This is a genomic window from Pseudomonas sp. SbOxS1, assembly GCF_013416725.1.
In the GTDB taxonomy this organism is placed as follows: domain Bacteria; phylum Pseudomonadota; class Gammaproteobacteria; order Pseudomonadales; family Pseudomonadaceae; genus Aquipseudomonas.
On record NZ_JAAVXC010000035.1, the window covers coordinates 1 to 57,671 of the forward strand.

Below are 57,671 nucleotides of genomic sequence, written 5' to 3' on the forward strand. Positions count from 1 at the left end.
AGCCGGGCTCCTACAGTAAGAGCGAAACCCCAGGTGGCCGTTACCGCAGGAATGGATATATACACGGTCAACCAGGCTGGCTGTCAGGCGACTTTTTCCACCTTTTGCTGCTCCCGTTCAGCCACCAATTGCCGGGTCAGGGGAATCAGGCGCTTGCCATAGTCGATGGCATCGTCCAGCGGATCGAAGCCGCGAATCAGGAACGTGGTGATGCCCAGATCGTAGTAATCGAGCAGGGCTTCGGCCACTTGTTCCGGCGTGCCCACCAACGAGGTCGAGTTACCTTGCGCGCCCAGCAGGCCGGCGATACCGGTCCACAATCGTTTGTCCAGACGCGAGCCTTGGGCGGCAGCAGCGAGCAGGCGGCGTGAGCCTTCGTTCGGTGGTTCGCGGCGCACGAAACCGTTCTGTTCGGCCAGTGCCGTGGCCTGTTGCAGGATGCGCTCGGCGCGCTCCCAGGCCTGTTCTTCGGTGTCCGCCAGGATCGGCCGCAACGACAGGCTGAAACGGATGCTGCGACCATGTTTGTCCGCCTCGGCGCGCACTTGCCTGACCACTTCGCGCACTTGCTCGTAGGTTTCGCCCCACAGCGCGTACACGTCCGCATGCTTGCCCGCGACTTCGATGGCTGCCGCCGATGAACCGCCAAAATACAGCGGGATGTGCGGCAGTTGCGGCGACTTCACCGCCGAGTGTGCGCCCTCGACCTGGTAGTACTGGCCCTGGTAGTCGAAGGGTTCCTCACGGGTCCATTCCTGACGCAGCACATCGAGGTATTCATCGGTGCGGGCATAACGCTCGTCCTTGCCGATGTAGCTGCCATCGGCCCGCAGTTCGCGATCGTCGCCACCGGTGATGATGTGCACGGCGGTCCGTCCGCCATTGAACACGTCGAGGGTGGTGAACTGCCGCGCGGCCAGGGTCGGCGCGGCAAAGCCCGGGCGATGGGCGATCAGGAACTTGAGGTTGCTGGTCACGCTGGCGGCGTGCGAGGCGATCAGGGTGCTGTCCGGGCTGTTGGAGTGGAAGGCCACCAGGGCCCGGTCAAACCCGGCCTCGTCATGGGCGCGTGCGACTTTTTCCACGTAGTCGGGTTGCAGGACCGGGCCGCTGCGAGGGTGGATTTCCGAGGAATGGTGACCGCCGATGTAGCCGATGAATTCGATACTCATGGGAGTTCCTTGTCGTGGAAGGGCATGGTTCAAGCCTCCACCTGGCATGGGGTCGGTCTGTGGGAGCAAAAGTAGGCGTTGCGGGGTGCGACTGTGAAATGCCGATTGGTTCTAAGTTAATTATGAATTAGATGAATGATGATGATTTATCTATATGAGACAGGCGCATTTTAAGCGGTGCCTGCCATGCACCCCGCGCCTGACATGGACGAGCATGATAATTATGCAAATAATTTATCTGAAGAAAGCTGCATCTGATTTTTAATCATATTAGGTTATTCCTAAAAAGAATTTCACTGAGGTTTTTTATGCGAATAGCATGAAAACCGTTGCTGATGCATGGCACCTCTGGCCATGTTCTTTAAGAGGAAGGATGCCTGATGACTGAAAAGACCTTCGATAGCCCGAGCGCCGCCAGCTCGTTTTCCGTCAACAAGGCAGCTCGCCATGACGGCGCTCTGCAGGGCCCATCGAGGCTGATCCCGCAATGGTTGCGCAACTGGCGTACCCCTGAAGTCTTCCTGCGCCTGCTCAGTCCCATAGCCCTGTTGCTGCTGTGGGAACTGGCCTCGCAATGGGGGTTGATCCCGCAACGCATCATCGCCGCGCCCTCGCAAATCGGCGGCACGCTGTGGGCCATGATTGTGTCCGGTGAGCTGGGCAAGCACTTGCTGGTGTCCCTGCAGCGAGCGCTGGTGGGCTTGAGCATCGGGGTCAGCATCGGCGTCGCCGCCGCCCTGGTCAGCGGCCTGTCCAAACGGGGCGAGGTGATACTCGATTCGCCGCTGCAGATGCTGCGCACCATTCCTTCCCTGGCGCTGGTGCCATTGTTCATCCTCTGGTTCGGCATCGGCGAATTCACCAAGATCGCCCTGATCGTCACCGGTACCACCTTCCCGGTGTACCTCAACCTGTTTGCCGGTATCCGCAACATCGACCCCAAGTTGATCGAGGCCGCCAACACCCTGGGCCTCAATCGTCGCGAGTTGATCTGGCATGTGATCCTGCCCGGTTCCTTGCCCTCGTTTTTTGTCGGCCTGCGCTACTCCCTGGGGATTTCCTGGCTGGCGCTGGTGTTTGTCGAGCAGATCAATACCACCGCCGGCATCGGCTTCCTGGCCAGTGATGCGCGGGACTTCATGCGCACCGACGTGATCGTCATTTGCCTGCTGATCTACAGCGTCCTCGGTCTGTTGATCGACGGGCTGATCCGTACCCTGGAACGTTTTGCCCTGGCCTGGCGCCCATCTTTCGTGAGGAATTGATATGTCGAGCATCGATCTTTTGAACGCGCCCAAACCTGCCCATTCGAACGCGCCGGTACAACTGCGCAATGTGGTGCGCCAGTTCGGCCAGCAGCGGGTCATCGACGGTCTGGACCTGGACATCGCTCCCGGCGAATTCGTCGCCTTGCTGGGGGCCAGCGGCTCGGGCAAGACCACCTTGCTGCGCAGCCTGGCCGGGCTCGACAGCATCGACAGCGGCCAGTTGCTGGTGCCCAAGGCGCGGGCGGCGGTGTTCCAGGAGCCGCGCTTGATGCCCTGGAAACGCGCCTGGAAAAACGTGATCCTCGGCCTGCACATCCCTGACGCCAAGGCGCGTGCGGTGCAGGCCCTGACCGAGGTGGGGCTGGCGCATCGCCTGGAAGCCTACCCGGCCACGCTCTCCGGCGGCGAAGCGCAACGCGTGGCGCTGGCCCGTGGCCTGGTGCGCGAACCCAAGCTGTTGCTGCTGGATGAACCGTTCGCCGCACTCGATGCGCTGACACGGATCCGCATGCATCGGCTGATCATCGAGTTGTGGCGTAAACACAACCCGGCCGTGCTGCTGGTCACCCACGACGTGGATGAAGCGATCCTGCTGGCCGATCGGGTCATCGTCCTGGCCAACGGCAAGATCGCCGACCAGTTGACCATCGATCTGCCCCGGGCGCGAGACAGTGGCCAGGACGGTTTCCAGGCCATTCGTGCGCGGCTCCTGGGTTTGCTGGGGGTTGAAGTGGAACCCGCGGCCGTCGTCGAGCGCCGGGCTTCGAACACCCCAGTGCGGCGGTTTGCCCATGGCTGACACCAAAGCCCGTTTTTTGCTACAGGGAGGCAACGCCATGTCGAGGCGCGTATGGAAGTCTGCGGGTGTATTGCTCGCTGGGGCCGCGCTGCTACTGAGTGGTTGCGGCGAAACGCTCGAAAGCAAATCGGCGGCCACAGCGCCAAGCGACTTGTCCGGCGTGACGCTGGTGCTGGGCGATCAGGCCAAGGGCCTGCGCACGGTGGTCGAGGCGGCGAATGCACTGGAGGGCATCGACTACAAGGTCGAGTGGGCGAACTTCCAGGGGGCAGCGCCGCTGTTCGAAGCCTTGCGCGCCGGTGCGGTCGACCTGGGGCCGGCCGGTGATACGCCGGTGCTGGCGGCCGCCACGGGCGGCACGCCATTGCGCATCGTCGCGGTTCGGCGCAGTCAATCGAGGAGCATTGCGATCCTGGTACCCGCCGATTCACCCATTCGCAGCGTCGCGGATCTCAAGGGCCGCAACGTCGTGGTGTCTTCGGCCCGGGGCAGCATTTCCCAATACCTGTTGATTCGCGCTCTGGCCAATGCCGGGGTCGACGAGCAGGACGTCAATGTCGGTTTCGTCCTGCCGACCGACGCCCTGGCGGCCTTCAACGCCGGCAAGATCGAAGCCTGGGCCACGTTCGGCATCTACCAGGCCTTTGCCGAGCAGCAGGGCGCACGGGTGCTGATCAGCGGCGAAGGCATCAACAGTGGGCTGACGTTCATTACCGCCTCGGATGAAGTCCTCGGCGATCCGCTCAAGCGCAAGGCCCTCGGTGACGTGTTGCAGCGTTTCGCCAAGGCGTTCGAGTGGGCCCGGCAGAACCCCGACGAGTACGCGCGGGTCTTCGCCAGGGTCAACGATATCCCGCTGGACGTCTCGCAACGCCTGCGCAGCTGGGGCGACGAGTCGCTGTTGCAGGTCGAGCCACGGGATGTTCAGGCCTTGCAGCAAGTCGATGACCTGTTCGTGGAAAAGAAGATCTTTCCCCATCGCGTCGACGTCGAGAAGCTCACGGATACAGCGCTGTTTTCCACACCGTTCCTGACGCAGACCCAACCCACGCGCTAGCGTGGGTCGGCATTACAGGAGGCGCCCGGAAACATCACTTTTTCGGCGCTTTGTTGCCGGGCGGGATGTGCAGGTAGGACATCACGCTTTCGGTCAGTTCGGTCGCCAGCTTGACGGCTTCCTTGTTGCGAGCCATCACGCCCGCCACCAATCCCTCGATCAGGGCGAGCACGGCGATGTTGGAGCTGGTCAACACCGGATGGTCGGCCGGGGCGAACAGCACGTGTTCGGCAATGGCGGTGAGCGGGGAGGCGGGTGAGTCGGTGATCGCCAATACCGAGGCGCCGCGCGCGTTGGCGAAACGGGCGAGTTGCAGGGTATCGAGGGAGTAGCGTGGCAGGGAGATCGCCAGCAACACGTCCTGATCGGTGATGGCGGCCAGCCGGTAAGCCGCGTTTTCGTTGCCGCCCTCCATGCTGATGGCGGTAGCGTCCGCACAGAAGGGCATCAGGGTCGAGGCGGCGAGACCGGCGAAGTAGACGCTGTTGCCAAACCCCAGGATGTAGATTTTTCGCGCTTCGGTCAGGCGCGTGACAAACGCCTCGAAGGTCTCGGCATGGTTGTTGGTCGCGGCCGTGGCAAGGTTGCTGCTGGCGCTGTGGATTTGCTCATGCAGGCCAAACGCGCCCCCCGGTCGATGCGCCAGTTCGTTGCGCAGCTTGTCGACCGGCGACACCATCTGCTGCAACGTCGCCACCAGCTCGGCCTTCATGCCGGTATAGCCACCCAGGTTCAGCGCCTTGGCCAGGCGATTCACCGCGGCGGGAGAGGTGGAGGTTTCATGGGCCATTTCTTCGATGGTCAGGGTCGCGGCCCGGAGCGGGTGACGCAGGACAAAGTCCGCCACCTTGCGCAGTGACGGCGGCAGATCGGAAACGATTTCCGCCAGTTTGCGCATCACTGGCGCGGCATAGACCGTGGTGTCTTTCGAAGGGGTCGGCATATCCGGCTCAACATGTCCTGAAGGGGTAGAAAACCTGTAGGAGCGAGGCTTGCCCGCGAACAAACGATAACGCGCAATGCCTGAAACACCGCGGTGTTTGCTTCGCGGGCAAGCCTCGCTCCTACAGGTATGCGCACGCGAGTGTATCTGATGCCGACCCTCGGTGTGTGCGGATGGCTTATTTCAAACTGCCGGCCAGAAACTGCCGGAGTCGTTGCGACTGCGGGTTGACCAGCACCTCGCGCGGGTCGCCCCGTTCCTCGACCTGGCCCTTGTGCAGGAACACCAGCTGGTTCGACACCTCGCGGGCAAAGCCCATTTCGTGGGTCACGACCACCATGGTCCGGCCTTCCAGCGCCAGGTCCTGCATGACCTTCAGCACTTCGCCGACCAGCTCGGGGTCGAGTGCCGAAGTGGGCTCGTCGAACAGCATCACTTCAGGCTCCATGGCCAGTGCCCGGGCAATCGCCACGCGCTGTTGCTCACCGCCGGACATATGAGCGGGCCAGGCGTCCATGCGGTGCGCCACGCCGACCTTGTCCAGGTAGTGCTCGGCCTTTTCCCGCGCTTCTTTCCTGTTGATGCCCAGCACCTGCACCGGCGCTTCCATGACGTTTTCAAGGGCGCTCATGTGCGACCAGAGATTGAAGTGCTGGAACACCATCGATAACCGCGAACGCATGCGTTGCAGTTGTTTGGGTTCGGCAGCCTTGAGCCCGCCGAGTTTGTTGCTCACCAGCTTGAGCTGTTCGCCATTGAGCACGATGTTGCCGGCGTTGGGCTGTTCCAGCAGGTTGATGCAACGCAGGAAGGTGCTTTTGCCCGAGCCGCTGGAGCCGATGATGCTGATGACGTCACCGGCCTTCGCCTCCAGGGACACGCCCTTGAGCACTTCGTGGCTGCCGTAGCTTTTGTGCAGATTGTTTATTTCCAGCTTGTACATGGTTCCGACTCTCTGTTTGTCAGTCGCTGAGCAAGCGGCCTTGGCGAATGGGGGTGCTGCCGGCAATTTTCGCCAGCCACAGGCCGGGCTGGGCGAAGCGCAGGCGTTCGCGGGCATAAAGAATGCCGTCGGTGCTGGCGAGCACCACGCTGTGCTGGTCGGTGAGCGGGTCAATCACTTCGAACAACGGATCGCCGACCTGGACCCGGGCACCCAGCGCTTGCAGATAACTCACCACCCCCGGGTGTGGCGCGTAGGCGTACTGCGCACCGGCAAAGGGGGTCGCCTCACACTCGCCCGGTGGCGCCGCCGGCCAGTCACCGCTGATCAGGCCTTGCTCGGCGAGATAGCCGAGAATGGCTTGGGCGCTGTCGACACAGGTCTCGCGTTCGGTGTCCGCCATGCCGCGCAACTCGATAGTGGTGGCAGCACACGCCAGGGGAATGTTGGCTTGCGGGAAGCGCGCGGCCAGTTGCAGCCAGGGAAGTGCGCAGGCTTCATCGAAGGCATTGCCGCCTGCAGCCTCGGCCAGCAGGGCAACGCCGGCACCGAGGCGGGCGGCCAACGAGCGCAAGCGTGGCCAGTTTTGTGGCATGGCATACAACAGCATGATCGACTCGAAGTCGCAGTGCAGGTCCAGCACAACATCGGCATCGCAGGCGTGCTGCAGCAACAGGCGACGCAGGCCGTCGAGCTCCGAGGTCGCCGCTGGCAAGTTGGCGAGGGCATGAACCATGGCGCGGCGGATCAGGTCGACGTTGGCGTCGGCATCGTCGCCCAATTGGCCTTCCAGTCGCTGCGCCACGTCCTCGGCCAGTTCCGGGAAGTCGCGATTGAAATTCTTCCCGCTGGAGAACTCGAAGCGACCTTGATGGGTGGCCTGGAACATCTGGGCGATACCGATCGGATTGGCCATCGGCACCAACTCGATCACTCCGCTCAGGCGGCCTTGCTCTTCCAGTTCCAGCAAGCGGCGCTTGAGTTCGACGGCGACGCGCATCCCCGGCAATTCGTCGGCATGCAGGGAGGCCTGGATATAGGCCTTGCGCGGTCCGCTGCCAAAACGCAACAGCGACAGCTTGCGCTCCGTACCCGAGGCACTCCACGGCAAGAGGTATTGAATGTGCTGCATAAGGCTCCTTAGTGCTTGCGCGGTGCCAGGTAGGCCAGCCAGCGGCGCTCGGCCAGCTTGAACAGGCGAACCAGGATGAAGGTCAGGGCCAGGTAGATCAGGCCCGCGGTAATGAACGCCTCGAACGGCAAATAGAACCGCGAACTGACCGTTCGCGCGGCGCCCGTGATATCGACCAGCGTGACGATCGACGCCAGGCTGGTGGTTTGCAGCATCATCAGCACTTCGTTGCTGTACTGCGGCAGCGCCCGGCGCAGGGCCGACGGCAGGAGAATCCGCCGGTACAGGGTCAGGCGCGACATGCCCATGGCCCTGGCGGCTTCGATCTCGCCGTGGGCCGTGGCCTTCAAGCTGCCGGCCAGCAGTTCGGCGCTGTAGGCACTGGTGTTGATCGCAAAGGCCAGGCAGGCGCAAAACGTTGCACTGGACAGGTACGGCCAGAGCGCGCTCTGGCGTACCGCTTCGAACTGCGCCAACCCGTAATAGATCAGGAACAGTTGCACCAGCATCGGCGTACCGCGAATCACGTAGGTGTAGAGCCAGGCCGGGAAGTTCACCAGCGGTGAGCGGGAGACGCGCATCAACGCGACGGGAATCGCCAGCACCAGGCCGATGGCCAGGGAAATCAGCAGGACTTTGAGGGTCACCAGGGCGCCATTGAGGTACAGCGGCAGGTTTTCCCAGATCAGGTGGTAGTCGAGAATCATGGCCGTGCTCCGCGTTACAGTTCAGCGGCTTTGACGCCGACCGAGTAGTGTTTTTCCAGATAGCGCAGCACCAGCAAGGACAGGCTGGTGAGCATCAGGTAGAGCGCGGCAACCGTGAGGAAAAACGTGAACGGCTCATGGGTGGCGTCCGCCGCGTTCTTGGCCTTGAACATCATGTCCTGCAGGCCGATCACCGAGATCAGCGCGGTGGATTTGGTCAGCACCAGCCAATTGTTGGTGAAGCCGGGAATGGCGAAGCGGATCATCTGCGGCACCAGGATCCGCCAGAACACTTGGACGCCACTCATGCCATAGGCAGCGCCGGCCTCGCCCTGGCCCTTGGGGATTGCCATGAAGGCGCCACGAAAGGTTTCCGAGAGATAGGCACCAAAGATGAAACCCATGGTGCAGACGCCCGCGATAAAGGGATTGATGTCGATGTAGCGGGTGTAGCCCAGTGCGAGGGCAAGGCGGTTCACCAGGTCCTGGCCGCCATAGAAGATCAGCAGGATCAATACCAGGTCGGGAATCCCGCGGATCAGGGTGGTATAGCCTTCGCCCAGTACCGCCAGCCATTTGAGCGGCGACAGCCGTAAGGCGGCGCCGATCAGGCCCAGGGCGATGGCCATGGTCATGGAGGTCAGGGCCAGGTTGATGGTCAGCCAGGCGCCATCGAGAATACTCGATCCGTAGCCGTGGAGCATGATGAAGTTCCTCAAGCGAGCGCCGCAAGGCGCGCGAGACAAGCCACAAGTGGCGCCCGCAGGGGCTGGCGCCAGGGTTTCGGATAGAGGCCTATTCGCCGTAGATATCGAAGGCGAAGTACTTGGCCATCACCTGCTGGTACTTGCCATTGCTGCGGATGGCGTCAATCGCCGCACTCAGGCGTGCAACGTTCGCGCTGTCGCCTTTACGCACGGCAATCCCGGCGCCCCTGCCGAAGTATTTCGGGTCGTTGATGTCGGGCCCGACCAGTGCAAAACCCTTGCCCAGGGGCGTCTTGATGAAGCTCTCATCGGTGTTGACGATGTCGGCGAGCGTGGCATCCAGGCGACCCGCCGCCAGGTCGAGAAAGGCTTCATTCTGTGAGGAGTAGCGAACGATCGAGACGCCGGCCTGCTCAAGCTGCTCGGTGGCGAAGCGGTCATAGGTCGAGGAGCGCTGGACCCCGACTTTCCTGCCCTTGAGATCGACCAGCGGGTCGTTGATCACGTTGCCGGCCTTCATCGCGAACTTGCCCGGCGTGTGGTAGTACTTTTTGCTGAAGTCGACCGACTTCATGCGGTCGTCAGTGATCGACATCGACGACAGCACGGCATCGATCTTGCGCACTTTCAGTGACGGGATCATGCCGTCGAATTCCTGGATGACCCACTCGCATTTGACCTTCATTTCTTCGCACAGCGCGTTGCCGATGTCGTAATCGAAACCACTGACGTTGCCCTCTGGCGTCTTGAAGGAGAAGGGTGGGTAGGCGGCTTCGATTCCGATGCGCAGGCTGTCCTCGTCGGCATGTGCCAGCAGGCTTGCGGCGCACAGTGCCAGAGCACCTAGAAGTTCTGTCTTGTTCATATTGTTGACTCCTGGATGAGGTGTTTGGGTGTTACGGGGAGCGGCCGTCCGATCGGGCGAGGGCGCCCGTTCCCGGGATTCTCGAGGCTATAAATGGCACATTAAATTTCATAAATCAAACAAATGAAAAAAAACGTATCAGTCCCGAACAAAAAGTTGTGTAGCGGAACTGTCACTATCGGCAGGTCAAACTCGGGCAAATTGAAGTGCAACCGCTCAGGCTGGCAAGATGGCCAACAGCAGTTTTTAGCGGATCTTGGGAGGGGTGGAACGGGATGGTACGCAGGCGCAAAAGCGCCCCGTGACTCGCGGGGAAACGGCGCCCCGCGTTGTCATTTTCAACGGAAAATCCTGCGACTCAAATCTTGTACTTGATCACGATCCCTTTGAGTTTGCGGCCATTGACGGTCTGTACGTCGCGCGCCCATAGCGGCCCGTTGAGGTAGGCACCTACCGGCTGGATATGGTCATAGACCACCACCACGGCATCGCCACCGAGCTTAGCGGATTCTTCCCGCAGTTTCTGTTCCACCTCGGTTATGGGAGGGGCCGGGTCGACACTGGCGTCGATCAGTATTTCCCCCAGTCGAATGTGCGGGCGCAGGGGCTCGGAGCGCAGCACCACGACTTCACTGGGCAGCGTCGGTGCGGGGTGTTCCACGCCCACGTAGGCGGTGGTCTGGGCATCGACTGTCGCGCAACCGCTGAGTGCCAGCAGGGCGGCGGCGAGCCCTCCCGCCAGCAGCGACAGTTTGAAACGGGTGGACCATGACGCGTCATGGGTTTGCATGGTGGTGTCCTCCGAAGGGCCGCTGCCACAGGGGTGGCTTGTTGACGGTAGCAGACGGCCCGGGAGTTTCCAGAATGCACGACCGTTCCAGGTCGGAGCTGCTTGAACAGCATCGCCGCGTGCGACCCTGTTACTGGTCCTTCTCGCAGTTGATCATCCACGACACGCCAAAGCGGTCGACCAGCATGCCGAAACGCGCGGCCCAGAAAGTGGCCTCGAGCGGCATTTGTACCTGACCGCCTTCGGCCAGGGCCGAAAACACCTGTTCAGCCTCCTTGATGCTGTCGACATTCAGCGAAATCGAGCAGCCGCTCATCTCGTCGGTGGGGCGATCGGGGGTGGTGTCCGAGCCCATGATCGCCTGATCGCCCACGGCCAGCCGGGTGTGGATGATCAAATTGTGCAGGTCCTTGGGGACGTGCTCGGCGGCAGGGGTTTCGCCGAAGGTCAGCATGGCTTCGATCTGGCCCTTGAGGCTTTCGGCATAGAAGGTGAACGCGGCTTTGCAGTCGCCATTGAAGATCAGGTAGGGATTGATTTTCATGATTGCGCTCCCGGTCAGTGGAAGGGACACACCGGATTGGACGCCTGGTTCAAGCGCGAATTCCGATGGCATCGACTGGGCAAGCAAAGCGCTAAATCGCGGCGGGAGCCTGGGTATTTTTAGATATTTTCTCGATAGGGCGCGCCAGGCTTATAGCCTCGCCCGTGCGCCGTGGCGCCAGCAAGCGCTCGATGGCGCCGCCGACCAGGTTCTCCAGCAGTTCATCGTGCTCGCCTTCGTCCAGCGAATGGGCGGTCAGCCAGCAGGGAGCGCTGTTAAGCAGGGCGGCGACGGCATGACCGGCCGCCAGGAGCCCCGATTCACTGAACCGCGAACGGGCGCCGAGGATCACCATCAATTGGCGTTCGTACTGCTCGCGCAACTGTCGAACCCGTGCCTGTTGCTCTTCGTTCAGGCAATCGCTGTCGCGTTCCACCAGGCGAAAATGCCAGGGCATGTCGCGATGCAGGTTCAGGTGCGCGCGAATCAGGCTGTTGAGTCGGTCGCGCTTGGCCGGCGCCTGTTGCTTGATGCGCCCCAGCGTGGCCAGCAGCTCTTCGTAGAACTCTTCGATCAAGTCCAGCAGCAGGTGCTGTTTGCTCGGGTAATGGTGATACAGCGAGCCCGGGGAAAGCCCCAGGCACGTCGCGAGCTCACGCATGCCGACCTGACCGAAACCCTTGCTGGCGAACAGCTCCAGCACCTTGTCCCGGTATTCGGCGAAACGCGAGCAACGCTCAGGCATAGGCATGGAAGCCGCGCCCCGTCTTGCGTCCCAGGTACCCGGCGGCGACCATTTCCTTGAGCAAGGGCGCCGGGCGGTATTTGCTGTCGTTGAAGCCGTCGTAGAAGGCTTGCATGATCGCCAGCAGCGTATCCAGGCCGATCAGGTCCGCCAGGGCCAGCGGGCCGATAGGCTGGTTGCAGCCCAGGCGCATGCCGGCGTCGATGTCCTCGGCACTGGCCAGGCCTTCCTGCAAGACCAGGATCGCTTCGTTGATCATCGGCACCAGGATCCGGTTGACCACGAACCCCGGGCGGTTGCCGGCGGTGATCGCGGTCTTGCCCAGGCGGGTCGCCATGTCCAACGCCAGGGCGTGGGTGGCATCGCTGGTTTGCAGGCCGCGAATGACTTCGATCAGGCCCATCACCGGCACCGGGTTGAAGAAGTGCAGGCCGATGAAGCGTCCGGGCTGGCTGACACTGGCTGCCAGCTGGGTGATCGACAACGACGAGGTGTTGGAGGCGATCACGCACTCGGCGCTAACCTGGGCGGCAATCTGTTGCAGCACCCGCAGTTTCAGGTCGAGGTTCTCGGTGGCGGCTTCGATCACCAGTTGCGCATCGTGCAGGCTGCTGTAGTCGGTGCTGGTGCGGATCTTGTCGAGGGCGGCGTTTTTTTGTTCGGCGCTCAGGGTTTCCTTGGCGACCTGGCGGTCAAGGTTCTTGCCGACGGTGGCGAGGGCTTTTTGCAGGGCAACCTCGCTGATGTCCAGCAGGGTCACATTGAAACCGGCCAGGGCGCAGACTTGCGCGATGCCGTTGCCCATGGTGCCGGCGCCGATCACGCCGATGTTTTGCAGATTCATGTTGCCGTCCTTTCGATAAACCCTGCGATACCTTGGCCGCCGTGATGGCCGAAAGCGTACTATTGCCGCGAGTCTAGAGCCGGTACGGTGGTTGGCCTATGCCGAAACTGTTCAACGGCACTGATGTTTTTTGCCATTTCGGGTGATGGGGAGCGAAGCGTTCGCATGCGGGAAAAGGACTCGGTAGCCGCCTACTTCGTGCAGGCGATGATCCACGGGCTGGGGGACGACCCACAGCGTGTACGGGCTGTGCTGGAACAGGCCGGTATTGATCCGGCGCTGATGCAGGACCCCACGGCGCGGGTATCGGCCAATGCCTTTGCGGCGTTGTGGCTGATTCAGATCCGCGAGCTCAATGACGAATTCTTCGGGCTCGACTCCCATGGCATGCCGCCGGGCGCATTTGCCCTGATTTGCCGCGCCTTGATCCAGGAGCCCGACCTGCACAAGGCCATGCGCCAGTGCCTGGCCAACTTCGCCCTGTTCCTCGAGGATTTTCGCGGCACGCTGACCGTGCGCGGCAAGCGGGCGGTCATCAGCCTGGACAGCCAGGCAGCCAACGAAGACGTCAGCCGTTTCGGCGAAGAGACGTTCCTGGTGTTGATGATCAGCCTGCTCTGCTGGCTGGGCGGAAGGCGCATCCCGATCGACCGCGCGGACTTTCGCCATGCGCGCCTGTCACTCAGCGACGACCGCCTGCTCTGGGGGCCGAACCTGACCTTTGGCGCCGAGCGCACCGAAATCGAGTTCGCCAGTCATTACCTGCGCCTGCCGGTGGTCCAGGACCTGGCGTCGCTCAAAGTGTTCTTGCGCACCGCGCCACAATGGCTGGTAATCCGCTTCCGCAACCAGCACGGCCTGGCGTCACAGGTGCACCAGCGCTTGCGCAACAGCCATTACAGCCAATGGCCGACCCTGCAGGCCTTTGCCCTCGAACAACACCTGAGCCCCAGTACTTTCCGCCGCAAACTGGAGCGCGAAGGTTGTTCCTATCAGGAGATCAAGGACGAAGTACGGCGCGCGGTGGCGTTCGAACAGTTGCGCGAGAGCCAGGCCAGTATCGGCGACATCGCCGAACAACTGGGTTTCCAGGAACCGAGCGCATTCCACCGGGCTTTCAAGAAGTGGACGGGGGAGAGTCCGGGGCGGTATCGGGCGCGGTTTCAGGGGGAACGGCTCGACACCGCGGAGCCTTTGGCGTGAGCCCGGTTTTTGCCCGCTTCACCTCGCTGCTCGACCAGTCACGGCGTGCCTTGCTGCTGGTCTGGGGCACCTCGCGCGGTTTGTTCCTCGGCCTGGTGTTGGCAACGCTGATTGCAGGTGTGCTGCCGGCGCTGGCGGCGTGGCTGGGGCAGCGCATTGTCGACGCCGTGGTCTTCGCCATGCAATTGCACGCGCAGCAGGGTAGTGCGCCGTTGTGGCCGGTGGTGCGTTATGTGCTGCTGGAGGCGGGTGTGTTGGCCTTGCTGTCCGGCGCGCAGCGGGCGCTGTCGGTACAGCAGTCGCTGTTGCGGGTGCAGCTGGGGCAGAAGGTCAACACGATGATTCTGGAAAAGGCCCAGACGTTATCGCTGGTGCAGTTCGAGAATTCGGAGTTCTACGACAAGCTGGTGCGGGTTCGGCGCGAAGCCTCGACCCGGCCGTTGGCGTTGGTGATGAAGTCCCTGGGGCTGATCCAGAACCTGATCGTGCTGATCAGCTTCGGTGTGTTGCTGGTGCATTTTTCGCCCTGGGCACTGGTGTTGCTGGTGGTCGGCGCGTTGCCGGTATTTTTTGCCGAGGCGCACTTTTCCGGTGATGCCTTTCGCTTGTTTACCCGCCGTGCGCCGGAGAGCCGGCAGCAGACCTACATCGAGACGCTGCTGTCCCATGAGGGCTACATCAAGGAGGTCAAGCTGTTCGGTTTCGCGCCGCTGCTGTTGCAGCGTTACCGCGACACCTTTGCCAGGCTCTATGCCGAGGACCGGCGGCTGACCCTGCGTCGCGATGGCTGGGGATTTGTCCTCGGCCTGCTGGGCACCGCGGCGTTCTACCTGGCTTATGCCTGGGTGGTGGTCGATGCCGTGCACGGCAACATCAGCCTCGGCCAGATGACCATGTACCTGGTGTTGTTCAAGCAGGGACAGGCGGCGGTGAGCAGCAGCCTGAGCGCTATCAGCGGTCTGTACGAGGATGGGCTCTACCTGTCGAGCCTCTATGAATACCTGGCCGAACCCGTGGTTGCCGACACCGGCTATCTGACGGTGGGCGCGGTGCCTGGCGATGGCCTGCGGTTCGAGAACGTCGGCTTCCGTTACCCGGGTGCCAGTCGCGCCGCGCTGACGGGCATCGACCTGCACCTGGTGCCGGGGCACAGTGTGGCGCTGGTGGGGGAGAATGGTTCTGGCAAGACCACGCTGATCAAGTTGTTGACCCGGCTGTACCGTCCCGATCAAGGCCGCATCCTGCTGGACGGCAGCGATCTGCAGGCCTGGGAGGAGGATGCGCTGCGCCGGCGGATTGGGGTGATCTTCCAGGACTACATTCGCTACCAGTTTTCCGTCGGCGAGAACATCGGCGTGGGCGACACGCTGGCGTTCAAGGATGAGCAGCGCTGGCAGCAAGCCGCCGCCGAAGGCATGGCCGCGCCGTTCATCGAGCGGCTCGATCGCGGCTACGCCACGCAGCTGGGGCGCTGGTTTGCCGGTGGCCTGGAACTGTCTGGCGGGCAGTGGCAGAAAATCGCCCTGTCGCGCGCCTACATGCGCCGCGATGCCGATATCCTGATCCTCGACGAGCCGACCTCGGCACTCGACCCGGCGGCGGAAGCGGCAGTGTTCGAGCATTTCAGCCAGCACACCCAAGGCCGCATGACCCTGCTGATATCCCACCGTTTTTCCAGCGTGCGTAATGCCGACCACATCATCGTGCTGGATCAGGGTTGCATCCTTGAGCACGGCGATCATGCCACGCTGGTTGCTGCCGGTGGACGTTATGCGCAGTTGTTCGACCTTCAGGCGCGGGGCTATCGATAACCCTCAGGAGTCCTGGGCGCCCCGGGAAATCATCGGCCCGGCGATCTGCGGTTTTGCCCGCATCAGGCCTTCCAGCGCCTGGCGGTACTGGCTGCCGCCCAGGCTCATGCTGTTGTTGTGCGTGCCGCCGGGTATCAGCAACAGGCGCTTGGGTTCGTTGGCCGCATTGAACAATTGCTGGCTGAACCTCGACGGCATGAACTGATCGGCCAGGCCGTGAACCACCAGCAATGGCATGTCGATGTCGACGATCTTGTCGATGGAGTCGAACTTCTGCGACAGCAACCAGCGCACCGGTAGCCAGTTCACCGGCAGGTTGTTGCCCGCGACTTCAGTGACGGCATCGCCCAGGGAGGTGAAGGTGGACTCGATCACCAGGCCGCGCACCGGGACCGGGCTTTTTGCCTTTTTCGCCTGGGCGGCCAGGTCCGCCGCCAGGTCGATGGCCACCGCGCCGCCCAAGGAATGGCCGTAGATCAAGCGTTTGCTGGCGTCCGGTTGCATCGCTGTGAAGCGTTCCCAGGCGGCCCGGGCATCTTCGTAAACGCTGGCCTCCGACGGCAAATCACCCTGGCTCTGCCCGAACCCGCGATAGTCGATCGCCAGCACCGAGTAGCCCATGGCCCGCAGCTGCTCGATGCGAAAGGCCTGGCCGGTCAGGTTCCAGCGTACGCCATGCAGGTAGAGGATCGACGGCGCGTCGCGGCGCGCGGCCGGCCACCACCAGGCATGCAGGTTTTGCCCGGCCTTGAAATCGGCGGGCTTGATGTCGAACTCCTGCACATCCCGAGGCAAACCGCGATACCAGCCGGCCGTGCCCGGTTCGATGCGAAACAGCAGCTCGCGCTCTTTGTACTTGAGTGCGCCGCAGCCCACCGGCAGGCCGACGATCAGCGCGGCCATGCACAGCAGCGGCAGCCAGCGCAGGCGCAGACGGGTGAGGAGGGCAGAGGGCATCGGGTGGTTCACCGGTACGGACATGAAGTCCGCGTTTTAACAGATGCGCGCGCGGGGTGGGGAAAAATGCGACTTGTGGGAGTGAGCGCGGCTCCGGGCGGCGTTCCGACGATAGCGGAGTGTCAGTCGACATCGATGTTGTCTGACACTCCGCCATCGCGAGCAAGGCTCACTCCTACAAGTTTTTTGCGCGACTGTCAGTCCACGCGCAGCACAATCTTGCCGATGTGGTCGCCTGCCTCCATACGCGCATGGGCCTGCGCGGCCTCGGTGAGCGCGTAAACCTGGTCGATCATCGGCAGGCAGCGCCCGGCCGCGAGCACCGGCCATACGTATTCGCGCAACTGTTCGGCGATCGAGGCTTTTTCTTCCCGGGTGCGGGCACGCAACAGCGATCCGGTGATCGTGGCGCGTTTGCCCAGGATCGCCAGCAGGTCGATCTCCTTGGCGAAAGCGCCGCCGAGGAAGCCCAGCATCACCAGTCGACCTTCCATGCCCAATGCCGCGATATTCTGGTTCAGGTACGAACCGCCCATGATGTCGAGGATGACATTGACGCCCTTGCCGGCGGTTTTTTCCTGGATGACCTGGACGAAGTCCTGATCGCGATAGTTGATCGCTTCGGCGCCCAATTGGCGGATGACCGCGCACTTTTGCTCACTGCCCGCCGTGGCGAAGGCCTTGATGCCGAATTCGCGGCACAACATCAATGCGGTGGTGCCGATGCCGCTGGTGCCGCCGTGGATCAACGCGCGCTGGCCCTTGCTGGCGCCGCCCATGTCGAACAGATTGGCCCACACGGTAAAGAAGGTCTCCGGCACCGCCGCCGCCTGCACCCAGTCCATGCCTTCGGGAATCGCCAGGGCCTGGCTGGCCGGGACCACGCAGTACTGCGCATAGCCGCCGCCATTGGTCAGCGCACAGACCTTGTCGCCGACGATAAAGTCGCTGACGTCCGCGCCCACGGCGACCACTTCACCAGCCACTTCCAGCCCCGGGATCGGGTTCATGCCGGGTTTCATCGGGTACTTGCCGGCGCGCTGGATCACGTCGGGGCGATTGACCCCGGCGGCGTGCACGCGGATCAGCACTTCACCTACGCCCGCCGTGGGCATTGCCACCTGGCGCGGTTGCAGGACTTCAGGGCCACCGGGTTGGGTGATTTCAATCAGGGTCATGGTTTGGGGAAGTGTCATGTTTGAAACCTGTCATGAGTACGAATAATTTAGTCCAGTGCGCCGAGCAACTGTAGGAGTGAGCCTGCTCGCGATGACGGTGTGTCAGGCGGCAACGATGCTTAATGTGCCGACGTCTTCGTCGGAACGCCGCCCGGAGCCGGCTCGCTCCTACATTGGATGGGGTGAGCAAGCGCACGCTTAGCTCCAGCAACAACGCCACGACAATTGCCCCGGCCGCAATCACGAACATCAGCCCATGATGGCCGCCGCTGGCATTGAACAGGGCCGAATAAGCGAACCCGGAAATGGCCTGGAAGGTGGCGAAGGACACTGTCGCGCGACTCCAGACCACCTGTTGCTGATGATGCCCGGGGACCAGTTCGTGAACCCGCGCCAGTGCCAGCGGCACGATGCCCGGTGGGAACGAGCCGAGGATCAGGGCCAGCACGGCCAATGCCGCGAAGGCGCTGGAGACCGACAGCAGGGCCACGGCAATCGCCTGCACCACCAGCACCAGGCGGATACTCGGCTTCGCGCCCAGTCGATCCGCAAGAAAACCATAGCTCACCGGCCCGATGATCGCGCCGAGGCCGTACATCACCCAGATCAGCGCGCCGATGTGTTGCCCGGCGCCGAGGCCGCGAGCGACGTAATCCACCAGGAACACCATGGCCGGCACCAGCCCCGCCGCCATGAGTGCGTATTGGGCAAACAGCAGGTAGACACCCGGGTGGGTGCGGGTCGACGCGGCATGGGGTGTGGCGGTCATCGTGGCCTGGGACGCAGCCGACGGCCAGCCAAACCAGCTGATGGCGGTCAGGACCAGTGCCAGCAAGCCGAGGCCCAACCAGGTTTGCTGCAAGCCCAGGCTCAACAGCGGCGGGACGATCGTCCCCGACCCGGCGATACCCAGCCCTATGCCGAGAAAGATCGCGCCACTGGCCAGGCCTTTGCGCGAGGCCGGCACGTGGGGCAACACCGTGGCCGCCACCAGCACCATGATCGCGCCGCCGGCGACACCCGAGAGCAAGCGCCAGCCGAAAAACCAACTCATCGACAAGGGAAAAGCGCAGGCGAAGAACGACAAGGTGACCGCCAGCATCATCAGCCGCAGCGCAGTTTTGTTGGAGGTGCGACGCGCCAACGGATGGCCGATCAGTGCCCCGACCAGGTAGCCCACCAGGTTGGCGGCGCCGAGGTACACCACGTCGCCGGCGGAAAACCAGTGGGCCTGGATCAGCGAGGGGATCAACGGCGTATAGGCAAAACGCGCCAGGCCAATGCTGACCAGGCTGGCGCACAGGCCGGCAAGGATCGGCAGCCAGAATGCGTTGCGTGGGGTGTTTGAGGGGCTGAGCATGGACGCTCTCCTGCAAGTTTTTCGCTGGTGAGCAGCTTAACCAGCTTTGCTGATGCACTAACGCAGCGATTTCGCGTTATCGTGATGCGTAAATGCATCGGAAGGAGAACCCCATGAATTGGGATGACGCACGGGTATTTCTCGCGGTCTGCCGCGAATCGACCCTGCGCGGTGCCGCGCGGGTGCTGGGTGTCGATCAGGCCACGGTTGGCCGGCGCATCACTGCGCTGGAAAAATCGTTGAGCGCCACGCTGTTCCTGCGCACCTCCGAAGGCTATGCGTTGACCGCGGTGGGCGAGGCGGCGATGCGCGCGGTCGAGAAAATGGAGCATTCGGCGCTGGAACTGCAGCGCCGCATCCAGGGCCTCGATGACCGGCTGACGGGCATCGTGCGGGTGACCACCACCGACTCCCTGGCCATCGATTTCCTGATCCCGGCTGTCGCTCGCCTGCATCAACGTCACCCCGACGTGCGGGTGCAACTGGACGCCTCGTCACAAATCCTCAGCCTGGCCAAGCGCGAAGCCGACATCGCCGTGCGCAACACCCGGCCGGACAACCCGGACCTCATCGCCCGGCGAATCGCCCGTTGGCCGGTGGGCCTGTTCGCCTCGCAAGCCTATGTGGATGCCCACGGGATACCCGAGCCGGGATCGTCATTTGAAGGGCACGATCTGGTGGTGTATCAGCCGTATTTGCAGGCTGGCAAGGACATGACGCTGGTCAACGAACCTGTGGTGCGCGGGCGGATCGCCGCGAGCCTGAATTCCAGTCTGCTGGTGCGCCGCTCCATTGCCGCAGGGATCGGCATCGGGGAAATTTCGGTGTACATGGGAGAGAAGGATGGGCTGATCCGACTGTGGCCGGAGCGCACGCGGACGTTGCCGTATGACGTGTGGCTGGTGACCCACGCGGACCTTCGGCATACCGCGAGGGTCCGGGCGGTGATCGAGGAGATTGTCGAAGGGTTTTCGGGGGCCCTGTAGGAGCGAGCATGCTCCGGGCGGCGTTCCGACGATGGAAGCACGGGCAACGCGTTCATTCAGACAAGGCGCGTTATCGTTAACGTCCATCGCGAGCATGCTCGCTCCTACAGGGATCGGTGAATGCCTCTTACGGCATTTCTGGCAGCTCTTGCGGCCGCAGGTCGAACACCAGTACTTCAGCATCCACCCCATTGTTCAAGGTCAGCAGCTGCTCCTCGCGAATCCGCACACCGTCGCCTTCCTGCATCGGCACGCCGTTGAGTTCGACGCGACCGCGAGCCACATGCACGTAGGCATAGCGATTGGCCGCCAGTTCCAGCGTGGCACTTTCCTTGCCATCGAACAGGCCGGCATACACCCGCGCATCCTGGCGCACTTTCAGCGAGCCCTTGGCGCCGTCAGGGGAGATGATCAATTGCAGGCGGCCGCGTTTTTTCTGCGTGCTGAAATGTTCCTGCTGATAGCGGGGCTTGGCACCGCTGACGTCCGGGACGATCCAGATTTGCAGAAAGTGCACCGGCCGCGAGTCCGAGTGGTTGTACTCGCTGTGCGCCACGCCGCTGCCGGCGCTCATCAACTGCACATCGCCAGGACGGATCACCGAGCCGGTTCCCAGGGTGTCCTTGTGTTCCAGCGCGCCCTCGAGCACATAGGAGAAAATCTCCATGTCGCGGTGCGGGTGCTGGCCGAAGCCTTTACCGGCTGCCACGCGGTCATCGTTGATCACCAGCAGATCGGAAAAACCCTGTTCTTTCGGGTTGCGATAGCTGGCGAAGGAAAAGGTATGGAACGACTTCAACCAACCGTGATTGGCCAGGCCACGATCCGATGCTTTGCGAAGGGTCAGCATGATGAAATCTCCTGTGGGGACGTTGATTCGTCCGAGTGAGGAGAAGGTTAATGTTTATCGACTGATGCAATAAGTAGGTGGAAATTGAAATACTGTCCTGTTCAGGTTGACAGTAAAGGACGGACGACGCTCGCTCTGGACTTCGTCATACTGCACAGCGTTGTCCCTGTGGGAGCGAGCCTGCTCGCGAAGCGATGTCACATTCCACAATGAATGTGACTGTTAGACCGCTATCGCGAGCAGGCTCACTCCTACAGGGGGCGGTGTAAGCATTCCTTTTTTGATTCAGTGATCTTGAACCCATGAAAACCATAGCAATGGTGTTGTTCCCCGACTTTCTCCTGCTCGACATGGCCGGGCCCATGGAGGTGTTTTCCATTGCCAATCGTTATCTCAAACCCGCCGACCACTATGTGCTGACAACCATTGGCACCGCGCCCGGCGCACTGCGGGCGTCCAATGGCGTGAAGGTGCAGGCGGACCTGCCTGTCGAGCAGGCCTGTGACGGCTTTGATTTGTTGCTGGTGCCCGGTGGCCCCGGTGCCTACAACGAAAAACATCCGCCCTTGCTCGAGTGGCTCAAGCACAATGTCAGTCGATCGAAGGCCTATGGCTCGATCTGCACCGGGGCCTTTGTGCTGGGGCACGCCGGTTTGCTCGACGGCTATCGCGTGACAACCCACTGGCATTACACCGAACGCTTGATCAAGGCCTTCCCCGGGGCGACGGTCGAGACCGACCGGATTTACGTCCAGGACCGCAACCTCATCACTTCCGGTGGCGTCACCGCTGGCATTGACCTGGCACTGTCGGTAGTGGCCCAGGACCATGGCAAGAAGGTCGCCCAGGACGTGGCCAAGGTGTTGTTGGTGGTCATGAAACGCCAGGGTGGCCAGGCGCAGTTCAGCCCGCTGATGGCGGCGGTAGCCCCCCATGAGACGGCGATCACCCGGGTGCAGAACCATGTGCTCGAGCACCTGGACGAAACCTACAGCATCGAACGCATGGCTGGCCTTGCCAACATGAGCCCGCGGCATTTCGCCAGGGTCTTCGCCCGGGAAGTGAACATGACACCCATGGAGTTCCTGCAAAGCGCACGCATCGATTGCGCCAGGAACCTGCTGGAAACCGGTGACTTGCCGCTCAAGACCGTAGCGTTCAAAAGCGGCTTTGGCAGCGTTCGGCACATGCGTTTCCTGTTCGGTGAAAAGCTCGGCCTGACCCCGACCCAGTACCGCGAGCAATTCAGCTAGGGCCCTTGTCCGTAGTGCGCACCCTAATGGCCGTGACGCTCCCCCCGTGGCGGTTGTACCGTCACCTGGGCCTGCCAAGATATCGCTGAACTCATTGCAAGGAAGGTACGGAGCCTGGATGGCCTCATGTGCCGGGCAGGTTTCCAGCGGGTGAACGTGGATGAACAGCCTTACTAACGTAACCAGCGACGCGGTGCTGCACTTCGGCCCCTACGCGTTCCACCTCCATCAACGACTGGTGTTGGAAGGTGATCAACCGTTGCGCCTGGGCGGGCGCGCACTGGATATCTTGCAGGTGCTGCTCGAGCATGCTGGCTCGGTGGTCAGCAAGGGCGAGCTGATTGCCCGGGTCTGGCCGAGGTCGGTGGTCGAGGAAATCAACCTGCGGGTGCACATTGCTGCCCTGCGTCGGGTCTTTCGTGACGGACAGGACGGGCATTGCTACATCGCCACTGTCCCTGAGCGTGGGTACAGCTTTGTCGCGCCGGTGCGGCAGGCGATGGAGCTTACGCCTTTGGCGAGCGACACAGTTGCGACTCCCCCACACAATCTGCCGGCGCGACTCACGCCCGTCACCGGTCGTGATGCCATCGTCGGCAGCCTGGTGCGGCAGTTGCCGGTGCGCCGTTGCATGACCCTGGTCGGGCCCTGTGGCATCGGCAAGACCACCGTTGCGCTGCGAGTCGCCGAATTGCTGTTGCAGCACTATCGCGATGGCGTGTGGCGGGTGGATCTGGCGATGATCGATGACCCGGCGCAGCTGGTCGATCATCTGACGTGCACCTTGCAGCTCGGCATCGGCACGCCCCTGAACATGTTGGAACGATGGCATGCCTTGCTGGTTTTCGACAATTGCGAACACTTGCTTGAAGACTGCCGGACACTGATCGAGGCGCTGCTGGCGTCGGCACCGCGCGTGTCTATTCTGGTCACCAGCCGTGAACCGTTGCGGGCCACCGACGAAACACTCCTGCCTTTACCGCCGCTGCTGGTACCACCCGCATCGGCATTGTGCAGCCTCGATGAGTTCATGGGCTATTCGGCGGTGCAGTTGTTCGTCAGCCGTGCCCGCGCCCGCCAGCAAGGATTTGCCCTGCGTGAGCAGGACCTCAAGGCCGTGCGCGAAATCTGTCGGCGACTCGATGGTTTGCCCCTGGCCATTGAGCTGGCCGCGGCGCAGATCGATGCGCTGGCGCTGGTGGGGCTGCAAGCGCAACTGGATAACTGCTTTGAGATGCTGACCCAGGGGCGACGCACGGCAGTCCCGCGGCACCAGACCCTGAAGGCGGCCCTGGACTGGAGCTATGAGCGCCTGACACCGATGGAGCAAACGGTGTTGCAGCGTCTGGCGGTGTTCAAGTCGGCGTTCACAATGGACGCGGCGATGGCCGTGATCAGTTGCGCGATGCTGCCGCCGTCCAGTCTGGCCGGCGTCATGGAAGGCCTGGCGCATAAATCGCTGCTGTCGCTGGAGCCAGTGCGCGGTGTGACCCGCTATCGCTTCCTCAATACGACCCGTTGCTATGCCCTGGAAAAACTTGAACAGAGCGGGGCGTTGCGCACCTTCGAAATGCGTTATGCCGGCTACGTCAGCCACACCCGCCGACCTTCAGCCAGGCAGGTGAGCCTGCAGCTCGTCGAGTAACCGCTGCACTGCGACCAGGTCCGGCGTGGCATGGCCTTCGGTAAACCGCTGGTAGATCGGCGACAGCAGCTCCCGGGCTTGCCGGTAGCGGCCCTGGCGCTGCCAAAGCCGCGCCAGCGAGGTGGCGCTGCGCAGCTCCCAGGCCAGGGCACCCTGGGCTTTTGCCACGTTGAGCGCCTTGATCAACAGGGTCTCGGCGGCACAGTTTTTTACCGGGCACTCGGCAGCCAGCAAAGCATTGGCCCTGGCCCGCAGAATCTCCGCGGTGCTCCAGCCTGCCGCGCCGGTCTCGGCGCGTTGCAGCAAGTCGTCATCGACGAAGCCGCTGTCGAGGGTGACCATGATTTCCTTGATCAAACCCACACCCGGACGAGTCAGCGCAGGGGGCTCGGCACTTTCGATGACCTGCGCATAGTGTCGCGCCCAGGTGTAGAACAGCAGCACCGAGTGTTTCTGCGCTTGTTCCAGCAACAGGCGCAAGAGTTCGCGAGCGGTTTGGCGGTCGCCGTTGTAATGGGCGATCAGGCAGCCCGACAGCGCCAGGGTGTAGCAGATCGATGTGCCATGGTTGATCTGCAGCGCAACGTCCAGCGCCTGCCGGGCCGTACGCCAGGCTTGCTCGGGTTGGCCCTGGATCCAGAGGATGCGGGCCAGGATGGTCAGGGCCGCCACGCTCTGGTCGTACTGCACGCCAAACCCATGGGTGAAGCGGTTGAGATGGCCGCTGTGGGCCATGCGCTGGATCACCTCTTCGGCGTTCATCCGCGCCCGTTGCTGATCGCCGGCAAAGTGCAGGGTCAGCACGCGCAGGCGATGGGTGCTCAAGGACAGCGCCGGGTCGCGGTGCAGCCCCAGTCGGTCAAATTGCTCGCTTTGTTCCAGGGCCATTTGATAGTGGCCGCAACTGAGGTTGACCGCCAGGTGCCCGGAAACGGCGCGCAACTGTCCGGCCACGTCGTTGCATTGATTGGCCAGGGCCCGGGCGCTGACGAAGGCTTCGATGGTTTCTGCCGTGCCGCCCTGGGCGTGGTAACAGGTGCTGCCCAAGGCCAGTTTCAGCAGCATTTTCAGCTGAGGACAGGGCTCGGGCGCAGCATCGAGCAGCGTCAGGGCCTTGCGCACATAACCACCGTACTCGTTGAGCAGCGACAGTTCCTGCCACAGCGGCGTGGACGTCGCGGTCAGGTGGATGGCCAGCGCATGCGGCCCTGGCGCGGACAGCCCCCAATCGAGCGCCGCACGGATGTCTTGCAGGCTGCGGGCATAACGCTCGATCCACTGCCCGGTGGGGATCTGTTCCCAGTCGTTCTGCGCCTGCTGCATCAGGGCCAGGCATCGCCTGGCGTGGCGGTTGCGGGTGGCGGGCAGTTCGGCGCTCTGTTCGAGTTTTTCCAGGGCATAACTGCGGGTGGTGTCGAGCAGGCGGTAGAACACCGCTTCGTCACCGACGTCGACGTTCAGCAGCGACTTGGCCACCAGTTGCGTGATCGAGCCAAACACCTCGCGCGGTTCAATGTGTTCGCCCACGATAACCGCCGCTGCCGATTCCAGGGTGAAGCCACCGCGGAAGATGCCCAGTCGGCGCAGGCAGGTTTGTTCGCAGGCATTGAGCAGGTTGAAGCTCCAGTCCAGCGTCGTGCGCAGGGTCTGATGCCGGCCCAGGGTCGTCTGGCTGCTGTGGGTGAGCAGACGAAAACTTTCCTGCAACTGCGTCAGCAAACCCTGCAGGCCAAGGTTTGCGACTTGCGCGGCCGCCAGTTCCAGGGCCAGCGGAATGCCATCGAGGCGCCGGCAGATATCGGTCACCAGCGGCAATTGGGCGTCGGTCAGTTCAAAGCTGTCGTGGTTAGCCATGGCCCGCTCGACAAACAACTGAAGTGCGGAAAAGCCCAGGGCCTGGGCGCGGTCCAGCACGGCGATGGGCGGGGGGCAGTCCAGTGATTCCAGGCGCTGCACGAATTCACCCTCGGCTCGCAGGCTCTCGCGGCTGGTGGCCAGGATATGCACCTGCGGCGCGCCACGCAGCAGGCTTTCACACAACAGCGCCACGCTGTCGATCAGGTGTTCGCAGTTGTCGATCACCAGCAGCATATGCCGATCGCGCAGGAACGTGGCGAGGCTGTTCATCGGCTCGCTGTCGTGCAGTGACAGTTCCAGCACGGCCGCCAGATGACCGCTGATCATCGACGGATCGTTGATCGGCGTCAGGTCCAGCAGGCGGATGCCGTCGCGGTAGCGGCCGATCAGTTGCTCGGCAACGCGCAGGGCGACGGTGGTCTTGCCGATGCCGCCAGGGCCGACGAGGGTGATGAAGCGCTGGCGCGGCAGTTGCGCCACCAGGCTGTCGACCAGCGCCTGGCGGCCGATCAGGCGGGTGCGGCGCAAGGGCAGGTTGTGGCCACTCGATCCAACGGTGTCGCTTTGTGGGGCTTGCCCGCTGTGCTCCAGTGAGCATGGCGCAACAAAGCTGTAGCCGCGCTGGGCCACGGTGACGATGTAGCGCTGGCCGGCCTGACCGTCGCCGAGGGCTTTGCGCAGGGCGGCCATGTGCACCCGCAGGTTGATCTCTTCCACCACGCTGTCGGGCCAGATTTGCGCCATCAGGTCTTGCTTGCTGACCACCTTCCCGGCGTGTTCCAGCAGGATCAACAGGATGTCCATGGCGCGTCGGCCCAGGCGCAGGGGGCGCTCGGATTCCATCACCAGACGTTGTCCGGGGTAGATCCTGTAGGGGCCGAAATGCACAGCCTGTTCGGGGGCGAGGGTCAACGGGTCACTCCTGCATGCATGCGTCTGGAACGCGCTTTTCGAGCATATTCCTCAGGTTTTTGCCGCCGTGCAATGCGCTGTGCGGTTGACTGTTGCTCACGGGCATTGAATGTCGTGTATCAGGTAAAGCCGTGCGGTCCCGTGAACATTGGCCGAAGGCGCGGTAAACCGTGTCGTCGGGACTTTTGGCGCGCCAGGGAAAATTAACAACGTTTAACTCGTCGTGCGTCCGGTCTACGCCCAAAACTCTGCCTCTTCAACTTCCACCGGTCGTGTGGAAGCAAGCTCACGCCCACAAAGGACGCCGGAAATGAGCAACGTGGTGGTGGTCTATCACAGCGGTTACGGGCACACCCGGGTCATGGCCGAAGCCGTGGCCCAGGGTGTGCAACGGCACGTGGGCAGCACCTGCCGGCTCATTGCCGTCGAAGATGTGGATGAACACTGGGCGTATTTGCACCACGCCGACGCGATCATTTTCGGTGCCCCGACCTACATGGGCAGCGCCTCGGCGGCCTTCAAGGCCTTCATGGAGGCCACGGCGGCGTTTTACCTGGCGCAACCGTGGCGCGACAAACTGGCGGCCGGCTTCACCAATTCCGGCTGCCTGTGCGGCGACAAACTCAACACCTTGCTGCAGATGGCGGTGTTCGCCGCCCAGCATTCGATGATCTGGGTTGGCCTCGACCTGCTGCCCGCACGCTCCGCCACGGGCGTGTTCGACGGGCAAATGAACCGGCTGGGCAGTTCGCTGGGCGCCATGGCCCAGTCGAATGTCGAACAGTCCCCCGACCTGGCACCGCCGGCCGAGGACCGCTGCACCGCGGCTCACCTGGGCGAGCGCGTGGCGCGGCTGGCCGAACGAATGGGCCGCGCATCCGATTGATTGACTCAAACCCCACGTAAGGAGCACGCCCCATGAGTACGTTCACCACCCGCGACGGCACCGAGATTTATTTCAAGGACTGGGGGACCGGTCAGCCGATCGTCTTCAGCCACGGTTGGCCGCTCAATGCCGACAGTTGGGAATCGCAGATGTTGTTCCTGGCCGGCCAGGGTTATCGCGTCATCGCCCACGACCGCCGTGGCCATGGCCGTTCCAGCCAGCCGTGGTTCGGCAACGACATGGACACCTATGCCGATGACCTGGCGCAGATGATCGACCACCTGGACTTGCACAACGTCGTGCTGTTCGGCTTCTCCACCGGGGGTGGCGAAGTGGCGCGCTACATCGGTCGTCACGGCACCGGACGGGTGGCCAAGGCCGGGCTGATTTCCTCTGTGCCGCCGCTGATGCTCAGGACCGACGCCAATCCCGGCGGCCTGCCGATCGAAGTGTTCGACGGCATTCGCCAGGCGTCGCTGGTGGATCGCTCGCAGCTGTACAAGGACCTCGCCAGCGGCCCGTTCTTCGGCTTCAACCAACCCGGCGCCAAGCCGTCCCAGGGCATGATCGACTGGTTCTGGATGCAGGGCATGACCGCGGGCCACAAGAACGCCTACGACTGCATCAAGGCGTTCTCGGAAACCGACTTCACCGAAGACCTGAAGAAGTTCGACGTGCCGACGCTGGTGGTGCACGGCGACGCCGACCAGGTGGTGCCGATCGAGGCCGCGGGTATCGCTGCGGCAGCGCTGGTGAAAGGGTCGCTGCTGTTGGTCTACCCTGGCGCGCCCCATGGCTTGACCGACACCCACAAGGATCAGCTCAACGCCGATCTGCTGGCCTTCCTCAAGGGGTGATGTACGTCGCGATGGCGCCCGTGAGGACGCCATCGCCGGCTACTGCGCAATTGTTTGTGAGGGTGAGGTGGGGAGGGCACGTACTGTGCGGCAACGCCAGGCAAACGGATTGATGCCTTCGCTGCGGGTGAACATGTGGCAGAAGTGCGCCTGGTCGCAGAAGCCGCATTCGAGGCTGATCTGCGTCAGGCTCAGGTCAGTGTGCTGGATCAGCAGCTTGGCCCGGGCGATGCGTTGTTGGCGGATCCATTCCTGGGGCGAACAACCGGTGCTGCACTTGAACGCACGGGAGAAATGACTGCGCGACAACGAACAGGCCTCGGCCAGTTCGGTCACTTGCAGGGTTTCGCCGAGGCGCTCGAGGATCAGTCGCTTGACCAACCGTTCACGCTGCGGGCTGAGGCCGCTGGTGCTTTTGCCTTGTGTTTGCGCGACTGCCGCGCGGGCGGCGCTTTGCTGCAACTGAGCCATGGCGAATGTCCGTGTCGGTAGGCTTCATTCTTGAACTCCAGGGCTCTGGCGTGCGAGTTAAACGTTGTTAATTTCTCGTGCGTGGCGGGCGGTCTTGGGTAAAGTCAGACACAATCTGCCTAGCGCCTGGCTCAACACAAAAAGGAATCCGTGCCTATGAACCGTAACGATCTGCGCCGCGTCGACATGAACCTGTTGGTGATTTTCGAAGCCTTGATGTTCGAGAAGAACCTGACCCGCGTTGCGGAAAAACTGTTCATGGGCCAGCCGGCCGTGAGTGCGGCCCTGGGGCGGTTGCGCGATCTGTTCGACGACCCCTTGCTGTTGCGCAACGGCAGAAGCATGGAGCCGACGGCGCGGGCAGTGGCGATTCTCAAGGAGCTGCAACCGGCGATGGACACCATTTCCGGTGCGGTCAGTCGTGCCAAGGAATTCGACCCGGCGACCAGTTGCGATGTGTTTCGCATTGGCCTGTCGGACGATGCCGAGTTCGGCTTGTTTCCGCCACTGCTGAGCAAGCTGCAGGAAGAAGCGCCGGGCATTGTCGTGGTGGTACGCCGGGCCAATTACCTGCTGATGCCGGCCTTGCTGGCGTCGGGGGAGATCTCCGTGGGCGTCAGCTACACCACCGACCTGCCGGCCAATGCCAAGCGCAAGAAGCTGCGGGATATTCCCTGCAAAGTGCTGCGCGGTGACAAGCGACCGGGGACGCTGACCCTGGATGAGTACTGTGCGCGTCCCCATGCGATGGTCTCGTTTTCCGGGGACCTGAGCGGCAATATCGACCTGGATCTGGCGAAGGTTGGCCGCACCCGCCGCGTGGTGTTGGGGGTGCCGCAGTTCAGTGGTTTGCGCGCGTTGCTCGCCGGCACCGAGATGATTGCCACGGTGCCCGATTATGCTGCTTGCGCGTTGGTGGAGGGGTGTGGCTTGCGCGCTGAAGATCCGCCGTTCGAGATTGCGGCGGCGCAGTTGTCGATGGCCTGGAGTGGGGTGCATGACAATGATCCGGCGGAGCGCTGGTTGCGGTCGCGGATCAGTCAGTTCATGTCTGAGCCTTTGGCGGTTCCGGCTTGACCTTGGCGGCCTGGTAGCCGACCAGGTTCTTTGGTGGTTTGAGTACATATCCGTTGCCGCGGTAACGGCCACTTATGGTTTCGCCCTTACGGCGAGTCCCTTTTGTCAAACGCCACAAAAGGAACCAAAAAGTCTTGCCCCAGCGTCCGGCCCCTCGCTAAGGCTCGGGGTTCCTTCGCTCCGGTGTCCATCCGGGGACACTGCCCTCCGGTTGGCTTCGCTGGCACCTACATGCAGCGTGTTCGACTGCGTCGAACGGCGCTGCGCGCCACTCCCCGGATGAACACCTCCACTCAGCCTCCCGAAGGGGCCGGCAGATCAAGATCAAGATCAAGATCAAAAGCTGAAGGCGAGCTAACGCTCGGCCTGATGAGTGGTGAGGAGCGGGTGGGGGGGGTACGCCGCTTTTCTTTTGCTTTTCTGTAGGAGCTGGCTTGCCAGCGAAGGCGGCCTTACAGCCGACCAATCTCTTACGGCTGTACCTGATCTACTGTGGGAGCGAGCCTGCTCGCGAAGGCGGCCTGCTAGCCGAAAAAATTTGGCATATACCAATCCCCTGTAGGAGCTGGCTTGCCAGCGAAGGCGGCCTTACAGCCGACCAATCTCTTACGGCTGTACCTGATCTACTGTAGGAGTGAGCCTGCTCGCGATGGCGGTGTGTCATTCAACAGTGATATCGGCTGACACTCCGCCATGGCGAGCAAGGACCTGTCCCATTCTGTGCATTCGGGTCCCCCCGCAAAAAAAGCACGTACATCCAATTTTTTCCTTCCCCGCCCCGGCACTATCCAACTCAATACCGGCGATCAACCCCCCACGGTTGTTTGTTCGCCCCCCAACATTGTCTCGCCGGAGCCCTGCGTCATGCCTGATTCCAACGTGCCCGACTCGCCTTTCGAGGAAGTCGTGACCCTGGTCATCAAACACCGGGTCAAGGCCGGTTTTGAAGTGCCCTACGAAGCCTGGCTGCGCAACATTGTCAGTGTCGCCGGACAGCAGGAGGGACACCTGGGTGTGGATGTGATGCGCGGCAAGAATGCCGGCCTCGATATGTACACCTGCGTCTTGCGTTTTTGCTCCACCGACGCGATGCAGCGCTGGCTCGATTCGTCGCAACGCCAGGCGCTGGTCAAGGAAGCCACGCCGATGCTGGCCGACGGCGACCAGACCGAGGTCAATCCGGTCAATGAATTCTGGTTTACCCCGCAGGCAGAGTCGGGCTCGCCGGCGCCGCGCTGGAAGCAGGCCGTGGTCACGCTGCTGGTGATTCTGCCGCACACCTTGCTGGTGCCGCTGCTCTGGGGGCCGTTGTTGCAACTCAACGCCTTTCTCTCCCATTACGTGGTCGCGACCTTCCTGATCACCCTGACCATCGTGCTGTCGGTGGTGTACCTGTTCATGCCGATGGCGACGCGCTTGTTCGCGCCCTGGCTGTCCTCATCCACTTCGCCCAAGGAAACGCGATGAACGCCGATCTGATTCTGTTCAATGGCCAATTTCATACCGTCGACCGTGAGAACCCACGCGCCACTGCGGTAGCCATCCGTGATGGCCGCTTTGTCGCGGTGGGCAGCGATGCCGAAGCCATGGCGTTGCGCGGCTCGGGCACGCAGGTGATCGACCTCAAGGGCCGTTGCGTGATTCCCGGCCTCAACGACTCACACTTGCACCTGATTCGTGGCGGCTTGAACTACAACCTCGAGTTGCGCTGGGAAGGCGTGCCGTCGCTGGCCGATGCGCTGCGCATGCTCAAGGAGCAGGCCGACCGTACGCCGACGCCACAGTGGGTGCGGGTGGTGGGGGGCTGGAACGAATTCCAGTTTGCCGAAAAGCGCATGCCGACCCTCGAAGAACTCAACCAGGCCGCGCCGGACACACCGGTGTTTGTCCTGCACTTGTACGACCGTGCCTTGCTCAACCGCGCGGCGCTGCGCGTGGCCGGCTACACCCGCGATACACCGAATCCGCCCGGTGGCGAGATCGTGCGCGACACCAACGGCAACCCCACCGGCATGCTGGTGGCGCGCCCCAACGCGATGATCCTTTACTCGACCCTGGCCAAGGGGCCGAAGCTGCCGCTGGAGTATCAGGTCAACTCGACGCGCCAGTTCATGCGCGAACTCAATCGCCTGGGCTTGACCAGCGCCATCGATGCCGGCGGTGGTTTCCAGAATTATCCGGACGACTACCAGGTGATCGAGCAGTTGGCCAAGGACCAGCAGCTGACCATTCGGATCGCCTACAACCTGTTCACCCAGAAGCCCAAGGAAGAGCTGGCGGATTTCCAGAACTGGACCGGCAGCGTCAAGTTGCATCAGGGCGACGACTACCTGCGCCACAACGGCGCCGGGGAGATGCTGGTGTTCTCGGCGGCGGATTTCGAAGACTTCCTCGAACCGCGTCCGGACCTGCCACAAAGCATGGAAGACGAACTGGAGCCGGTGGTGCGCCACCTGGTCGAGCAGCGCTGGCCGTTCCGTTTGCACGCCACTTATGACGAATCCATCAGCCGCATGCTCGACGTGTTCGAGAAGGTCAACCGAGACATTCCGTTCAACGGTTTGCCGTGGTTCTTTGACCATGCCGAAACCATCACTCCGCGGAACATCGAGCGGGTGAGGGCGCTGGGTGGCGGCATCGCGATTCAGGATCGCATGGCGTTCCAGGGTGAATACTTCGTCGAGCGCTACGGCGCCAAGGCCGCCGAAGCCACGCCACCGATCCAGCGCATGTTGGCCGAAGGTGTGCCGGTCGGTGCTGGTACCGATGCCACGCGGGTATCGAGCTACAACCCCTGGACCTCGCTGTACTGGATGGTCAGCGGTCGCACCGTCGGCGGCCTGGCGTTGCACGCCGAGGGCCTGTCGCGGCAGACCGCGCTGGAACTGTTCACCCACGGCAGCGCCTGGTTCTCCTCCGAGCAGGGCAAGAAAGGCCAGATCAAGGTCGGGCAACTGGCGGACGTGGCGGCATTGAGCGCGGACTTTTTCAGCGTCGACGAAGAAGCGATCAAGTGGATCGAATCGGTGCTGACCGTGGTCGGCGGCAAGGTGGTGTACGCCGCCGGTGATTTCGAGAAGCTCGGACCTGCCAGCGTGCCGGTGCTGCCGGACTGGTCGCCGGTGGTGAAAGTCCCGGGCCATTGGCGGCCGAACTCGCCGTTGCAGGCCCAGGTTCACCAGTGCAGTGGGCCCTGCGCGGTGCACTCCCACAGCCATGAGCGGGCGCGCCTGTCGAATGCGCCGGTCAGTGATTTCGCCGGTTTCTGGGGCGCCTTCGGCTGCTCGTGTTTTGCCTTCTGACGAATACCAATAAGCGCCGGCCTCCTGGCCAGGCGCCACAAGCGACAACCATCCACCAAGGAGTTTTTTCATGAGCAACGTTCCGTACTCTCGCTTGAACAAAGATGACGCTGTTGTGCTGCTGGTCGATCACCAGACCGGCCTGATCTCGCTGGTGCAGGATTTCTCGCCGAACGAATTCAAGAACAACGTGTTGGCCCTGGGCGACATCGCCAAGTTCTTCAAACTGCCGACCATCCTCACCACCAGCTTCGACAAGGGGCCAAATGGTCCGATCGTGCCGGAGCTCAAGGCACAATTTCCCGAGGCGCCGTTCATTGCCCGTCCAGGCCAGATCAATGCCTGGGACAACGAAGACTTCGTCAAGGCCGTGAAGGCCACCGGCCGCAAGCAACTGATCATCGCGGGCGTGGTAACAGACGTGTGCGTGGCATTCCCGACCCTGTCGGCCATTGCCGAAGGTTTTGAAGTGTTCGTGGTGACGGACGCTTCCGGCACCTTCAACACCACCGTACAGCAGGCCGCCTGGGCCCGCATGTCGGCCGCCGGTGCTCATCTGCTGAACTGGTTCTCCGTGGCCTGCGAGCTGCAAGGCGACTGGCGCAACGACATGGAAGGCCTGGCCAACCTGCTGTCCGAACGCCTGCCGAACTACCGCAACCTGATCAACAGCTACACCACGTTCACCGCCAAGTAAGAACGCACCGTACCTGTAGGAGCCCGGCTTGCCGGCGAAGGCGTCCATGAAATCGCCATCGCCGGCAAGCCGTGCTCCTACAGTTTTTGCGTGGGACCCTGAATAGGGTGCCGAAACGAGAATAAACCGCTATAAAAGCGGGTGACTGTCAATCAAGGCATGACAATGAACCCGTTCGAAGATATGCGTATTTTTTGCCAGGTGATGGACTCCGGCAGCTTTACCGCCGCCGCCGATCAACTGGGGCTGTCCAAGCAGTTTGTCAGCCGACGCTTGATGCAACTTGAAGAGCGACTGGGCGTGCGTCTGCTCAATCGTTCGACCCGACGGCTGGATGTCACGCCATTGGGGCAGAGTTACTACGAATCGGCCTTGCGCTTGCTGGGTGAAGTCGAACAGGTGGAGCAGGGGATCGCCGGGCAGACCACCGAGCCACGCGGCACCCTGCGCGTGAGCGCGCCGCTGTCGTTTGCGCTGGCGCATCTGGGGTGCCTGCTGCCGCAGTTTTTGCAGCGCTATCGGGATGTCACGGTGGAAGTGGACTTGAGCGATCGCCCGGTGGATCTGCTCGGCGAAGGCTATGACCTGGCACTGCGCATCGGAATGTTGGAGGACTCGACGTTGATCGCGCGGCGCATCGCCTCTATCCAGCGGGTGTACTGCGCCAGTCCGGCTTACCTGGCAGAGCGCGGCACGCCGCTCAAACCCGAAGATCTGCACCAGCATGACTGCCTCCCATACGGCCACGGGCGTCAGGTGCAATGGCGCTTCGAAGGGCAGGGCAAGCCGTTGATGGTCAACGTCACGGGACGGATGCGGGTCAACAATGGCGAGTTGCTCAAGGACGCGGCGATTGCCGGGATGGGGATTACCTATTTGCCGACGTTCATCGTCGGTTCGGCATTGAAGGACGGGAGGTTGGTGGCGGTGCTGGATGAGTTTCGACCGCAACCGCTGACGTTATCGGCGGTGTATCCGCAGCATCGTCAGTCCTCGCGACCGGTGCAGGCGTTGATCGAGTTTTTGCGTGAGCGCCTGGATGGATCGCACAATCCCTTGTAGGAGCGAGCTTGCTCGCGAAGGCGTCATGACATTCGATATTGATATCGCCTGACACTCCGCCTTCGCGAGCAAGCTCGCTCCTACAATGGGTTTCGTAGGTCAGTTGACGCGTTTGTCGTCACCCGGTTCGCCACCGACGTGGACGCCACGATCGTCGCCCGGCTCGCCAGCGGCATGCAGGCCGCGATCGTCACCCACTTCGCCGGCACGGTGAACGCCGCGATCGTCACCCACTTCGCCGGCACGGTGCACGCCGTGGTCGTCGCCTACCTCACCGGAGCGGTGAACCCCATTGTCGTCATGCCCGGCCTGATGAACGCCGTGGTCGTCACCCGGTTCGGCATGGGTGCCGCTGCGGCCGGAGTTCGAGGCTGTGCTGCCGGAATGCCCGGAAGCATGGTCGCTGCCGCCATGACCGCTGCCGGCGCTATTGCCGCCGTGGCCACCGCCATTACCACCGCCGCTGCCGCCGCTGCCGCCGTGGCCACCACCGTTGCCTCCGCCACCACCGCCGCTGCCACCACCGTGACCGCCGCCGCCTCCGCCACCACCACTGCCGCCGCCACCACCGTGACCGCCGCCGCCACCACCGCCGCCACCACCGCCGCCACCACCACTACCGCCGCCGCCACCGTGGCCGCCACCGCCACCGCCACCGCCACCGCCACTTCCGCCTTCTTTCGCCTGAGCGCTCGATACCCCGGAGAGGCTATCCGGAATCAGGACGGTAGACGCCGATAAGATCGCGCCAATCGCTACTGCCAGTAATAGCTTGTTGATGTGCATGTCGTTCTCCGTCTTCTAATTCAAGTTGGAACGTTGATGAACATTGCAACGTGCTGCCATATTCAGTGGGTTAACACGCCAAGGTGCCGCTTTATTCGTTATCACCTTGAAAAAAAACTGCGACTTCCCGCGCAGGCCCGTCCCAGAGGCATCAGTGGATGCTCGAAGCCAGCTCGAAAATCGGGATGTACATCAAAATCACGATGACCCCGATCAGCAGGCCGATGAAGGTCATGAGCAAGGGTTCGAACAGGCGTACGAACCATTCGATCCAGCGGCTGATCTCTTCGTCGTAGAAGTCGGCACTGCGCTCCATCATCTGCCCGAGGTTGCCGGACTGCTCGCCGGCGCGCAGCAAGCGCAGGGACACCGGGGTCACCAGGTGATTGAGTTCCAGCGCCGTCGACAACGATTGCCCCTCGCGCACCCGTTCACAGGCCTGGTCCAGGCGCAATCGGGAGGCCGGGGTGAGCAGGTTGCGGACCATGCCCATGGCGGTGACAAGCGGGATGCCGCCTTGCAGCAAAATTCCCAGGGAACGGTAGAAACGCGCCAGTTCGTACATGAAGATGCGCTGGTGCACCGCCGGGAGTTTTTCGATCAGGCGGTCCAGGCCCCGACGAAAGGCCGGTTGGCGCTGGAGGAAAGCGAGGGCGATGACGATCGTCGCCAGTGCGCCAAAGAATTCGCCCTGGTGGGCATGCAGGAACATGCCGCTGCTCATCAGGATCTGCGACAGCCACGGCAGGTTCGAGCCCAGCCCTTCGAACACCAGGCTGAAGCGCGGCACCACATACCCCATCAGGAACAACACCACGCCACCGCCCACCACCAGCAACAGCATGGGGTAGATCGACGCGCTGACGATCTTCTGGCGAACCTCGTCCATGCGCTGGCGATAGCTGACATAGCGTCCCAGCGCATCGCCCACGGCACCGGTTTTCTCACTGGACTGGACCAATGCCACGTACAGCGGCGGGAACACAGCTGACAGTTGGGCCAAGGCCTGGGAAAACGATTTGCCTTCATACAGCAGGCGCACAAGTTCACTCAGGGTCTTGCGGGCCTGTGGCGCATTCTCTTTTTCCGCCAGGCTCTCCAGCGCATCGATCAACGGCAGGCCGGCATTGAGCAGGGTGGTCAGTTCCTGGCTGAACAGCACCAGGTTGAAGGTTTCGCGCTGCTTGAGGCGCAGTGCCCGCCAATGCCTCTCGGCGTGCAGGCTGACCACCCGCAGCCCCTGGTCTTCGGCGATGCGCCGGGCTTCGCTGTCGCCCGGCGCCTCGACGGTCATTGAAACCACACCGGCCTTGCCTACCGCCTTGAGATGAAAACGCATGGTCGCCATTCCCGTTATTGCCAGCTGGTGACTTCGGCGTTTTCGCCTTCGCCGCCGGGTTGGCCATCCTTGCCCATGGACAGCAGGTCGTACTCGCCGTTTTCCCCTGGGTAGCGGTAGGTGTAGTTACGGCCCCAGGGGTCCTGCGGCAGTTTTTTCTGCAAGTAAGGGCCGGTCCAGTGGGTTTCGTCGCTGGGGGCGGTGACCAGTGCCTGTAAACCCTGTTCGGTCGACGGGTAATGGCCGACCTCCAGGCGGTACAGGTCCAGGGCCTTGCCCAGGCCTTCTATTTGCGCCTTGGCCACCTTCACTTCGGAGCGGCCCAGTTGCGCGAAGTACTTCGGCGCGACGATGCCGGCCAACAGCCCCAGCACCACCAGCACCACCAACAGTTCAAGCAATGTGAACCCGCGCTCGGCTCGAAGGGAAAAAGCACGCGGGGCGAAACGCAGACGCTGTTTCATGATGACCTCACACAATCGGCAGAAGGGTCGCGACAAAGGCTTATGCAATTGCCATGCACAGGCCCGGCCCAGCGCCGGTCATCCCCGTGCAGCCCCCGTATTACGGCCACTTGCGCTTTCGGCACAGTGCTTGCGTATGGCTGATACACGACCGGCCATTGGGGCATAACCCCCATTTTTCGGGGGCCGGTCACGGGAGGTAGAACAATGAAAACTCTCACCACAGGACTGCTCGGCATGATGCTGCTGGCAGGCACAGCGCAGGCCGATGTGTTCGTTTCCAGGGACGCCAAGGGCGACTTCGTCTTGTCCAATGTCCATCGCCCCGGACGCCACTACGAACGGGTGGTCCGTGATGTCGAAGCGAAGGTGGCCAGCCTCGATCAGCAGCCGCAAATGATCGCCGCCAGGCCCTATGCCGAGCTGGTATCAAAGGCGGCCACCGACAACCAGTTGCCCGCAGCGTTGCTGCACGCCGTGATCCAGGCCGAATCCAGCTACGACGCCAGCGCCGTATCACCCCAGGGCGCGGGCGGGCTGATGCAGCTGATGCCCGATACCGCCCGGGAGTTGGGCGTGAAAAACGTCTACGACCCCAAGGCCAACATCCAGGGCGGGGCCAAATATCTCAAGCGCCTGATGACCATGTTCGACAACGACATCGCCCTTGCCGTAGCCGCCTACAACGCCGGCCCCCAAGCGGTGCTCAGCCGTGGCGGCGTGATCCCGCCGTTCGCCGAAACCCAGCGTTATGTACCCAGCGTGTTGCGCCAGTACCGGCGTTTGCAGGGGCTGGCAGCGGATGCCCCGTTGTGACCGCACAGCCTGGGGCGGATTTCCCCAACATTGGGGCATGGTGGCCCCGGCAAAAAAGTGGGGAATAAATGGGGAATATCCCCCGATGAATTAAATGGCGACTGTAACTGATTGAAAAACCGATAAATTTTTTATGGCATACAGATTGCTCTAGGGGTTTTGTCGAGAATTATTCCCTGTGAGCGCCCACAGCGAGGCCCGTGATCATGACCGGCATATTCCACGCTCCACCCCTGCTCAGTTTCCTGTTGTTCGCCGCTTCCATGCTTGGCGTCGAACTGGTCGAGGCCGCCGCGCGTTGTGAACGCAACCTGGTGGCCAACGTCGTGACGCTGGACCAGCCGCTGATGTTCAACCGCCTCGGTGCGCAGAACGTCAACGGCATGATGTTCGCCCTGCGCCGCGATGTGGTCGATGACCATGACATCTCTCTGGCCCAGGGCGGAGCGGCGGTGCCGGGCAAGGTTTCCCTGCGTCCGGACAAGCGTCCGCGTCCGCTGGTGCTGCGGGTGGCCGCCGGTGACTGCCTGACCATCAACCTGCAGAATCTGCTGGCCTACCAGGCCAACCCCGGTTCCCACGACGGTGGTGAGGAAGAGGAGGGCGAGGAAGAAGAAGGCATCGAAATCGGCAACAACGAAAACTTCAAGGTCGACGAGCAAGTCGCCGACCGCCATGTCGGTTTCCAGGTCAACGGCATGCAGGCGGTCAACAGCATCGATGACATCGCCTCGTTCACCGGGCGCAATGCCAATAGCCTGATCGCACCGGGTGCCAGCCGTTCCTACACCCTGTACGCCGAGCGTGAAGGGGTGTTCGCCGTCAGCAGCCGTGGCGCAACCTTCGGTGGCGAAGGTGCGGCCGGCAACGTGGCCAACGGTCTGTTCGGCCAGGTCGTGGTGGTGCCCAAGGGCGGTCGCACTTACCGCAACACCGTGACCGAAGAAGAAATGCGCCTGGCCACCACCGGCCGCACCCCGGCCGGTCAGCCGATTGTCGATTACCAGGCGCGTTACCCGCAACGCGAGCCGTGGGTCCGTGAAGGCAAGGCCGGCACGCCGATCATCAACATGGTCGACGGCAATGAAATCATTTCCAGCGAAAGCGACGCGATCGTCATGGGCAGCAACGCCGATGGCAGCTTCCCGCCCTCGACCTATCCGCTGGAAGCCGTGGGCAAACGCAACCCGGCGATTCCGAATCGGCTGGAGCCGTTCCGCGATTTCGCCTCACAGTTCCAGGATGAAACCGCCGCGACCCAAGCCTTCCCGGCTTACTGGGCGGACCCGGTGATGGCCCACGTGCTGGAGCCGACCCGCGATTCGTTCATGATCAACTATGGCTCTGGCGGCATGGGTGCGGAAGTGGTGGCCAACCGTCTCGGCGTAGGCCCGATGCACGATTGCCTGTCCTGCGCCTACGAAGAATTCTTCCTCAGCTCCCACACCGTCGGCGACGTGGCGATGCTGGTGGACGTACCGGCCAACGCCGGCCTGGAAGGCATCACCCCGGGGCAGACACCGAATGCCGATCAGGTGGGCGTCAAGGCGACCATGGCGCTGTATCCATCCGAGCCGTCCAACGTCAACCACAGCTACATCGGTGACTTCGTCAAATTCCGCAACACCCACAACGGCCATGAGCAGCACATCTTCCACCTGCACGGGCATCAGTGGCTGTTCAACCCCAACGATGACAACTCCGACTATGTGGACGCCCAGGGCATTGGCCCGGGCGCCGGCTACACCTATGAAATCGCCAACGGCGGTTCGGGCAACCGCAACCGGGTAGCGGGCGATGCGATCTATCACTGCCACTTCTACCCGCACTTCGCCCAGGGCATGTGGGCCATGTGGCGGGTGCACGACGTGTTTGAAGAGGGCACCAAACTGGAGGTGTCGCAACAAGGTTCCGACGGTTTCCACAGCGAGCCTTATGCCCTGCGCAGCGGTAAACCCGCCGCGGGTGCGCGGGCCTTGCCCGATGGCGAAATCGTTGCCGGTACGCCGATCCCGGCGGTAGTACCGCTGCCTGGCAAAGCCATGGCACCGATGCCAGGCAAAGTCGCGGTCGTACCGAAAATCGGCGAAACCCTAGTAGCCGCCAACGACGATGACGACGATGAAGAAGACGATGATGACGGCGAGCATCATGGCGGCAGCGGTGGTGCCCAGGCCATCGGCTCCCTGGCGCTGGTGGATCGCAGCGAAGCCAACCGCAACGCCGATGGCACGCTGAAAAACCCAGGCTACCCCTTCTGGATCGGCGGCATGGAAAGCTCGGTCGGCCAACGCCCACCGACTCCGCCGCTGGACATGCTCGACGCCGCCACGGCGCAGTCCTTGAAAGCGACCGGCAAAGCCTTGTGGGCCAACCTTGACCCGGCGCAGTCCGGTGGCTGGGACGGCGGCCTGGGGCGTCATGCGCTGGACGGCGTCTCTGCCGGTGGCGAGGCTGAAACCATTACCACATCGCTGGATTTCTCCAAGACGGTAACGCGCGCCAAGCCGATCTACCTGCCGGAAGAGGGCACCGAAGTCGAGCAAGCGGCCATGGCGTTCCACGCCAAAAAGGACCACCCAAGCTTCGCGCTGTTGCCGGGCAATCAAATCGTCGCACGGGCCTTCCGCACCAACGGCGCCTTGCCGATGGCCGGTGCGCCGTTCTACGAGCCGTGCATGGACGACCGGCAGAAACGCCTGAGCAGCAGCGCCGGCACCGGTGAGTTCAACAGTGGCGAGCGGCTCGACGGCATGTCGTTCATCGGCTCCTCGAGCTTCACCGCCGACCGTCCGCGCATCTACAAGGCGGCCAACATCCAGTTCGACGCGGTGTACAACAAGGTCGGCTACCACTTCCCGCAAGCGCGCATCCTGGCGCTCTGGGAAGACGCCTGGCCGGTGATCACCAAGCAGCGTCCGCCAGAGCCCCTGGTGATGCGCATGAACACCTTCGACTGCGTGCAGTACCAGCAAACCAACCTGGTGCCGGCCACCTATGAGATGGACGACTATCAGGTGCGCACGCCGACCGACGTGATCGGCCAGCACATTCACCTGCCGAAGTGGGACCTGGTGTCTGCCGATGGCTCGTCCAACGGCTGGAACTACGAGGACGGCGTACTCTCCCCAGGTGCGGTGCAAGAACGCATCCACGCCATCCGCGAGTTCAACCAGTGCCAGGGTGGCGATCCACGCGATGGTACGCCGGCCTGTCCGAAAGCCAAGAACCACCCGTACTTCGGCCAATACGGCCGGGCCGACTGGGTCGGTGCGCGGACGGCGATGCAGCGCTGGTTCGTCGACCCTGTGGTCAACGCCAAAGGCGTCGACCGTGGCCTGGGCACCATCTTTACCCACGACCACCTCGGCCCATCGACTCACCAACAGATCGGCCTGTACGCCACCGTGCTGGCAGAACCTGCCGGCTCTACCTGGTTCCACGCTGAAACCGGCGAGCCGTTGTACAGCGGCGCGCGCCAGGACGGCGGGCCGACTTCGTGGCAAGCGGTGATTTCCACCGGTGACCTGGACGGCGACGGCAAGAACGACAGCTTCCGTGAGTTCTTCCTTGAATACAGCGACTTCCAGCACGCCTATGAAGCCGGTGTGTACGTGGGCGCCGGGCCTGACGGTAAACCGAATGCGCAAAGCTTCCCGGCCACCGCCGACAGCTTCCGCTACGCGATCAACCCGCCCGTGCGTAACAACGCCAGCACCCTGCTCGACGGCATTCTCGAAGTGCAGGGCGGCATGGTTCCTGGCTGCCCAAGTCGGCCATGCCCACAAGCCATCTCGGTCGATGACCCGGGCATGTTCGTGGTCAACTACCGCAACGAACCGCTGGCCCTGCGGGTGTATGACCCGAACAAGGTCGGCCCGGACGGCAAGCGCGGCATGCAGGCCGACGGCCTGGGCGGCGACCTGGCGTACGCCATGCAAAGCCGTACCGACCGTGCGATCCCGGCGATGAACCTGGCGCCGAACCTGATCACCGCGGCCACCGGCCCAACCGGCGGCACCACGCTGTTCCCGCCGCACATCAACAAGGGCGGCGCCGAACCTGGCGACCCGTTCACCCCGATGCTGCGTACCTACACCGGCGACAACGTGCGGCTGCGGGTGCATGCAGGCGGTCATGAGGAGGAGCACAACGTCACCCTGCACGGCGTGAAGTGGCTGCAAAGCGGTTCCGGTTTCGGCAACAGCTCCAACTCCGGCTGGCGCGCGTCGCAGATGATCGGCATCTCCGAGCAGATGGGCTTCATCGCACCGGTCTCGATGCTGTCCAGTTCGGCCGCCACCACCGGTGACTACCTGTACTCGATGGACGCTTCGATCGAGGGTTACTGGAGCGGGATCTGGGGCGTGATGCGCAACTACACGGCGCAACGCAGCGATCTGTTCGCGCTGCCCAACAACGCCAAGCCGACCGGTATGCGCAACACCGTGGCCTTCGACGGCGTTTGCCCGCGGATCGGCGCCAACCCCAACGGCATCGGCACCCGGCCGACCCCGCAACGCAACTATGAAGTGGTCGCGGCGCTGGCCAACGACATCCTCGGCAATCCGCTGGGCTTGACCATCGGTGACCCGGCGGGCCTCGGCATGCATGTGGGCGGGCCGTTGAATCCGGCCGGCGGTACCCTGGTGCTCAACTCGCGCACCGTGAGCATTCCCCAGGTCACCGTGACCGACCCTGAAGACGGTGAAACCATCACCATCGGCGGGCAAAGCGGGCCGCTGCATGACCCGACCGCGATCCTGTATGTGCGCAAGGCCGACCTCGACCCGGCCACCGGCAAGCTTAAAGCCGGTGTGCCTGTCGAACCCCTGGTGCTGCGCGCAGCGGCCGGTGATTGCATCAACATCACCCTGGAAAACCGTCTGCCGAGTGTCATGCCGGACCTGACCCAGACGGCGGTGATGCAAGGCATGGTCAAGCGTGATCGCAACAGCGGCAGCGGTTCGACCACCTTCAGCAACAACCTGATGCGGCCGTCGAGCCACGTGGGCCTGCACGCGCAATTGCTGGCGTACGACATCACCAAATCCGACGGCACCAACATCGGCGCCAACCCGACCCAGACCGTGCCACCGCGTGTCGGCAGCAGCGGGGCCTACCCGACTCGTACCTATCAGTACTACGCCGGGCACCTGGAGCGTGAAGGCAAGCCGATCACGCAACTGGGGCGCAATGTCGACAACATCAATGCCACGGCGATCGAGTTCGGCGGCTTGAACATCACCCCGGCGGACGTGATCAAGCAGTCGCAAAAAGGCCTGGCCGGGGCGATGAGCATCCTGCCGGTGGGCGCCACCTGGGTTGACGATACGCGCAAGGTCAATGCAACCGTCACCGCACCGGGGCAAACCACCTACCGCGACTTTGCGATGGTCTGGCAAAAGGCCTTGAACACTCGCTGGGCCAATGGGCGGCCGGTGGAAGGGATTGCCGCGGAAGGGTTCGGCGTGCCGACCGATCCGCAGGACAACTCGAGCATGGCCATCAACTACAAGACCGAACCGATGTGGTACCGCTTCGGCCTGGCCCCGGATGCACCCTTCGGTCATGCCGACGGCGCGGGTTACGGCGACATGGCGAATGCGCACATGGCCTACAGCAACGCGCTGGTGGGTGGCGATCCGCAAACACCGGTGCTGTACGCCAAGCCGGGGCAGCCATTCCGTACGCACATCCTGATGCCTACCGGCGGCAGTCGCGGTACGACCTTCCAGCTTGACGGTCACGTCTGGTCGACCAACCCGTTCCTGTCGGAGAAGAGCGATACCGGTGGCTATCCAATGAGCACCCCAGGCGTGGGTTCGGTGAAGTTCGGCTACAACCCGATGTCGATGTACATCGGCGCCCACGAGAGCGTCCTGCCAGCAGCGCACTTCAGCTTCATGCTGCCGAGCGCCGGTGGGGTCAACGCGATACCGGGTGACTACCTGTTCCGCGACTACGGCGCCTACGGCAACACCTCCGGGTTGTGGGGACTGTTGCGGGTGACCAATGACCCGGAACCGGCGCCAGCGCCGTAGGGCAGGCAAACGCAACACCTGTAGGAGCTGGCTTGCCAGCGAAGACGGAGTGTCAGACACATCAATGTTGGATGTGCTGACGCCTTCGCTGGCAAGCCAGCTCCCACAGGGGGGTGGTGAAGCAGGCATAGATCTGAAGGGGAGATGTGACATGAACAGGACCATCAAAATCGCCAGCGTTGGCCTCGTCGTCGGGGTAGCGCTGATCTGGCTCGGGGTGTGGCGCACGTCGCCTCCAACCCAGCTCAACGACATCGCGCTACCCGACACCTGGACCGGCCAGACGCTTGAGCGTGACGGCGTGTCGGTGGCGCTTGAGGTGCGGCCGCTGGCCCAAGGCGGTGTGTTGCGCGAGGGCGAATTTGCCGACGTGCGCTTCAAAGTCACCGACAAGGCCTCGGGCCAACCCCTGGCGGGCGTCGCCCCCGGCGCCTGGATCGACCCCGAAACCGTTGCCGCCGATCAGGCCCAGGGCCGCGAACAGAGCTGCAAGGCCCGGGTCGGGGTGTTCCTCAAATCGAGTATCGGCGCACGGCCGCTGCTCGATCTCAACAGCTATTTCCTGATGGTGATGAACCGCGATGCCAGCGTCTCGGTGGTCGACCCGTCGGTCTCGGTGGGCGGTATCACCAGCACCATGACCCGCATCGATATCAAGCAACCGCCGATGGACTGGGTCACCCCCCGGGACAACAAGCGGGTATTCGTGTCGATGCCGACGGCGGGCGAAGTCGCGGTGATCGACAGTGAGCAATTCAAGCTGCTCGACTCAGTGGCCGCGGGCAGCAACCCGGTGCGCGTGGCCTTGCAACCGGACGAGCGCCTGCTGTGGGTCGGCAACAATGCCCCGTCGGCCGAACTCTCCGGAGTCACGGTGATCGACACCACCAGCCTCAAAACCCTCAAACACCTGGCGACCGGCAGCGGCCACCACGAAATCGCCTTCAGCAAGGACAGCCGCTTCGCCTTTGTCACCAACCGCGACGACGGCACCGTCAGCCTCATCGATGTCGCCACCTTGACCATCGTCAAGCAGCTCAAGACCGGTTCGCACCCGCTGTCGGTGGTGTACTCGCCGCTGTCCGGCGCGGCCTACGTGGCCGACGGCAAGGACGGCACGATCACCGTGGTCGATGCGGCGAACCAGTCGGTGCGGCGGGTGATCAAGATCAAGCAGGGCCTGGGCCCGATGGGCTTCAGCGCCGACGGGCGTTTCGGCATCGTGCTCAATACCCTGGAGAACCAGGCCGCGGTGATCGACGCGGCCACCGATTCGCTGATCCATGAACTGGACGTGTCCGCCGAACCCTATCAAGTGGTGTTCACCAAGGCCTATGCCTATGTGCGCGGCCTGGCCTCGGCCAAGGTGACGATGATCAACCTGGCCTCCCTCGGTGAAGGCCGCAAGCCGATCACTCAGGGCTTTGAAGCCGGAACACAACCGCCGCGGCTGGCTGGTGACCTGCCGCTGGCGTCGAGCCTGGCAGTGTCGCGGGACGACAACGCGGTGTTTGCGGTCAACCCGGTGGACAACACCACCTACTTCTACGCCGAAGGCATGAACGCGCCGATGTCCGGCTACCCCAACCGCGGGCAAGTGGCACGGGCGGCACTGGTCATCGACCGCAGCCTGCGCGAAGTCGAGCCGGGGCTGTACAGCGCGCGGATCAAGCTGCCGCCGGCGGGGCGCTTCGACGTGGCGTTCCTGCTCAACCAGCCCAACATCATCCATTGCTTCAGCGCCGTGGTTGAACCGAACGGCAAGCTCGGCCCCGTCGCCGGCGTGCCGAAAGTCGAGTTCATGCTCGACAAGACCACGGCCGCCCTGGGCAGCCCTTATGTCGTGCGCTTCCGCATCGTCCAGGGCAAGCAGAAGGTCCAGCGCAGCGGGGTCAAGGACGTGCAGGTGCGCTACTTCCTGGCGCCCAGCTCACGGCCACAGTACGTCGCGGCACTGGACGTCGGCAATGGCATCTATGAAGCCCCGGTCACCCTTGACCAGAAAGGCGCCTGGTACCTGCACGTGCGTGCGGCGTCCCTGGGCGCAAGTTTCGACGACCGGACTTTTGCCAGCGTTCGGGTGACACCCGGCCAAGCTCATTGAAGAGGACATCGACATGAACCGATTCGCACATCACGGACTGCTGACACTCTGCCTGTTGGCCGCCAGCATCGGCCAGGCCCTGGCCCATTCGGCCGATGAACATGCCGGCCACACCATGGCGGCCAAGAGCGCCAGTTCCGAGACCGCCCAGGTCAAGTTCGCCGACGTCGCGCTGGTGGACCAGAACGGCAAAAGCGTGCGCCTGGAAAAAGACCTGGTGGCCGACAAGATCGTGGTCATGAGCTTTATCTACACCAGTTGCACCACGGTCTGCCCGGTGGTGTCCTCGATCATGGGCAAGGTGCAGAAACAGCTGGGGGCACGGGTCGGCACCGAGGTGCAGCTGGTGTCGATCAGCATCGACCCGCAGCGCGATGACGCCAAGCGCTTGAACGACTACGCCCGCACGTTCCAGAACGGCCCGGGCTGGAGCTGGTTGACCGGCTCCACGCAGTCGGTCAACGAAACCCTCAAGGGCCTGGGCAGCTTCAGTGGCGACTTCAAGAATCATGCGCCGCTGATCCTGGTGGGGGACGGCAACAGCCGCCACTGGACCCGCTACTACGGCTTCACCGACCCGGGCGTATTGACCCGGCAAGTGGAGAAGCTCAGCGGTGAACGCAACGCCCACGCCAAACACACCGCCATCGCCATGGAGCATCAGCCATGAGACTTCTCGACTGGATCGCCTTGAGCCTCTGCTCCTGCCTCGCAAGCTCCCTGGCCTTGGCCCATGAAGGGCATGAGCAAGCGGCGCCTGCCTCCGCCACGGTGGCGGCCGCCGCGCAGCCGGCCGGTGGCACCCGCGATGCCAAGACCTGGTTCACCGACACGCCGTTGCAGGACCAGAACGGCAATACCCTGCGTTTCTACAGCGACGCGCTGGAAAACCGCGTGGTGCTGCTCAACGTGATTTTCACCAGTTGCACCGATGCCTGCCCCCTGATCACCCAGAAACTCAAGCAAGTGCGCGAAGTGCTGGGCGACAAGGCGGACGGCATCACCTTCATCTCCCTTACCAGTGATCCGCTGCGGGACACCCCGGCGGTACTCAAGGCTTACACCTTGAAGCAGGGCGTCGATGAGCCCCACTGGCTTTTTCTTACCGGCGACAAAGCGCAAATGGACCTGGTCCTGGGACGTATCGGCCAGGTCATACCGTCCCCCGAGCAACACTCCACCCAGTTGATCGTCGGTGACGTGGCGAACAAGCGCTGGAGCAAGATCCGTCCCGATGCCCCGGCCGCGGCCATTGCCCAGCGCTTGCAGTTGCTGGCAATGCCCGTGGCCGGCCGTTGAGTCCGGGCCATGAAAAACGCCCTGATCCTCGGCCTGCTCATCCTGGGTGGCATCAGCCTGAGCGCCCAGGCGTTATCGCTGACGCCCAGCGAAAGCGCCGGCAAACGCTTGTACCGCGAGGGTGTGTCGGCCAGCGGTGAGCCGATCATGGCCAGGATCGGGGCGGCAGGCATGTTGCTGCCGGCCACCAGCCTGCCGTGCGCCAACTGCCACGGCAGCGATGGCCTGGGACGCCCGGAAGGCGGGGTGCGGCCGCCGGACTTGAGCTGGTCGCGGCTGACCAGCACCTACGGTCAACGGCAGGTCAACGGGCGTGCCTACCCGGCCTACACCGAGGGCACGTTGGCCCGTGCGATCCAGGAGGGACGCGACCCGGGCAACAACCGGCTCGATGCGGCGATGCCGCGGTTCGTACTGTCGATGAGCGATCAACGCAACCTGACGGCCTACCTCAAGCGCCTGGCCGATGAGCGCGATCCGGGCCTGAGCCCCGACAGCCTGCACCTGGGCACCTTGCTGCCGAGCACCGGCGTGCTGGGCGAGGAGGGCCTTACCGTGGCGGCGGTGCTCCGGGGCAGCGTGGCGCGGATCAACGAAGCCGGGGGGATTCACGGCCGGCAGGTGCGCCTGACCATCCTTGACCCCGGTCCCGACCGTGCCAGCGCCGAGCACGCGCTCGACCAGTTGATCGAACAGGAACAGGTGTTCGCGCTGGTCGCACCGCTGGTGCCGGCGCTGGATGCCGAACTGGCGCCGCGCCTGGAACAGGCCGGCGTGCCCCTGATCGGACCGCTGTCACTGCAGGGCACGGCCCAGGCCAGCCGACAGATTTTCGAACCGCTGCCGGGGCTGCGTGAACAGATGATCGCGCTGGCCAACTACGCCGCCACCAGCCTGCGCGTGTTGCAAGGCCCCACGCTGATCGCCTACCCGAACGATCCGGGCCAACGACTGGCAGCCGAGAAACTTGCCCAGTACCTGCAGGACAACGACTGGCAGAAAGTGCGCCTGCAACCCTACGAGTCGGCGCAGGACGAGTTGCCACTGGGCTCGCGTTCAGTGTTCTACATGGGCAGCAGTGGCGGTTTCAGTCGCCTGGCCGAGCGCTTGCAGACCGCGGGCCAGGTGCCCTACCTGTTCGCCGCCTCGAATCAGGTGGCGGGCGATCTGTTGCAGGTGCCCAGCGGTTTTTCCCGGCGGGTGTTCCTGGCCTATCCGTTCGTGCCCAGCGACTGGACGATGACCGGGCGCACCGCCCTGACGCAACTGCGCGAGCGCCAGAAGCTCGGTGGCGAACACGCGGTGCTGCAGGTCGGTGCCTACAGTTCGATGATGCTGCTCAGCGAGGGCATGAAGCAGGCGGGGCGTGATGCCAGCCGGGAAAAACTGATCAGCGCCCTGGAAGCCCTGCATGACTTCGATACCGGCCTGACCCCGCTGATCAGCTTCGGGCCGGGTCGACGCCTGGGCCTGAACGGCGCCCATGTGGTCACCGTGGACCTGCCAGACCAGCGCTTTTATCTGGTCGCCCCCTACAAACCCATTGCCGCCATGCCCTGATCCGGAGGCCGAAGATGAAACTTGCGACTGTGTTGGTGCTGTTGACCCTGTGGGTGCCCGCCGCGTTTTGCAGCAATGGCCCGGCAGTGGCGAGGGTCAATGGCGAGGAAATTTCCCAGCTGCGCCTGGAGCGTTATTTCGCCGAATACCTGGAGGATCAGGGCCGGGCGGTCGCCAGCATTCGCAGTCCCAGCGCCTACAAACAGCTGCGCAAGGCGGCGCTGGACGCCCTGATCGACAAGGAGTTGCTCTGGCAGGAAGCGGTCAAGCGCGGGGTGGTGGTCAGCGATGCCACGGTGCACGACCAGGTGGCCCAGACCCGCCAGGCCATGGGGGGCGACCAGGTGTTCGCCCGGCGCCTGGAAGATGCAGGTTTCGATGAGGCCGGCTACATCGAGTACACCCGCCGTGATCTGGCGGCGCAACAGATGTTTGCCGAACTCACGAAGGTCGGTGAGCCGGACGAGCAGCAGGTGCAGGCGTTTTATCAGGAACACCGCGCCGAAATGAGCCGACCCGAGGAGATCCAGGTCAGGCATATCCTGATCAAGGTGCCTCAGGGTGCGGATGCTTCCACAGTCGAAGCCGCGAGACTACGCTTGGAGGCAATGCGCACCACGATTGGTGAAGGTGGCGATTTTGCCAGCGTCGCCCGCAGCGGTTCCGAAGACGCTTCGGCCAGCGCAGGCGGCGATCTGGGGTACTTTACCCGGGGGCGCATGATGCCGGAGTTCGAAGCCGCGGCTTTTGCCCTGAAACCCGGGGCCGTCAGCGAGCCGGTGCGCACGGCGGTTGGCTGGCATTTGATCTTGTTACAGAACCGATTGGAGGCTGCGGATGTCACACAAGAGCAGGGACTTGACATGGTTCGGGCTTACCTCGCCCGACAGAAACAGGTCCAGGCTCGCCTGCAGGCCCTGGCGCAGCTGCGCGCAAGCAATCGGATCGAACGGATTGACGACGAATGAGCTTTCCCCAACTGTGGGGGAAAGCGTCGATGCGCATCCGTTCGCTTTCCCCCGCTTTTGGGGGGTGGGGCATGTGGACGCAAAGGCATTGCTTTTAAATTCAAGGACATGAATACATAAAATTACCGGCACTCAGCCTGGCATGAAGTGTGCGTTAGACCTATCAAGGCGCGCACTCCGCCAGGTTCGGAACTCGGACCTGCGGTTTCAAGGAGTCCACCTTGTTGAACAAAGTACTGGTTGTTGACGACGAACAGCTGCTTGCTGAAAACCTCCAGGGTTACCTGCAGGCGCAAGCGCTGGAAGTCCGGATTGCTCACGACGGTGCGCAAGGAATCGCTGAAGCAGGCGATTTCGCACCCGATGTGATGGTGTTCGATTACCGCTTGCCCGATATGGAAGGCTTTGAGGTGCTCGATGCCGTCCGCCAGAACAGGAAGTGTCATTTTGTGCTGATCACGGGGCACCCCACCGCAGAGGTTTGCGAGAAGGCCCGGCAACTGGGAGTCAGCCACATCCTGTTCAAACCGTTTCCGTTGGCGGAACTGGCCCGAGCAGTACTTGACCTTCTGGGGCGCCAGCGCGAACCCAAAGCGGGTGTGAGCAGTAGCGAAGGATTTGTCGAACGACGCCAGAGCAGGACCGAAAGTTTCCCGCTGCAGTTGTACGACGGTAGTTGGGTGCTTGCAGATCGCCGACGAAGTAACTCGGCCTCCACAGCGCCAGACGACGAACAATTGCTCACCGGGGAGTAATGGCGCGACAAGAGGTTCCGGCATCCGCCGCAATTGCTCGCCGCGCCGACAGGGCTCTAAGCCCCGGGTGTTGGAGAGCAAGCCATGGATCGTCTTACCCTTGTCGTCGATGTGCCACCGCTGGATTGTGTACCGACCCGGTTTTCCAGTGAGCAATTGGCCCAGGCCCGTTCCCGGGCGGGCAGTACCGGCGAGCGCATGCTCGAAGCCCTCGGGGTGCTGTGCGACCTGGCCCCCATGCCTTTCATCCAGTGCCTGGGCGCAACCCTGCACTACCCGGTGCTCGACACCGACAGCCTGTTTCAAGCCACCCCGGTGTTCGACCGGGTCACCCTGGCCCAATGCCTCAAGCGCGAATTCATCCTGCTGCGTCACGCCGACGCGGTCATCGGCGTGTTTGCCGACCCCTTCGACAGCGCCCGCCTGGCCTGGATCGACGACTGCCTGCACGGCGCGCCGCTGTACCTGGTGCATGCCGACGACCTGAAAGCCTACCTGGCGCGCCACGAAGAGAGCTTCCACGCGGTGGAATCGCTCAACGCCCAGGCCGACGGCAACACCGAGATCGACACCCTGCAAAGCCTGTCCCTGACCAGCATCAGCGAAGACTCGAGCGTGGTGGTCAAGCTGGTCAACTCGACCCTCTACGACGCACTGAAGATGCACGCCAGCGATATCCACCTGGGCACCACCGGCAGCGGCCTGGTGATCAAGTACCGCATCGATGGCGTGCTCAACAACATCAGCAAGATCCAGGGCAGCGAGTTCGCCGAGCAGGTGATTTCCCGGGTCAAGGTCATGGCCGAACTGGACATCGGCGAAAAACGCGTGCCCCAGGACGGTCGCTTCAAGATCGGCATCAGCGGCCGGCAGATCGACTTCCGGGTGTCGATCATGCCGAGCATTTTCGGCGAGGACGCGGTGCTGCGGGTACTCGACAAACAAGACCTGGCCGACAAGGTCTGCGGCGTGCAGTTGCAGGCCCTGGGCTTTGAAGAGGAAACCCTGCGCCAACTGCGCCGCCTGGCTGCCGAACCCTACGGCATGGTGCTGGTCACCGGCCCCACCGGCAGCGGCAAGACCACCACGCTGTACGCGATGATCACCGAGATCAACCACGGCGTGGACAAGATCATCACCATCGAAGACCCGGTGGAGTACCAACTGCCAGGCGTGCTGCAGATCCCGGTCAACGAAAAGAAAGGCCTGACCTTCGCCCGCGGCCTGCGCTCGATCCTGCGCCACGACCCGGACAAGATCATGGTCGGTGAGATCCGCGACCCTGACACTGCCCAGATCGCCGTGCAATCGGCGCTCACCGGGCACCTGGTGTTCACCACCATCCACGCCAACAACGTGTTCGACGTGATCGGCCGCTTCACCCAGATGGAAATCGACCCCTACAGCCTGGTGTCCGCGCTCAATGCGGTGTTGGCCCAGCGCCTGATTCGCCTGGTCTGCGCCAGTTGCAGCAGCGCATACACCCCGAGCGAAGAAGAGCTGGAAACCTCGGGGCTCGATCCGCAACAGGTCGCGCACTACCACTTCGTCCATGGCAAGGGCTGCGGTCATTGCCGTGGCACCGGCTACCGCGGCCGTAGCGCGATTGCCGAGCTGCTGCACCTGGACGACGAGCTGCGGCAAATGATCGTCGAACGCCAACCCATTTCGAAAATCAAGGCCCACGCCTGCAAACGTGGTTTGCGCCTGCTGCGCGAATCGGCGCTTGAACTGGTGCAACAAGGCCGGACCACTCTCGAGGAGATCAATCGTGTCACTTTTATCTCGTGAGCGTTATGTCGCCGTGCTCGGCGCCAGTGGTGTCGGCCTCGGTCAGCGTCAGGGTGGCGACACCCTGTGGCTGGGCAGTGTCGGCTTCATCGATGAAGGTTTCATGGCCTGGACGGTCGCCCTGGAAACCCTCGACCGCCTGCTGGGCGAACATGCCCGCGCCGGTGCCGAATTGACCGTGGTGGTCTCCGGCCACTTCAGCCGGTTTTGCCTGGTGCCCTGGAGCGAGCAGATCAGCAGCCCCGACGAACTGCGCGGGTTTGCCCAGCTGTGCTTCGAAGACCTCTACGGCGCGGCGAACCAACCCTGGAGCCTGGTGCTCTCGGCCGAACCCGCCGGTTGCGACCGGATCGCCAGCGCACTGCCCCAGGACCTGCTCGAACGCCTGCGCACCCTGGTCAGTGGCCGTGGCTTGCGCCTGCGTTCGGTGCAACCGTACCTGATGGCGGCGTTCAATCACTTCGACAAAAGCTTCGACGCTGGCGACTTCCTGTTCGTGGTCGCTGAACCGGTGCGCAGCGTGCTGCTGTTGGCCCGCGAAGGTCGCTGGGCGGCGGTACGCTCGGTGGGCAGCAGCGACAGCGATGCGGCACTGAGCGCACTGGTCGGTCGCGAATGCCAGTTGCAGGCGTCCACCAGTGAACGGCCGCTGAACGTCTACCTGCATGCGCCAGCGCGCATCGACTCGCACCCTGAAGTGCCAGGCGTACAGCTGCGCACCCTTGAAGAAGGCCGGACCAGCGTACGCGACAGCCTGTACGCCATGTCCCGGACGGTGGCCTGACATGCGCCCCCTGATGCTCGACTTTCAGCCGCGCCGCCGCTCAAGCCCCCTGGGCTGGAGCCTGCTGGCCGGTGGCGTGGTGCTGGCGCTGACCTGCATCGTCATTCAACAACACGTGAGCGGGGAGGCTGAACAACAGCAAGGTCATCTGCAAACCACCCAACGGGTGCTCACCGGCGACACCGGCGGCAAGGTCAGCCTGACCCCGGCCGAAACCCGCGAGCAGGCGCAGAACCTGGCCGAGATGCGCAAGGTATCGCAGCAACTGCGCCGGCCCTGGGAGCGCCTGTTCGCCACCCTGGAAGCCATGCCCCGGGACAACATTGCCTTGCTGACCCTGACCCCGGATGCCCGCAAGGGCCAGGTGCGGATCAGCGCCGAGGCGCGCGACCTGGACGCCATGCTCGACTTCCACCGCCGCCTCGAAGCCTGCGACGAGCTCTCCGACGTGTCGTTGCTCAGCCACGAAATCGTCGCCAACGTGCCGGAGCACCCGGTGCAATTCAACTTGTCGGCTACCTGGGAGATTGGCGATGCAAATCCCTAGATTGATCGTCCACGAATACCTGCAAAGCCTGGGCGTGCCCGGCCTGGTGGGGCTGGCCATGCTGGTGCTGGCGCTGGCCTACGGCCTGTTCGGCCTGTTGCCGGACTGGCAGGCGCTGCAGCACCTGAGCCAGCAGACCCATGAAGCCCGCGAATACCTGGCCAAGGTCGAGGACGGCTCGATCGCAGCGCCTGTCGTGCCACAACGCCAGCTCGATGATTTCCGCAGCAAACTGCCGACCCAACCCCAGGCCACCGTCGCCATCGACAAGATCTACGCGCTGGCCGCCCAGGAACGCATCACCCTGTCCCGGGGCGAGTACTCGCTGGGCATCGATCCCAAGACCCACCTGGCGCGCTATCAGATCCTGTTGCCGGTGCGCGGCAGCTACCCGCAACTGCGGCGTTTCATGCACGCCTTGCTCGGCCAGTTGCCAGCGGTGGTGGTGGAAGACCTGGAGTTGCAACGCAAGAAGATCGCCGACACCGACCTTAACGGACGGATCCGCATGACCCTTTACCTGTCGAGGTCATGATGAACAGCAAACGTGCAGTGGGTTGGGTGGCGTTCCTCGGCGTGGCCGCGGCGCTGACCTGGTTGCCCGACTACTTCAAGCAGGGCGACGACAGCGATGTGGCAGTGGCCGCCGTGGCCACGCCGGCCAAAGGCAAGAACCGTAGTGCTTCGCCAGCCGCGCAAGCCGCCGCGCCTGTGGCGATCAAGGACCTGAGCCCGGCGGGCGACCTGTTTGCCGCGCGCAGCTGGAAGGCCGCACCGACCCTGGCCAGCGTCACCGAACAACCGATCAATGTTGCACCGGTGGTGCAGGCCCCCACTGCACCGCCCATGCCGTTCCAGTTCATCGGCCGGATGCATGACCGCACCGACCTGCAAGTGTTTTTGCAAAACGGCGAAAAGATCTACGTCGTGCGTAAAGGGGATGTGATTGACGAAACATGGAAGATCGAGGGCATTTCCGATCTGGAACTGAGCCTGGTCTATTTGCCTCTGCATTTGTCCCAGACCTTGTCTGTGGGGAGCGCGCAATGAACAAATCCCGTTTGCTGATGAGCCTGTGTATCTGCGCAGGGCTGGCTGCCTGCAGCTCGGCACAGGTTGCCAAGGAAGAAGCCTCTGAGCTGATCGAGCAGGGCCAGTACGAAGCCGGCCTGGCCCGGATCGAGGAGGGCCTGCGGGAAAACCCTCGCGACACCGAACTGCACATTGCCCTCAACAGCACCCGTGCCCGCGCGATCACGGCGCTGCTGACCCAGGCCGACATGGATCGCACCCAACGTGATTTCGCGTCCGCTCGCATGGGGTACGGCCGGGTGTTGACCATCGAACCGAACAACCGCCGCGCCCAGGACGCCTTGCGCCAGCTCGAACACATGCGCAGCCTTGATGAAAAACTCGAATTGGCCCGTGGCGACCTGCGCCGCGGCGATATCTACGGCGCCGAGCGTCAGGTCAGGCAGATTCTCGAACTGGACCCCACCAACGAAGGGGCCCTGGAACTGCAGGGCAACATCCGCCTGGTGCAGAGCCGCAACGTGGTGGCCTATCCGCAACTGCGCACCAAGCTGGACAAACCGGTGACCCTGGAATTTCGCGACGCCAACCTCAAGACCATCTTCGAAGTGCTGTCCCAGGTCGCCGGCCTGAACTTCATCTTCGACAAGGACCTGCGCCCGGACATGAAAGCCACCATCTTCGTGCGTGACGTGCGCATCGAAGACGCGGTGGAGCTGCTGCTGCAACAGAACCAGCTGCACCAGAAAGTGGTGAACGAAAACACCCTGCTGATCTACCCGGACTCGCCACAGAAGCTCAAGGATTACCAGGAGCTGGTGATGCGCACCTTCTACCTGACCAGCATCGATGCCAACACCGCGTTGAACATGGTCAAGACCATGCTCAAGACCCGCGACGTGTTCGTCGACGAACGCCTCAACACCCTGACCATGCGCGACACCGGCGACGCCGTGCGCATGGCGGAAAAACTCCTGCAATCGCAGGATCAGTCCAACCCCGAAGTGGTGCTGGAAGTCGAGGTGATGGAAGTCGCCACCCAGCGGATCCTCGACCTGGGCCTGCAATGGCCGAACACCTTCGGCGTGATCAACAGCGACGGTACCGCGGTCAGCGTTCTCGACCAGCTCAAAGGCATCAACTCCAGCCGCATCACCATCCAGCCCTCGCCACAGGCCAAGATCAACGCGGCGGACAAGGACATCAATACCCTGGCCAGCCCAGTGATCCGCGTCAGCAACCGCGAACAGGCACGCATCCACATCGGCCAGCGCGTACCGATCATCAGCGCCACGTCGGTGCCCTCGACCCAGGGACCGGTGATCACCGAAAGCGTGACTTACCTGGACGTCGGTCTGAAACTGGAAGTGCAGCCTACCGTGCACTTGAACAACGAAGTGGCGATCAAAGTGGCCCTGGAAGTCAGCAACGCCACGCCACTGGAACCGACCCGCCAGGGCACGATTCCGGTCCAGGTCGATACGCGCAACGCGCAGACCACCCTGCGCCTGCATGACGGCGAAACGCAGATCCTCGCCGGCCTGATGCGCAACGACCATGGCAGCACCGGCAACAAGATTCCCGGTCTTGGCGATATTCCTGGCCTGGGCCGCCTGTTCGGCAGCAACAAGGACGACGTGAGCAAATCCGAGCTGGTGTTGTCGATCACGCCGCGGATCGTGCGCAACCTGCCGTACCAGAGCCCGTCGGACATGGAATTCCCCACCGGCACCGAAACCAGCATGCACATCCAGGCGCCGGACCGCTCGAAGGTCGAAGTCGAAGAGGTGAAAGTGAATGGCATCAGCGCACCTATCGCTACCACCGTCACCGTCGGGAAGCCTTGATCATGAACGCCTCGCAACGCGGTTTTACCTTGATCGAAGTCGTGGTGACGCTGTCCCTGATCGGCCTGCTGGCCGGCATGGCCGCGCCGCTGACCGAGACCGTGGTGCGCCGGGGCAAAGAGCAGGAACTGCGGACCTCGCTGTACCAGATCCGCGATGCCATCGACGCCTACAAGCGCGCTTTCGACGCCGGTTACATCGAGAAGTCGCTCAACAGCAGCGGCTACCCGCCGAACCTGCAGGTGCTGGTGGAAGGGGTGCGTGATGTGCGCAGTGCCAAGGGTGCCAAGTTCTATTTCCTGCGCCGCGTACCCCATGACCCGCTGGCACCGGTCAAGCGCGACGACGAAGGTGGCTGGGGCCTGCGCTCCTACGACAGTACGGCTCAAAACCCGCGCGAAGGCCAGGACGTCTTTGACGTCTACTCCAAGGCCCGGGGCAAGGGTCTCAACGGCATCGCCTACCGGGAGTGGTGAACATATGCGTCGGGAAAAGGGTTTTACCCTATTGGAATTGATGGTGGTCATGGCAATCATCGCCACCCTGATGACGATCGCCTTGCCCCGCTATTTCAACAGCCTGGAGGCCTCCAAGGAGACCACCCTGCGCCAGAGCCTGTCGGCGATGCGCGAAGCACTGGATCACTACTACGGTG

General features: G+C 63.0%; 51 protein-coding genes (1 of these 51 running past the window's edge). 31 read left to right on the forward strand and 20 right to left on the reverse strand.

Going from position 1 to position 57,671, the window contains the following annotated elements; translation table 11 throughout:
• Positions 1–83: 83 nt before the first annotated feature.
• Complete coding sequence (locus tag HFK74_RS26695) at positions 84–1,172, reverse strand: LLM class flavin-dependent oxidoreductase (RefSeq protein WP_180206096.1); 1,089 nt, start codon at positions 1,170–1,172, stop codon at positions 84–86.
• 380 nt (positions 1,173–1,552) lie between these two features.
• Here HFK74_RS26695 and HFK74_RS26700 point away from each other — a divergent pair, with 380 nt between their 5' ends.
• The 3 genes from HFK74_RS26700 to HFK74_RS26710 are packed head-to-tail and all read left to right on the forward strand — an operon-like array spanning position 1,553 to position 4,296.
• Entirely contained in the window at positions 1,553–2,437 is an 885-nt protein-coding gene (locus HFK74_RS26700; protein ID WP_180206097.1) for an ABC transporter permease, read from the forward strand.
• Between the two features lies 1 nt (position 2,438).
• Positions 2,439–3,239: an ABC transporter ATP-binding protein gene (locus tag HFK74_RS26705; protein WP_180206098.1), complete on the forward strand. Its 801-nt coding sequence runs from the start codon at positions 2,439–2,441 to the stop codon at positions 3,237–3,239.
• Between the two features lie 37 nt (positions 3,240–3,276).
• Positions 3,277–4,296 carry an ABC transporter substrate-binding protein gene (locus tag HFK74_RS26710; RefSeq protein WP_180206099.1) on the forward strand — a complete coding sequence of 340 codons (1,020 nt, stop codon included), beginning with the start codon at positions 3,277–3,279 and terminating at the stop codon, positions 4,294–4,296.
• 34 nt (positions 4,297–4,330) lie between these two features.
• On the opposite strand, the gene HFK74_RS26715 is transcribed toward HFK74_RS26710, so the two are convergent.
• From HFK74_RS26715 to HFK74_RS26760, 10 genes are all read right to left on the reverse strand, one after another.
• The gene (locus HFK74_RS26715; protein ID WP_180206100.1) at positions 4,331–5,239 is read right to left on the reverse strand and encodes a MurR/RpiR family transcriptional regulator; all 909 of its coding nucleotides are present in this window, start codon (positions 5,237–5,239) and stop codon (positions 4,331–4,333) included.
• A gap of 178 nt (positions 5,240–5,417) precedes the next feature.
• Positions 5,418–6,182, reverse strand: a complete 765-nt coding sequence (locus HFK74_RS26720) for an ABC transporter ATP-binding protein (protein ID WP_180206101.1) — start codon at positions 6,180–6,182, stop codon at positions 5,418–5,420.
• Positions 6,183–6,201: 19 nt separating this feature from the next.
• A complete protein-coding gene (locus HFK74_RS26725; protein ID WP_180206102.1) occupies positions 6,202–7,314 on the reverse strand; it encodes a succinylglutamate desuccinylase/aspartoacylase family protein in 1,113 nt (370 codons plus the stop codon).
• Positions 7,315–7,322: 8 nt separating this feature from the next.
• Positions 7,323–8,021, reverse strand: a complete 699-nt coding sequence (locus HFK74_RS26730; protein WP_180206103.1) for an ABC transporter permease — start codon at positions 8,019–8,021, stop codon at positions 7,323–7,325.
• Between the two features lie 14 nt (positions 8,022–8,035).
• On the reverse strand, positions 8,036–8,725 hold the full coding sequence (locus tag HFK74_RS26735; RefSeq protein WP_180206104.1) for an ABC transporter permease: 690 nt from the start codon (positions 8,723–8,725) through the stop codon (positions 8,036–8,038).
• Positions 8,726–8,816: 91 nt separating this feature from the next.
• The gene (locus tag HFK74_RS26740; RefSeq protein WP_180206105.1) at positions 8,817–9,593 is read right to left on the reverse strand and encodes an ABC transporter substrate-binding protein; all 777 of its coding nucleotides are present in this window, start codon (positions 9,591–9,593) and stop codon (positions 8,817–8,819) included.
• A gap of 358 nt (positions 9,594–9,951) precedes the next feature.
• Entirely contained in the window at positions 9,952–10,383 is a 432-nt protein-coding gene (locus HFK74_RS26745) for a hypothetical protein (RefSeq protein ID WP_180206106.1), read from the reverse strand.
• Positions 10,384–10,513: 130 nt separating this feature from the next.
• Positions 10,514–10,927 (reverse strand): VOC family protein, encoded by a 414-nt coding sequence (locus HFK74_RS26750; protein WP_008066131.1) that lies wholly within the window; start codon positions 10,925–10,927, stop codon positions 10,514–10,516.
• Between the two features lie 91 nt (positions 10,928–11,018).
• Complete coding sequence (locus HFK74_RS26755) at positions 11,019–11,678, reverse strand: TetR/AcrR family transcriptional regulator (protein WP_180206107.1); 660 nt, start codon at positions 11,676–11,678, stop codon at positions 11,019–11,021.
• Positions 11,665–12,516: a 3-hydroxybutyryl-CoA dehydrogenase gene (locus HFK74_RS26760; protein WP_180206108.1), complete on the reverse strand. Its 852-nt coding sequence runs from the start codon at positions 12,514–12,516 to the stop codon at positions 11,665–11,667. The genes HFK74_RS26755 and HFK74_RS26760 overlap by 14 nt, the downstream gene beginning before the upstream one ends.
• 165 nt (positions 12,517–12,681) lie before the next feature.
• Here HFK74_RS26760 and HFK74_RS26765 point away from each other — a divergent pair, with 165 nt between their 5' ends.
• Positions 12,682–13,719: an AraC family transcriptional regulator gene (locus HFK74_RS26765; protein ID WP_180206109.1), complete on the forward strand. Its 1,038-nt coding sequence runs from the start codon at positions 12,682–12,684 to the stop codon at positions 13,717–13,719.
• Positions 13,716–15,530 (forward strand): ABC transporter ATP-binding protein, encoded by a 1,815-nt coding sequence (locus HFK74_RS26770; RefSeq protein WP_180206110.1) that lies wholly within the window; start codon positions 13,716–13,718, stop codon positions 15,528–15,530. Before HFK74_RS26765 ends, HFK74_RS26770 begins: the two co-directional genes overlap by 4 nt.
• A gap of 3 nt (positions 15,531–15,533) precedes the next feature.
• Here the strand turns inward: HFK74_RS26770 and HFK74_RS26775 are convergent, their stop codons facing one another.
• The 3 genes from HFK74_RS26775 to HFK74_RS26785 form a co-directional block, all read right to left on the reverse strand.
• Positions 15,534–16,487, reverse strand: a complete 954-nt coding sequence (locus HFK74_RS26775; RefSeq protein ID WP_180206111.1) for an alpha/beta hydrolase — start codon at positions 16,485–16,487, stop codon at positions 15,534–15,536.
• 197 nt (positions 16,488–16,684) lie between these two features.
• On the reverse strand, positions 16,685–17,683 hold the full coding sequence (locus HFK74_RS26780) for an NAD(P)H-quinone oxidoreductase (protein WP_180206112.1): 999 nt from the start codon (positions 17,681–17,683) through the stop codon (positions 16,685–16,687).
• Positions 17,652–19,025, reverse strand: coding sequence for an MFS transporter (locus HFK74_RS26785; protein WP_257230432.1), 1,374 nt, complete (start codon positions 19,023–19,025; stop codon positions 17,652–17,654). The genes HFK74_RS26780 and HFK74_RS26785 overlap by 32 nt, the downstream gene beginning before the upstream one ends.
• A 113-nt stretch (positions 19,026–19,138) precedes the next feature.
• Between HFK74_RS26785 and HFK74_RS26790 the strand changes: the two genes are divergently transcribed.
• On the forward strand, positions 19,139–20,011 hold the full coding sequence (locus HFK74_RS26790) for a LysR family transcriptional regulator (protein ID WP_180206113.1): 873 nt from the start codon (positions 19,139–19,141) through the stop codon (positions 20,009–20,011).
• Positions 20,012–20,138: 127 nt separating this feature from the next.
• Here HFK74_RS26790 and HFK74_RS26795 read toward each other — a convergent pair whose 3' ends face one another.
• Positions 20,139–20,861, reverse strand: a complete 723-nt coding sequence (locus HFK74_RS26795; RefSeq protein WP_180206114.1) for a pirin family protein — start codon at positions 20,859–20,861, stop codon at positions 20,139–20,141.
• A gap of 302 nt (positions 20,862–21,163) precedes the next feature.
• Here HFK74_RS26795 and HFK74_RS26800 point away from each other — a divergent pair, with 302 nt between their 5' ends.
• Positions 21,164–22,114, forward strand: coding sequence for a GlxA family transcriptional regulator (locus HFK74_RS26800; RefSeq protein ID WP_180206115.1), 951 nt, complete (start codon positions 21,164–21,166; stop codon positions 22,112–22,114).
• Between the two features lie 160 nt (positions 22,115–22,274).
• Entirely contained in the window at positions 22,275–23,759 is a 1,485-nt protein-coding gene (locus HFK74_RS26805; protein WP_180206116.1) for a winged helix-turn-helix domain-containing protein, read from the forward strand.
• Here HFK74_RS26805 and HFK74_RS26810 read toward each other — a convergent pair.
• Complete coding sequence (locus HFK74_RS26810) at positions 23,724–26,528, reverse strand: winged helix-turn-helix domain-containing protein (protein ID WP_180206117.1); 2,805 nt, start codon at positions 26,526–26,528, stop codon at positions 23,724–23,726. The genes HFK74_RS26805 and HFK74_RS26810 overlap by 36 nt on opposite strands.
• Before the next feature lie 310 nt (positions 26,529–26,838).
• Between HFK74_RS26810 and HFK74_RS26815 the strand changes: the two genes are divergently transcribed.
• The gene (locus HFK74_RS26815; RefSeq protein WP_180206118.1) at positions 26,839–27,414 is read left to right on the forward strand and encodes a flavodoxin family protein; all 576 of its coding nucleotides are present in this window, start codon (positions 26,839–26,841) and stop codon (positions 27,412–27,414) included.
• A 32-nt stretch (positions 27,415–27,446) separates the two neighbouring features.
• Entirely contained in the window at positions 27,447–28,271 is an 825-nt protein-coding gene (locus HFK74_RS26820) for an alpha/beta fold hydrolase (protein ID WP_180206119.1), read from the forward strand.
• Between the two features lie 39 nt (positions 28,272–28,310).
• On the opposite strand, the gene HFK74_RS26825 is transcribed toward HFK74_RS26820, so the two are convergent.
• Positions 28,311–28,742, reverse strand: coding sequence for a helix-turn-helix domain-containing protein (locus HFK74_RS26825; RefSeq protein WP_180206120.1), 432 nt, complete (start codon positions 28,740–28,742; stop codon positions 28,311–28,313).
• Between the two features lie 156 nt (positions 28,743–28,898).
• Here HFK74_RS26825 and HFK74_RS26830 point away from each other — a divergent pair, with 156 nt between their 5' ends.
• The 5 genes from HFK74_RS26830 (at position 28,899) to HFK74_RS26850 (ending at position 34,880) form a co-directional block, all read left to right on the forward strand.
• Positions 28,899–29,819 (forward strand): LysR family transcriptional regulator, encoded by a 921-nt coding sequence (locus HFK74_RS26830; protein WP_180206121.1) that lies wholly within the window; start codon positions 28,899–28,901, stop codon positions 29,817–29,819.
• Positions 29,820–30,683: 864 nt separating this feature from the next.
• The gene (locus tag HFK74_RS26835; protein WP_180206122.1) at positions 30,684–31,286 is read left to right on the forward strand and encodes an antibiotic biosynthesis monooxygenase; all 603 of its coding nucleotides are present in this window, start codon (positions 30,684–30,686) and stop codon (positions 31,284–31,286) included.
• Positions 31,283–33,121 carry an amidohydrolase gene (locus HFK74_RS26840; RefSeq protein ID WP_180206123.1) on the forward strand — a complete coding sequence of 613 codons (1,839 nt, stop codon included), beginning with the start codon at positions 31,283–31,285 and terminating at the stop codon, positions 33,119–33,121. Before HFK74_RS26835 ends, HFK74_RS26840 begins: the two co-directional genes overlap by 4 nt.
• A gap of 70 nt (positions 33,122–33,191) precedes the next feature.
• The gene (ycaC, locus tag HFK74_RS26845; RefSeq protein WP_180206124.1) at positions 33,192–33,818 is read left to right on the forward strand and encodes an isochorismate family cysteine hydrolase YcaC; all 627 of its coding nucleotides are present in this window, start codon (positions 33,192–33,194) and stop codon (positions 33,816–33,818) included.
• A gap of 165 nt (positions 33,819–33,983) precedes the next feature.
• Positions 33,984–34,880: a LysR family transcriptional regulator gene (locus HFK74_RS26850; RefSeq protein WP_180206125.1), complete on the forward strand. Its 897-nt coding sequence runs from the start codon at positions 33,984–33,986 to the stop codon at positions 34,878–34,880.
• Positions 34,881–34,979: 99 nt separating this feature from the next.
• On the opposite strand, the gene HFK74_RS26855 is transcribed toward HFK74_RS26850, so the two are convergent.
• From HFK74_RS26855 to gspG, 3 genes are all read right to left on the reverse strand, one after another.
• Complete coding sequence (locus HFK74_RS26855; protein WP_180206126.1) at positions 34,980–35,666, reverse strand: hypothetical protein; 687 nt, start codon at positions 35,664–35,666, stop codon at positions 34,980–34,982.
• A 151-nt stretch (positions 35,667–35,817) separates the two neighbouring features.
• Entirely contained in the window at positions 35,818–37,005 is a 1,188-nt protein-coding gene (locus HFK74_RS26860; RefSeq protein WP_180206127.1) for a type II secretion system F family protein, read from the reverse strand.
• A gap of 14 nt (positions 37,006–37,019) precedes the next feature.
• Positions 37,020–37,469 carry a type II secretion system major pseudopilin GspG gene (gspG, locus tag HFK74_RS26865; protein WP_180206128.1) on the reverse strand — a complete coding sequence of 150 codons (450 nt, stop codon included), beginning with the start codon at positions 37,467–37,469 and terminating at the stop codon, positions 37,020–37,022.
• 207 nt (positions 37,470–37,676) lie between these two features.
• Here gspG and HFK74_RS26870 point away from each other — a divergent pair, with 207 nt between their 5' ends.
• The 16 genes from HFK74_RS26870 to HFK74_RS26945 all read left to right on the forward strand — a co-directional run.
• Positions 37,677–38,285 (forward strand): lytic transglycosylase domain-containing protein, encoded by a 609-nt coding sequence (locus HFK74_RS26870; protein ID WP_180206129.1) that lies wholly within the window; start codon positions 37,677–37,679, stop codon positions 38,283–38,285.
• 206 nt (positions 38,286–38,491) lie between these two features.
• Positions 38,492–44,329 (forward strand): manganese-oxidizing multicopper oxidase MnxG, encoded by a 5,838-nt coding sequence (gene mnxG, locus HFK74_RS26875; RefSeq protein WP_180206130.1) that lies wholly within the window; start codon positions 38,492–38,494, stop codon positions 44,327–44,329.
• A 151-nt stretch (positions 44,330–44,480) separates the two neighbouring features.
• Positions 44,481–46,433, forward strand: a complete 1,953-nt coding sequence (locus tag HFK74_RS26880) for a cytochrome D1 domain-containing protein (RefSeq protein WP_180206131.1) — start codon at positions 44,481–44,483, stop codon at positions 46,431–46,433.
• Positions 46,434–46,446: 13 nt separating this feature from the next.
• Positions 46,447–47,103 carry an SCO family protein gene (locus HFK74_RS26885; RefSeq protein ID WP_180206132.1) on the forward strand — a complete coding sequence of 219 codons (657 nt, stop codon included), beginning with the start codon at positions 46,447–46,449 and terminating at the stop codon, positions 47,101–47,103.
• Positions 47,100–47,732 carry an SCO family protein gene (locus HFK74_RS26890; protein ID WP_180206133.1) on the forward strand — a complete coding sequence of 211 codons (633 nt, stop codon included), beginning with the start codon at positions 47,100–47,102 and terminating at the stop codon, positions 47,730–47,732. Before HFK74_RS26885 ends, HFK74_RS26890 begins: the two co-directional genes overlap by 4 nt.
• 9 nt (positions 47,733–47,741) lie before the next feature.
• Complete coding sequence (locus HFK74_RS26895) at positions 47,742–49,292, forward strand: ABC transporter substrate-binding protein (protein ID WP_180206134.1); 1,551 nt, start codon at positions 47,742–47,744, stop codon at positions 49,290–49,292.
• A 14-nt stretch (positions 49,293–49,306) separates the two neighbouring features.
• On the forward strand, positions 49,307–50,260 hold the full coding sequence (locus tag HFK74_RS26900; protein ID WP_180206135.1) for a peptidylprolyl isomerase: 954 nt from the start codon (positions 49,307–49,309) through the stop codon (positions 50,258–50,260).
• Positions 50,261–50,481: 221 nt separating this feature from the next.
• A complete protein-coding gene (locus HFK74_RS26905) occupies positions 50,482–51,015 on the forward strand; it encodes a response regulator (protein WP_180206136.1) in 534 nt (177 codons plus the stop codon).
• Between the two features lie 84 nt (positions 51,016–51,099).
• Positions 51,100–52,806, forward strand: coding sequence for a GspE/PulE family protein (locus tag HFK74_RS26910; RefSeq protein ID WP_180206137.1), 1,707 nt, complete (start codon positions 51,100–51,102; stop codon positions 52,804–52,806).
• Positions 52,787–53,590: a hypothetical protein gene (locus HFK74_RS26915; protein ID WP_180206138.1), complete on the forward strand. Its 804-nt coding sequence runs from the start codon at positions 52,787–52,789 to the stop codon at positions 53,588–53,590. Before HFK74_RS26910 ends, HFK74_RS26915 begins: the two co-directional genes overlap by 20 nt.
• A gap of 1 nt (position 53,591) precedes the next feature.
• The gene (locus tag HFK74_RS26920) at positions 53,592–54,137 is read left to right on the forward strand and encodes a pilus assembly protein (RefSeq protein WP_180206139.1); all 546 of its coding nucleotides are present in this window, start codon (positions 53,592–53,594) and stop codon (positions 54,135–54,137) included.
• A complete protein-coding gene (locus tag HFK74_RS26925) occupies positions 54,124–54,672 on the forward strand; it encodes a GspMb/PilO family protein (RefSeq protein ID WP_180206140.1) in 549 nt (182 codons plus the stop codon). The genes HFK74_RS26920 and HFK74_RS26925 overlap by 14 nt, the downstream gene beginning before the upstream one ends.
• Positions 54,672–55,187 carry a hypothetical protein gene (locus HFK74_RS26930; protein WP_180206141.1) on the forward strand — a complete coding sequence of 172 codons (516 nt, stop codon included), beginning with the start codon at positions 54,672–54,674 and terminating at the stop codon, positions 55,185–55,187. The genes HFK74_RS26925 and HFK74_RS26930 overlap by 1 nt, the downstream gene beginning before the upstream one ends.
• Positions 55,184–57,016: a secretin N-terminal domain-containing protein gene (locus HFK74_RS26935; protein WP_180206142.1), complete on the forward strand. Its 1,833-nt coding sequence runs from the start codon at positions 55,184–55,186 to the stop codon at positions 57,014–57,016. Before HFK74_RS26930 ends, HFK74_RS26935 begins: the two co-directional genes overlap by 4 nt.
• 2 nt (positions 57,017–57,018) lie before the next feature.
• Positions 57,019–57,492, forward strand: a complete 474-nt coding sequence (locus tag HFK74_RS26940) for a type II secretion system protein (protein WP_180206143.1) — start codon at positions 57,019–57,021, stop codon at positions 57,490–57,492.
• A gap of 4 nt (positions 57,493–57,496) precedes the next feature.
• A protein-coding gene (locus HFK74_RS26945; RefSeq protein ID WP_180206144.1) for a type II secretion system protein crosses the window boundary here: on the forward strand, positions 57,497–57,671 show its start. It continues 200 nt past the right edge of the window; the window shows 175 of its 375 coding nt (coding positions 1–175); its start codon is at positions 57,497–57,499; its stop codon lies off the right edge, out of view.

Bases quoted from the DNA above. Each gene is read 5' to 3' on its own strand.
- HFK74_RS26880 (WP_180206131.1), top strand. From the start codon at position 44,481: ATGAACAGGACCATCAAAATCGCCAGCGTTGGCCTCGTCGTCGGGGTA.
- HFK74_RS26705 (WP_180206098.1), top strand. From the start codon at position 2,439: ATGTCGAGCATCGATCTTTTGAACGCGCCCAAACCTGCCCATTCGAAC.
- HFK74_RS26800 (WP_180206115.1), top strand. From the start codon at position 21,164: ATGAAAACCATAGCAATGGTGTTGTTCCCCGACTTTCTCCTGCTCGAC.
- HFK74_RS26790 (WP_180206113.1), top strand. From the start codon at position 19,139: ATGAATTGGGATGACGCACGGGTATTTCTCGCGGTCTGCCGCGAATCG.
- HFK74_RS26760 (WP_180206108.1), bottom strand. From the start codon at position 12,516: ATGAATCTGCAAAACATCGGCGTGATCGGCGCCGGCACCATGGGCAAC.
- HFK74_RS26870 (WP_180206129.1), top strand. From the start codon at position 37,677: ATGAAAACTCTCACCACAGGACTGCTCGGCATGATGCTGCTGGCAGGC.
- HFK74_RS26725 (WP_180206102.1), bottom strand. From the start codon at position 7,314: ATGCAGCACATTCAATACCTCTTGCCGTGGAGTGCCTCGGGTACGGAG.
- HFK74_RS26785 (WP_257230432.1), bottom strand. From the start codon at position 19,025: ATGCTCAGCCCCTCAAACACCCCACGCAACGCATTCTGGCTGCCGATC.
- HFK74_RS26765 (WP_180206109.1), top strand. From the start codon at position 12,682: ATGCGGGAAAAGGACTCGGTAGCCGCCTACTTCGTGCAGGCGATGATC.
- ycaC (WP_180206124.1), top strand. From the start codon at position 33,192: ATGAGCAACGTTCCGTACTCTCGCTTGAACAAAGATGACGCTGTTGTG.
- HFK74_RS26755 (WP_180206107.1), bottom strand. From the start codon at position 11,678: ATGCCTATGCCTGAGCGTTGCTCGCGTTTCGCCGAATACCGGGACAAG.
- HFK74_RS26930 (WP_180206141.1), top strand. From the start codon at position 54,672: ATGAACAGCAAACGTGCAGTGGGTTGGGTGGCGTTCCTCGGCGTGGCC.
- HFK74_RS26860 (WP_180206127.1), bottom strand. From the start codon at position 37,005: ATGCGTTTTCATCTCAAGGCGGTAGGCAAGGCCGGTGTGGTTTCAATG.
- HFK74_RS26885 (WP_180206132.1), top strand. From the start codon at position 46,447: ATGAACCGATTCGCACATCACGGACTGCTGACACTCTGCCTGTTGGCC.
- HFK74_RS26750 (WP_008066131.1), bottom strand. From the start codon at position 10,927: ATGAAAATCAATCCCTACCTGATCTTCAATGGCGACTGCAAAGCCGCG.
- HFK74_RS26745 (WP_180206106.1), bottom strand. From the start codon at position 10,383: ATGCAAACCCATGACGCGTCATGGTCCACCCGTTTCAAACTGTCGCTG.
- HFK74_RS26710 (WP_180206099.1), top strand. From the start codon at position 3,277: ATGTCGAGGCGCGTATGGAAGTCTGCGGGTGTATTGCTCGCTGGGGCC.
- HFK74_RS26890 (WP_180206133.1), top strand. From the start codon at position 47,100: ATGAGACTTCTCGACTGGATCGCCTTGAGCCTCTGCTCCTGCCTCGCA.
- HFK74_RS26700 (WP_180206097.1), top strand. From the start codon at position 1,553: ATGACTGAAAAGACCTTCGATAGCCCGAGCGCCGCCAGCTCGTTTTCC.
- gspG (WP_180206128.1), bottom strand. From the start codon at position 37,469: ATGAAACAGCGTCTGCGTTTCGCCCCGCGTGCTTTTTCCCTTCGAGCC.
- HFK74_RS26740 (WP_180206105.1), bottom strand. From the start codon at position 9,593: ATGAACAAGACAGAACTTCTAGGTGCTCTGGCACTGTGCGCCGCAAGC.
- HFK74_RS26795 (WP_180206114.1), bottom strand. From the start codon at position 20,861: ATGCTGACCCTTCGCAAAGCATCGGATCGTGGCCTGGCCAATCACGGT.
- HFK74_RS26695 (WP_180206096.1), bottom strand. From the start codon at position 1,172: ATGAGTATCGAATTCATCGGCTACATCGGCGGTCACCATTCCTCGGAA.
- HFK74_RS26730 (WP_180206103.1), bottom strand. From the start codon at position 8,021: ATGATTCTCGACTACCACCTGATCTGGGAAAACCTGCCGCTGTACCTC.
- HFK74_RS26735 (WP_180206104.1), bottom strand. From the start codon at position 8,725: ATGCTCCACGGCTACGGATCGAGTATTCTCGATGGCGCCTGGCTGACC.
- HFK74_RS26775 (WP_180206111.1), bottom strand. From the start codon at position 16,487: ATGCCCTCTGCCCTCCTCACCCGTCTGCGCCTGCGCTGGCTGCCGCTG.
- HFK74_RS26940 (WP_180206143.1), top strand. From the start codon at position 57,019: ATGAACGCCTCGCAACGCGGTTTTACCTTGATCGAAGTCGTGGTGACG.
- HFK74_RS26715 (WP_180206100.1), bottom strand. From the start codon at position 5,239: ATGCCGACCCCTTCGAAAGACACCACGGTCTATGCCGCGCCAGTGATG.
- HFK74_RS26920 (WP_180206139.1), top strand. From the start codon at position 53,592: ATGCGCCCCCTGATGCTCGACTTTCAGCCGCGCCGCCGCTCAAGCCCC.
- HFK74_RS26935 (WP_180206142.1), top strand. From the start codon at position 55,184: ATGAACAAATCCCGTTTGCTGATGAGCCTGTGTATCTGCGCAGGGCTG.
- HFK74_RS26780 (WP_180206112.1), bottom strand. From the start codon at position 17,683: ATGACACTTCCCCAAACCATGACCCTGATTGAAATCACCCAACCCGGT.
- HFK74_RS26855 (WP_180206126.1), bottom strand. From the start codon at position 35,666: ATGCACATCAACAAGCTATTACTGGCAGTAGCGATTGGCGCGATCTTA.
- HFK74_RS26840 (WP_180206123.1), top strand. From the start codon at position 31,283: ATGAACGCCGATCTGATTCTGTTCAATGGCCAATTTCATACCGTCGAC.
- HFK74_RS26900 (WP_180206135.1), top strand. From the start codon at position 49,307: ATGAAACTTGCGACTGTGTTGGTGCTGTTGACCCTGTGGGTGCCCGCC.
- HFK74_RS26720 (WP_180206101.1), bottom strand. From the start codon at position 6,182: ATGTACAAGCTGGAAATAAACAATCTGCACAAAAGCTACGGCAGCCAC.
- HFK74_RS26925 (WP_180206140.1), top strand. From the start codon at position 54,124: ATGCAAATCCCTAGATTGATCGTCCACGAATACCTGCAAAGCCTGGGC.
- mnxG (WP_180206130.1), top strand. From the start codon at position 38,492: ATGACCGGCATATTCCACGCTCCACCCCTGCTCAGTTTCCTGTTGTTC.
- HFK74_RS26820 (WP_180206119.1), top strand. From the start codon at position 27,447: ATGAGTACGTTCACCACCCGCGACGGCACCGAGATTTATTTCAAGGAC.
- HFK74_RS26910 (WP_180206137.1), top strand. From the start codon at position 51,100: ATGGATCGTCTTACCCTTGTCGTCGATGTGCCACCGCTGGATTGTGTA.
- HFK74_RS26805 (WP_180206116.1), top strand. From the start codon at position 22,275: ATGAACAGCCTTACTAACGTAACCAGCGACGCGGTGCTGCACTTCGGC.
- HFK74_RS26815 (WP_180206118.1), top strand. From the start codon at position 26,839: ATGAGCAACGTGGTGGTGGTCTATCACAGCGGTTACGGGCACACCCGG.
- HFK74_RS26835 (WP_180206122.1), top strand. From the start codon at position 30,684: ATGCCTGATTCCAACGTGCCCGACTCGCCTTTCGAGGAAGTCGTGACC.
- HFK74_RS26850 (WP_180206125.1), top strand. From the start codon at position 33,984: ATGAACCCGTTCGAAGATATGCGTATTTTTTGCCAGGTGATGGACTCC.
- HFK74_RS26825 (WP_180206120.1), bottom strand. From the start codon at position 28,742: ATGGCTCAGTTGCAGCAAAGCGCCGCCCGCGCGGCAGTCGCGCAAACA.
- HFK74_RS26830 (WP_180206121.1), top strand. From the start codon at position 28,899: ATGAACCGTAACGATCTGCGCCGCGTCGACATGAACCTGTTGGTGATT.
- HFK74_RS26895 (WP_180206134.1), top strand. From the start codon at position 47,742: ATGAAAAACGCCCTGATCCTCGGCCTGCTCATCCTGGGTGGCATCAGC.